Annotated in this window: 59 protein-coding genes, 1 tRNA gene and 1 riboswitch (1 of these 61 running past the window's edge); of the genes, 37 read left to right on the forward strand and 23 right to left on the reverse strand. The window is 63.2% G+C overall.

Annotation, left to right across the window (positions count from 1 at the left end):
* Positions 1-156: 156 nt before the first annotated feature.
* The 4 genes from NLX68_RS17090 (at position 157) to NLX68_RS17105 (ending at position 4,052) form a co-directional block, all read left to right on the forward strand.
* Positions 157-918 (forward strand): SDR family oxidoreductase, encoded by a 762-nt coding sequence (locus NLX68_RS17090; protein WP_233674716.1) that lies wholly within the window; start codon positions 157-159, stop codon positions 916-918.
* A gap of 34 nt (positions 919-952) precedes the next feature.
* A complete protein-coding gene (locus NLX68_RS17095; protein WP_254284942.1) occupies positions 953-1,366 on the forward strand; it encodes a cupin domain-containing protein in 414 nt (137 codons plus the stop codon).
* A 65-nt stretch (positions 1,367-1,431) separates the two neighbouring features.
* Positions 1,432-2,511, forward strand: a complete 1,080-nt coding sequence (locus NLX68_RS17100) for an HlyD family secretion protein (RefSeq protein ID WP_254284943.1) — start codon at positions 1,432-1,434, stop codon at positions 2,509-2,511.
* Positions 2,512-2,543: 32 nt separating this feature from the next.
* The gene (locus NLX68_RS17105; RefSeq protein ID WP_254285077.1) at positions 2,544-4,052 is read left to right on the forward strand and encodes an MFS transporter; all 1,509 of its coding nucleotides are present in this window, start codon (positions 2,544-2,546) and stop codon (positions 4,050-4,052) included.
* Here NLX68_RS17105 and dapF read toward each other — a convergent pair.
* The 3 genes from dapF to NLX68_RS17120 form a co-directional block, all read right to left on the reverse strand.
* Positions 4,049-4,855: a diaminopimelate epimerase gene (dapF, locus tag NLX68_RS17110; RefSeq protein ID WP_254284944.1), complete on the reverse strand. Its 807-nt coding sequence runs from the start codon at positions 4,853-4,855 to the stop codon at positions 4,049-4,051. The genes NLX68_RS17105 and dapF overlap by 4 nt on opposite strands.
* Positions 4,856-4,969: 114 nt before the next feature.
* Positions 4,970-5,449, reverse strand: a complete 480-nt coding sequence (locus tag NLX68_RS17115) for a DUF1842 domain-containing protein (RefSeq protein WP_254284945.1) — start codon at positions 5,447-5,449, stop codon at positions 4,970-4,972.
* A gap of 19 nt (positions 5,450-5,468) precedes the next feature.
* Complete coding sequence (locus NLX68_RS17120; RefSeq protein ID WP_254284946.1) at positions 5,469-6,068, reverse strand: DUF1842 domain-containing protein; 600 nt, start codon at positions 6,066-6,068, stop codon at positions 5,469-5,471.
* A 556-nt stretch (positions 6,069-6,624) separates the two neighbouring features.
* On the opposite strand from NLX68_RS17120, the gene NLX68_RS17125 reads away from it, so the two are divergent.
* From NLX68_RS17125 to NLX68_RS17150, 6 genes are all read left to right on the forward strand, one after another.
* Positions 6,625-7,680 carry a hypothetical protein gene (locus tag NLX68_RS17125; RefSeq protein ID WP_254284948.1) on the forward strand — a complete coding sequence of 352 codons (1,056 nt, stop codon included), beginning with the start codon at positions 6,625-6,627 and terminating at the stop codon, positions 7,678-7,680.
* 2 nt (positions 7,681-7,682) lie between these two features.
* Positions 7,683-8,081 (forward strand): hypothetical protein, encoded by a 399-nt coding sequence (locus NLX68_RS17130; RefSeq protein WP_254284949.1) that lies wholly within the window; start codon positions 7,683-7,685, stop codon positions 8,079-8,081.
* 304 nt (positions 8,082-8,385) lie between these two features.
* Positions 8,386-8,799, forward strand: a complete 414-nt coding sequence (locus tag NLX68_RS17135; protein ID WP_254284951.1) for a DUF1367 family protein — start codon at positions 8,386-8,388, stop codon at positions 8,797-8,799.
* On the forward strand, positions 8,796-9,083 hold the full coding sequence (locus NLX68_RS17140; RefSeq protein ID WP_254284952.1) for a barstar family protein: 288 nt from the start codon (positions 8,796-8,798) through the stop codon (positions 9,081-9,083). Before NLX68_RS17135 ends, NLX68_RS17140 begins: the two co-directional genes overlap by 4 nt.
* Positions 9,084-9,238: 155 nt before the next feature.
* A complete protein-coding gene (locus tag NLX68_RS17145; protein ID WP_254284953.1) occupies positions 9,239-11,656 on the forward strand; it encodes a glucose/quinate/shikimate family membrane-bound PQQ-dependent dehydrogenase in 2,418 nt (805 codons plus the stop codon).
* A gap of 112 nt (positions 11,657-11,768) precedes the next feature.
* The gene (locus NLX68_RS17150) at positions 11,769-12,200 is read left to right on the forward strand and encodes an MAPEG family protein (RefSeq protein ID WP_254284955.1); all 432 of its coding nucleotides are present in this window, start codon (positions 11,769-11,771) and stop codon (positions 12,198-12,200) included.
* 9 nt (positions 12,201-12,209) lie between these two features.
* Here NLX68_RS17150 and NLX68_RS17155 read toward each other — a convergent pair whose 3' ends face one another.
* From NLX68_RS17155 to NLX68_RS17175, 5 genes are all read right to left on the reverse strand, one after another.
* Positions 12,210-12,842 carry a LysE family translocator gene (locus NLX68_RS17155; RefSeq protein ID WP_254284956.1) on the reverse strand — a complete coding sequence of 211 codons (633 nt, stop codon included), beginning with the start codon at positions 12,840-12,842 and terminating at the stop codon, positions 12,210-12,212.
* 167 nt (positions 12,843-13,009) lie between these two features.
* Positions 13,010-13,084, reverse strand: a tRNA-Gln gene (locus NLX68_RS17160).
* Between the two features lie 271 nt (positions 13,085-13,355).
* Positions 13,356-14,591: a saccharopine dehydrogenase family protein gene (locus tag NLX68_RS17165; RefSeq protein ID WP_036996162.1), complete on the reverse strand. Its 1,236-nt coding sequence runs from the start codon at positions 14,589-14,591 to the stop codon at positions 13,356-13,358.
* A 27-nt stretch (positions 14,592-14,618) separates the two neighbouring features.
* Entirely contained in the window at positions 14,619-15,716 is a 1,098-nt protein-coding gene (gene nspC, locus NLX68_RS17170; RefSeq protein WP_254285078.1) for a carboxynorspermidine decarboxylase, read from the reverse strand.
* Between the two features lie 105 nt (positions 15,717-15,821).
* Entirely contained in the window at positions 15,822-16,454 is a 633-nt protein-coding gene (locus tag NLX68_RS17175; protein ID WP_254284958.1) for a LysE family translocator, read from the reverse strand.
* Between the two features lie 154 nt (positions 16,455-16,608).
* On the opposite strand from NLX68_RS17175, the gene NLX68_RS17180 reads away from it, so the two are divergent.
* Positions 16,609-17,061 carry an Lrp/AsnC family transcriptional regulator gene (locus NLX68_RS17180; protein WP_254284960.1) on the forward strand — a complete coding sequence of 151 codons (453 nt, stop codon included), beginning with the start codon at positions 16,609-16,611 and terminating at the stop codon, positions 17,059-17,061.
* A 98-nt stretch (positions 17,062-17,159) separates the two neighbouring features.
* On the opposite strand, the gene NLX68_RS17185 is transcribed toward NLX68_RS17180, so the two are convergent.
* The 4 genes from NLX68_RS17185 to thpR all read right to left on the reverse strand — a co-directional run bounded on the left by NLX68_RS17185 (position 17,160) and on the right by thpR (position 19,925).
* The gene (locus tag NLX68_RS17185) at positions 17,160-18,083 is read right to left on the reverse strand and encodes a LysR family transcriptional regulator (protein WP_254284961.1); all 924 of its coding nucleotides are present in this window, start codon (positions 18,081-18,083) and stop codon (positions 17,160-17,162) included.
* On the reverse strand, positions 18,083-18,394 hold the full coding sequence (locus NLX68_RS17190; RefSeq protein ID WP_010224063.1) for an NIPSNAP family protein: 312 nt from the start codon (positions 18,392-18,394) through the stop codon (positions 18,083-18,085). The genes NLX68_RS17185 and NLX68_RS17190 overlap by 1 nt, the downstream gene beginning before the upstream one ends.
* Before the next feature lie 60 nt (positions 18,395-18,454).
* Entirely contained in the window at positions 18,455-19,114 is a 660-nt protein-coding gene (locus tag NLX68_RS17195; protein ID WP_254285079.1) for an HD domain-containing protein, read from the reverse strand.
* 271 nt (positions 19,115-19,385) lie between these two features.
* Positions 19,386-19,925: an RNA 2',3'-cyclic phosphodiesterase gene (thpR, locus tag NLX68_RS17200; protein WP_254284962.1), complete on the reverse strand. Its 540-nt coding sequence runs from the start codon at positions 19,923-19,925 to the stop codon at positions 19,386-19,388.
* 148 nt (positions 19,926-20,073) lie between these two features.
* Here thpR and NLX68_RS17205 point away from each other — a divergent pair, with 148 nt between their 5' ends.
* The 12 genes from NLX68_RS17205 (at position 20,074) to NLX68_RS17260 (ending at position 31,374) form a co-directional block, all read left to right on the forward strand.
* Complete coding sequence (locus tag NLX68_RS17205) at positions 20,074-20,853, forward strand: ABC transporter substrate-binding protein (protein WP_254284963.1); 780 nt, start codon at positions 20,074-20,076, stop codon at positions 20,851-20,853.
* 24 nt (positions 20,854-20,877) lie between these two features.
* Entirely contained in the window at positions 20,878-21,567 is a 690-nt protein-coding gene (locus tag NLX68_RS17210) for an ABC transporter permease (RefSeq protein ID WP_010225298.1), read from the forward strand.
* 10 nt (positions 21,568-21,577) lie between these two features.
* Positions 21,578-22,276 carry an ABC transporter permease gene (locus tag NLX68_RS17215; protein WP_254284964.1) on the forward strand — a complete coding sequence of 233 codons (699 nt, stop codon included), beginning with the start codon at positions 21,578-21,580 and terminating at the stop codon, positions 22,274-22,276.
* Positions 22,277-22,285: 9 nt separating this feature from the next.
* Positions 22,286-23,398 (forward strand): succinylglutamate desuccinylase/aspartoacylase family protein, encoded by a 1,113-nt coding sequence (locus NLX68_RS17220; protein WP_254284965.1) that lies wholly within the window; start codon positions 22,286-22,288, stop codon positions 23,396-23,398.
* A 19-nt stretch (positions 23,399-23,417) separates the two neighbouring features.
* Positions 23,418-24,182 (forward strand): ABC transporter ATP-binding protein, encoded by a 765-nt coding sequence (locus tag NLX68_RS17225; protein WP_010225304.1) that lies wholly within the window; start codon positions 23,418-23,420, stop codon positions 24,180-24,182.
* 82 nt (positions 24,183-24,264) lie between these two features.
* Positions 24,265-25,170 (forward strand): MurR/RpiR family transcriptional regulator, encoded by a 906-nt coding sequence (locus tag NLX68_RS17230; RefSeq protein WP_254284966.1) that lies wholly within the window; start codon positions 24,265-24,267, stop codon positions 25,168-25,170.
* Between the two features lie 76 nt (positions 25,171-25,246).
* The gene (locus NLX68_RS17235; protein WP_254284967.1) at positions 25,247-25,759 is read left to right on the forward strand and encodes a bifunctional diaminohydroxyphosphoribosylaminopyrimidine deaminase/5-amino-6-(5-phosphoribosylamino)uracil reductase RibD; all 513 of its coding nucleotides are present in this window, start codon (positions 25,247-25,249) and stop codon (positions 25,757-25,759) included.
* Positions 25,760-25,835: 76 nt separating this feature from the next.
* Complete coding sequence (lpxO, locus tag NLX68_RS17240) at positions 25,836-26,735, forward strand: lipid A hydroxylase LpxO (protein ID WP_010225312.1); 900 nt, start codon at positions 25,836-25,838, stop codon at positions 26,733-26,735.
* A gap of 181 nt (positions 26,736-26,916) precedes the next feature.
* Positions 26,917-27,261: a carboxymuconolactone decarboxylase family protein gene (locus NLX68_RS17245; RefSeq protein WP_254284968.1), complete on the forward strand. Its 345-nt coding sequence runs from the start codon at positions 26,917-26,919 to the stop codon at positions 27,259-27,261.
* A gap of 95 nt (positions 27,262-27,356) precedes the next feature.
* Positions 27,357-27,914, forward strand: coding sequence for a GNAT family N-acetyltransferase (locus tag NLX68_RS17250; protein WP_254284969.1), 558 nt, complete (start codon positions 27,357-27,359; stop codon positions 27,912-27,914).
* 107 nt (positions 27,915-28,021) lie between these two features.
* A riboswitch (cobalamin riboswitch) is annotated at positions 28,022-28,228 on the forward strand.
* Between the two features lie 106 nt (positions 28,229-28,334).
* Positions 28,335-30,476, forward strand: a complete 2,142-nt coding sequence (locus NLX68_RS17255; RefSeq protein ID WP_254284970.1) for a TonB-dependent siderophore receptor — start codon at positions 28,335-28,337, stop codon at positions 30,474-30,476.
* 208 nt (positions 30,477-30,684) lie between these two features.
* The gene (locus NLX68_RS17260) at positions 30,685-31,374 is read left to right on the forward strand and encodes a YoaK family protein (protein ID WP_254284971.1); all 690 of its coding nucleotides are present in this window, start codon (positions 30,685-30,687) and stop codon (positions 31,372-31,374) included.
* A 6-nt stretch (positions 31,375-31,380) separates the two neighbouring features.
* Here NLX68_RS17260 and NLX68_RS17265 read toward each other — a convergent pair whose 3' ends face one another.
* The gene (locus NLX68_RS17265) at positions 31,381-31,731 is read right to left on the reverse strand and encodes a hypothetical protein (RefSeq protein WP_026001436.1); all 351 of its coding nucleotides are present in this window, start codon (positions 31,729-31,731) and stop codon (positions 31,381-31,383) included.
* A 166-nt stretch (positions 31,732-31,897) separates the two neighbouring features.
* On the opposite strand from NLX68_RS17265, the gene NLX68_RS17270 reads away from it, so the two are divergent.
* On the forward strand, positions 31,898-32,104 hold the full coding sequence (locus NLX68_RS17270; protein WP_254284972.1) for a YceK/YidQ family lipoprotein: 207 nt from the start codon (positions 31,898-31,900) through the stop codon (positions 32,102-32,104).
* A gap of 82 nt (positions 32,105-32,186) precedes the next feature.
* Positions 32,187-32,606 (forward strand): RDD family protein, encoded by a 420-nt coding sequence (locus NLX68_RS17275; RefSeq protein ID WP_010225322.1) that lies wholly within the window; start codon positions 32,187-32,189, stop codon positions 32,604-32,606.
* A gap of 1 nt (position 32,607) precedes the next feature.
* Here the strand turns inward: NLX68_RS17275 and NLX68_RS17280 are convergent, their stop codons facing one another.
* Positions 32,608-33,003, reverse strand: a complete 396-nt coding sequence (locus tag NLX68_RS17280; protein WP_254284973.1) for a hypothetical protein — start codon at positions 33,001-33,003, stop codon at positions 32,608-32,610.
* Positions 33,004-33,141: 138 nt separating this feature from the next.
* Between NLX68_RS17280 and NLX68_RS17285 the strand changes: the two genes are divergently transcribed.
* Positions 33,142-34,971, forward strand: coding sequence for an SLC13 family permease (locus tag NLX68_RS17285; RefSeq protein WP_254284974.1), 1,830 nt, complete (start codon positions 33,142-33,144; stop codon positions 34,969-34,971).
* Here NLX68_RS17285 and NLX68_RS17290 read toward each other — a convergent pair.
* Both NLX68_RS17290 and NLX68_RS17295 read right to left on the reverse strand, forming a co-directional pair.
* A complete protein-coding gene (locus NLX68_RS17290) occupies positions 34,943-35,650 on the reverse strand; it encodes a DUF3313 domain-containing protein (RefSeq protein ID WP_254284975.1) in 708 nt (235 codons plus the stop codon). The genes NLX68_RS17285 and NLX68_RS17290 overlap by 29 nt on opposite strands.
* Before the next feature lie 17 nt (positions 35,651-35,667).
* Positions 35,668-35,964, reverse strand: coding sequence for a hypothetical protein (locus NLX68_RS17295; RefSeq protein ID WP_254284976.1), 297 nt, complete (start codon positions 35,962-35,964; stop codon positions 35,668-35,670).
* Positions 35,965-36,114: 150 nt separating this feature from the next.
* On the opposite strand from NLX68_RS17295, the gene NLX68_RS17300 reads away from it, so the two are divergent.
* Genes NLX68_RS17300 through NLX68_RS17310 form a run of 3 tightly spaced genes read left to right on the forward strand, consistent with a single transcriptional unit; the run spans position 36,115 to position 38,587 of the window.
* Positions 36,115-36,837, forward strand: a complete 723-nt coding sequence (locus NLX68_RS17300) for a response regulator (protein ID WP_254284977.1) — start codon at positions 36,115-36,117, stop codon at positions 36,835-36,837.
* Positions 36,834-38,165, forward strand: a complete 1,332-nt coding sequence (locus tag NLX68_RS17305; RefSeq protein WP_254284978.1) for an ATP-binding protein — start codon at positions 36,834-36,836, stop codon at positions 38,163-38,165. Before NLX68_RS17300 ends, NLX68_RS17305 begins: the two co-directional genes overlap by 4 nt.
* Complete coding sequence (locus NLX68_RS17310) at positions 38,162-38,587, forward strand: hypothetical protein (protein WP_100782261.1); 426 nt, start codon at positions 38,162-38,164, stop codon at positions 38,585-38,587. Before NLX68_RS17305 ends, NLX68_RS17310 begins: the two co-directional genes overlap by 4 nt.
* A 123-nt stretch (positions 38,588-38,710) precedes the next feature.
* On the opposite strand, the gene NLX68_RS17315 is transcribed toward NLX68_RS17310, so the two are convergent.
* Genes NLX68_RS17315 through NLX68_RS17325 form a run of 3 tightly spaced genes read right to left on the reverse strand, consistent with a single transcriptional unit; the run spans position 38,711 to position 41,424 of the window.
* Entirely contained in the window at positions 38,711-39,976 is a 1,266-nt protein-coding gene (locus NLX68_RS17315; protein ID WP_254284979.1) for a DUF4303 domain-containing protein, read from the reverse strand.
* 3 nt (positions 39,977-39,979) lie between these two features.
* The gene (locus tag NLX68_RS17320; RefSeq protein WP_254284980.1) at positions 39,980-40,258 is read right to left on the reverse strand and encodes a hypothetical protein; all 279 of its coding nucleotides are present in this window, start codon (positions 40,256-40,258) and stop codon (positions 39,980-39,982) included.
* Positions 40,255-41,424 carry a PAS domain-containing sensor histidine kinase gene (locus NLX68_RS17325; RefSeq protein WP_254284981.1) on the reverse strand — a complete coding sequence of 390 codons (1,170 nt, stop codon included), beginning with the start codon at positions 41,422-41,424 and terminating at the stop codon, positions 40,255-40,257. Before NLX68_RS17325 ends, NLX68_RS17320 begins: the two co-directional genes overlap by 4 nt.
* A 251-nt stretch (positions 41,425-41,675) precedes the next feature.
* Here NLX68_RS17325 and NLX68_RS17330 point away from each other — a divergent pair, with 251 nt between their 5' ends.
* Positions 41,676-41,918, forward strand: coding sequence for a hypothetical protein (locus NLX68_RS17330; protein WP_254284982.1), 243 nt, complete (start codon positions 41,676-41,678; stop codon positions 41,916-41,918).
* 47 nt (positions 41,919-41,965) lie between these two features.
* A complete protein-coding gene (locus NLX68_RS17335; RefSeq protein WP_026001438.1) occupies positions 41,966-42,382 on the forward strand; it encodes a glycine zipper domain-containing protein in 417 nt (138 codons plus the stop codon).
* A gap of 66 nt (positions 42,383-42,448) precedes the next feature.
* On the opposite strand, the gene NLX68_RS17340 is transcribed toward NLX68_RS17335, so the two are convergent.
* Together NLX68_RS17340 and NLX68_RS17345 are read right to left on the reverse strand one after the other, a co-directional pair.
* On the reverse strand, positions 42,449-43,177 hold the full coding sequence (locus NLX68_RS17340; protein ID WP_254284983.1) for an aspartate/glutamate racemase family protein: 729 nt from the start codon (positions 43,175-43,177) through the stop codon (positions 42,449-42,451).
* Between the two features lie 22 nt (positions 43,178-43,199).
* The gene (locus tag NLX68_RS17345; RefSeq protein WP_254284984.1) at positions 43,200-44,717 is read right to left on the reverse strand and encodes an NCS1 family nucleobase:cation symporter-1; all 1,518 of its coding nucleotides are present in this window, start codon (positions 44,715-44,717) and stop codon (positions 43,200-43,202) included.
* A gap of 583 nt (positions 44,718-45,300) precedes the next feature.
* On the opposite strand from NLX68_RS17345, the gene NLX68_RS17350 reads away from it, so the two are divergent.
* From NLX68_RS17350 to NLX68_RS17360, 3 genes are all read left to right on the forward strand, one after another.
* Entirely contained in the window at positions 45,301-45,987 is a 687-nt protein-coding gene (locus tag NLX68_RS17350; RefSeq protein WP_254284985.1) for a GntR family transcriptional regulator, read from the forward strand.
* 121 nt (positions 45,988-46,108) lie between these two features.
* Positions 46,109-47,308 (forward strand): amidohydrolase family protein, encoded by a 1,200-nt coding sequence (locus NLX68_RS17355; protein WP_254284986.1) that lies wholly within the window; start codon positions 46,109-46,111, stop codon positions 47,306-47,308.
* 107 nt (positions 47,309-47,415) lie between these two features.
* On the forward strand, positions 47,416-48,252 hold the full coding sequence (locus NLX68_RS17360) for a bifunctional allantoicase/(S)-ureidoglycine aminohydrolase (protein WP_010225345.1): 837 nt from the start codon (positions 47,416-47,418) through the stop codon (positions 48,250-48,252).
* A 71-nt stretch (positions 48,253-48,323) separates the two neighbouring features.
* Here the strand turns inward: NLX68_RS17360 and NLX68_RS17365 are convergent, their stop codons facing one another.
* The gene (locus tag NLX68_RS17365) at positions 48,324-49,157 is read right to left on the reverse strand and encodes a 5'-nucleotidase, lipoprotein e(P4) family (protein ID WP_254284987.1); all 834 of its coding nucleotides are present in this window, start codon (positions 49,155-49,157) and stop codon (positions 48,324-48,326) included.
* 273 nt (positions 49,158-49,430) lie between these two features.
* Here NLX68_RS17365 and NLX68_RS17370 point away from each other — a divergent pair, with 273 nt between their 5' ends.
* The gene (locus NLX68_RS17370; protein ID WP_254284988.1) at positions 49,431-50,624 is read left to right on the forward strand and encodes a diguanylate cyclase; all 1,194 of its coding nucleotides are present in this window, start codon (positions 49,431-49,433) and stop codon (positions 50,622-50,624) included.
* A 21-nt stretch (positions 50,625-50,645) separates the two neighbouring features.
* Here NLX68_RS17370 and NLX68_RS17375 read toward each other — a convergent pair whose 3' ends face one another.
* Positions 50,646-51,521 (reverse strand): LysR substrate-binding domain-containing protein, encoded by an 876-nt coding sequence (locus NLX68_RS17375; RefSeq protein WP_038995932.1) that lies wholly within the window; start codon positions 51,519-51,521, stop codon positions 50,646-50,648.
* Positions 51,522-51,604: 83 nt separating this feature from the next.
* On the opposite strand from NLX68_RS17375, the gene NLX68_RS17380 reads away from it, so the two are divergent.
* Both NLX68_RS17380 and NLX68_RS17385 read left to right on the forward strand, forming a co-directional pair.
* Positions 51,605-52,282, forward strand: a complete 678-nt coding sequence (locus NLX68_RS17380) for an ankyrin repeat domain-containing protein (protein WP_254284989.1) — start codon at positions 51,605-51,607, stop codon at positions 52,280-52,282.
* Between the two features lie 75 nt (positions 52,283-52,357).
* A protein-coding gene (locus NLX68_RS17385; RefSeq protein WP_254284990.1) for a DUF6543 domain-containing protein crosses the window boundary here: on the forward strand, positions 52,358-54,566 show its 5' portion. The gene runs 1,049 nt beyond the window's last position; the window shows 2,209 of its 3,258 coding nt (coding positions 1-2,209); the start codon lies at positions 52,358-52,360; its stop codon lies off the right edge, out of view.

The following is a 54,566-nucleotide window of genomic DNA, read 5'->3' on the forward strand; positions in this document are numbered from 1 at the left end:
TCCAGCGGGCCGGCCAGCGCAGGTTGGAGGCTTTGGACATAAATCCACGCCAATGCCAAGGCAAATCCAAGCCTGCTGCAAGGACTTGCCCCTGCGCGGCTGGCACGCTTGAGCCCATCGACAGCAATGGTTGCCGTCGGCAAGCGGAGAGTCCCCATGAAAATCGTCGTCATCGGAGGCACCGGCCTCATCGGATCGAAACTGGTGAAAAACCTGCGCGAGCGCGGCCATGACGCCGTCGCCGCCTCGCCCAACACTGGGGTCAACAGCATTACCCGCGAGGGCCTGGCCGAGGCGATGGATGGCGCCCAGGTGGTGGTCGATGTGGCCAACGCGCCGTCGTGGGAAGACCAGGCGGTGCTGGAGTTCTTTGAAACCTCCACCCGCAACCTGCTGGCCGCCGAAGCCGCTGCCGGCGTCGGCCATCATGTGGCGCTGTCGATCGTCGGCAGCGAGCGGCTGCCGGCCAACGGCTACTTTCGTGCCAAGGTCGCCCAGGAGAACCTGATCAAGGCGTCCGGCCAGCCCTTCACCCTGCTGCGCGCCACGCAGTTCTTCGAGTTTGTCGGCGGCATTGCCCAGGCAGCCATGGTTGGCGACGAAGTACGCCTGTCACCGGCGCTGATCCAGCCCATGGCTTCCGATGATGTCGCTGCAGCGCTCACCGATGTGGCCCTGGCGGCGCCGCTCAACGCCACCGTGGAAGTCGCCGGCCCCGAAGCCCTGCCGCTGGATGAGCTGGTGCGGCGTTTGTTCCGCGCCACCGACGACACCCGCAAGGTGGTGCCGGATGTGCACGCGCGCTACTTCGGCGATGTACTCGACGACCAGTCGCTGACCCCCGGCAGCAATCCGCGCCTGGGTGCGATCCGCTTCGAGGACTGGCTGGCGCAATCCACCCCCCAGGCACCGCGCTGAGACACGCTCACCCACTCATTGAAGGAGCATTGCCATGTTTAGCCGATTGGTTCTCGCCGCCGCCTTTGCCAGCCTGTCGATCACCAGCGCCTGGGCTGGCGAACCGCAACCGGGCAAGGTCAGCGTGGTGTTCGACCGCGCCCTGCCCAATGTGCCGGGCAAGAGCATGAAGGGCGTGCTGGTGGAATACGCGCCGGGCGGCGCATCACCGGCGCACCTGCATCCGAAGTCGGCGTTCATCTACGCCACGGTGCTCGAAGGCGCGGTGCGCAGCAAGGTCGGTGACGGCCCGGAGAAGGTCTACAAGGCCGGGGAACATTTCGTCGAGGAGCCCGGCGCCTTTCATGCGGTCAGCGCTAATGCCAGCAGCACCGAGCCGGCCCGCCTGCTGGCGGTGTTCGTGCTCGACAGCAGCGAGCAGGAGCTGGTCAAGCCCGTTAAAAAGTAACCACGCCAGGTGACCCTCGCCAGCTTCGGCTGCCGCAGGCGCCGGCATTGAACAGGACACCGATCATGAACGCGCTCGAGCCCTCCCCCGACGTCGAGACAGCACCGGCAGCGCCACGGCGCGGCAAGCGCAAGGTCATCGGCCTGCTGCTTTGCGCCAGTGCCCTGGCGGTGTTGGTGGCTGGCTGGGCGGCAGGGTTCAGCGACGCCAGCACCTCCACCGACAACGCCTACGTGCGCGGCGACGTCACCTCGCTAGCGGCCAAGGTGGCCGGCTACGTGACCGCGGTCCAGGTCCAGGACAACCAGAGCGTGCGCGCCGGTGACGTGCTGTTTCGCATCGACGACCAGGACTACCGCGCTCACCTGGACCAGGCCGAAGCCAATTACAACGCGGCCCAGGCGCGCCTGAGCCATGTCGATGCCCAAACCCAGCTGCAACGCGCACTGATTCGCCAGGCCGAGGCCCAGCGGCGCTCGGCCGCCGCCGAAATGAACCTGGCGAGCAAAACCCACGACCGCAGCCGCAAGCTGATCGTCAGCAACGCCGTCAGCCAGGCCCTGGTCGATGAAACCGGCGCGGCGCAATCAAAAGCCGCGGCGACGGTGTCTGCCGCCTCGGCCTCGGTAGACGCGCAACAGCAGCACATCGCCGTGCTGCTTGCCCAGCGTCAAGCCGCCGTTGCTGCCGTAGCCCAGGCCCAGGCCGCGCGGGACCTGGCGCGGATTGACCTGGACAGCACGGTGGTGCGCGCCCCGGTGGATGGCGTGGTCGGCAATCGCCAGGTGCGGGTCGGGCGCTTTGTGACCACCGGCGTGGCCTTGCTCGATATCGTGCCGGTCAACGATGTGTGGGTGGTGGCCAATTTCAAGGAAACCCAGCTTGGGCCGATCCACCCTGGCCAGCGCGTGCGCATCACCGTCGACGGCTACCCCGACGACGTGCTGGAAGGCGTGGTCGACAGCTTTGCCCCCGGCAGCGGTTCGGCGTTCAGCCTGCTGCCGGCCGACAACGCCACCGGCAATTTCGTCCGGGTCGTGCAGCGTGTGCCGGTGAAGATCCGCCTGGCCCATAACCCCCTGCCCGGGCGCATCGTGCCGGGCCTGTCGGCGCGGGTCGAGGTGGCCCATGGCGGTGGCTCGTGAAGCGCGGCGGCGCTAGCCTGCTGGTGGTCGGCATGCTGCTCGCCACCCTGACCGAGGCCATCGCCAGTACCGTGCTGGCGCTGGGGCGCGGCGACATCATCGGCGACACCTATGCCACACCCGATGAGTTCGCCTGGCTGGATATCGGCTACACCGGGTTCAAACTGATCGGTTTCATGAGCGCCGCCTGGCTGCTCAAGCGCTTCGATCCCCGGCAGGTACTCATCGGTGCGACCCTGGCCATGGGCCTGGCTTGCGCCATCGCGGTTTACACCACGCAACTGCAGTTGCTGATTGCGTTGCGGGTGGCGCAGGGTTTTGCCGGCGGCACCCTGCTGGTCGGCGGTCAGATGCTCCTGTTTCGGGCCTACCCGCGCGCCTGGCAACCGCTCATTCAAGCGCTGTTCGCCATGGGCGCCGTGGTTGCCCCGGCGACCCTGGCCCCGGCCCTGCAAGGCTGGTTGCTGGACAGCCAGTCGTGGACCTGGATCTTCTTCAGCGTCGTGCCGCTGGCGCTGCTGGCCGGTGGGCTTGTGCTGCTCGCCGACGTGCCGAAGCCGGCCAAAGCCCGACAGCTGCCGTTTGACTGGCTTGGCTTGTTTTTCCTCGCCACTGCGCTGTTGTGCTTTACCTACGTGCTCAGCCAGGGCAGCCGCTGGGACTGGTTCGAGGAGCCTCGCATCCGCTGGCTGACGGTGATTGGCGCAGCGGCGCTGCTGGTGTTTCTCGGTCAGCAAGTGCTGGCCAAGGGTCGAGGTCTGCTCGACTTCAGCCTGTTCCAATCGAGCGATTTTGCCTTCGCCTTTATCGTCAGTTTTGTCGCCGGTGCGGCCTTGTTTGGCAGTGCGTACCTGATCCCGGCATTTGCCTTGTCGGTGCTTGGCTTTACCCCGACGAGTGCCGGTTTGTTGCTGTTACCCAGTGGCGCGTTTTTCGTTGGTGCGCTGCTGGTTTCGGCCTACCTCATGCAGGCACGTGGGGTGCCGCCGTTTGCCACGGTGCCCTTTGGCATCGGGCTGATCATGATCGCCATGTGGATGCTGTCTGGCTCGACCAGCGAAAGCGGCAGCGCAAACATGATGGCGGCCATTGTATTGCGCGGGCTGGGCTTGGGTTTTCTGTTTTTGTCGATCACCCTGATTGCCTTCACTCACCTCAACAGCCGCAACCTGGCGGCCGGCATTGGCCTGTTCAATGCCGGGCGGCAGTTAGGCGGGCTGATGGGTGTGGCCGGGTTGCAGACCCTGATCGAGCATGACGTCGCGACCAATGCCGTGGTGCTCGGCACCAGTGTTACGCCCGGCAGCGCGGCGATGATGGAGCGCTTGACCACCAGTACGGTGTTGCTGATGGGTAAAGGCATGGATGCAGCGGCGGCTGCGCGGGCGGCGACAAATTTGCTGGGGCGGGCGCTGTCCGGGCAGGCCCAGGTGATTGCCTTCGACAGTGCGTTCATGGCCGTGACGCTGCTGTTTGCCGTGGCGGCGCCAGTGCTGGTTGGGATAAAAATCGCTTTCGCGAAGCTGGGAGCTCGGGGCTAGAGGCTATCGGCAAGTTCTCCCGAGTAGCTCAAGGCGACCGGCCCGGTGAGAAAGACCGGGCCCACGCCATCCCATTGCACAGTGACCGTCCCGCCATCACATTCCACCTCAACGCAAGGGTCCAGCAGGCCGCGACGGATGCCGTTGACCACCGCACCACAGGAGCAAGACCCTGAACCCAATGGAATGCCGCCCCAACGCTCCCAGATGCGCAAGCGGATGTGGCTTCGGTCGATGACCTGAACGAAATGCACGTTGGTCCGGTTGGGGAACAGCGGATGGGTTTCGATGCTCGGGCCGATAGCCGCCAGGTCAATGACCGCCAGATCATCGACAAAAAAGCTGCAGTGCGGGTTGCCCATGCTGCAGGCGCTGGGGTCCCCGGCCAGTGGCAATACAGCCGTATCCATTGCTTCAGCCAGCGGAACATCCGACCAGCCGAACAGCGGCACACCCATGCTGACGGCAATGGCGCCCGTTGCCGTTCGTTCGCACGTCAGTAGCCCACGGTTGGTGCGCAAGGTTATCGACGTGGTGTTCGCTTCATGCATCAACCGCTGCGCAGCACCCCGTGTTGCGCTGCCGCAAACGTCCAGCGGGGAGCCATCGGCATTCCAGAACAGCAGTCGCGCATCAGCCTCTTGGCAATCAAGCACGACTGCAAGTTGATTGAAGCCGATGCCGCTGACGCGATCACCCAGCCGCCGAGCGAGCGTGCTGGTGATGGGGTTGGAGGCGTTGCGCGCATCGACGATAACGAAGTCGTCGCCATTGGCGTGCATCTTGTGAAAAATCAGCGGCATGGATCGACCCTGGCAACGAGACACCTATGCCTCGATCTAGCCTAATTCCTACAGCCTTTGCAAGGGTAAGCAAGACAGCCCAGTCACCCCGGGCTGCCCTCCTCCCACACGTGTTTAAGCGCTTTTCAGCTGATCAATCGCCGCCTGCAAGCGATTGCGGCTACGTTCGCTGACGTCCTTCTGGGCCTGGTGAGTTTCAGTCGGTGCCTGGCGTACGCTGGCATGGGGCACCACCTGCCATGGCCTGCCATCCAGCGGCAGGTAGCGATAGCTGGCGGTACCGCGAGCCCAGTTGGCACTGAGAATCCCGTGCAGATGGAAGGTCTGCTCCAGGGTGCTGAACGGGCCGCTCGGGCTGCCGGTCAGGTTGAGGACGATATGGCCCTCACCTTTGAGGCCAAGCTTGAGGTCGGAATAGTCCCCCCACACGTCGGCGTGGAAGTTCAGCGGAGGGTAAGTGGCCGCGAAAATGCTGGCCACGCCGGTGATCTTCTTCTGCACGGTGTTGACCAGCAGATCGAGGGTCAGGACCGGAGCACCGAGCAGACCGGTGCGGACGTTGAGGCGGGTATGGAACAGTCCAATTGCAGGCATGGTGCGACTCCTTGTCTGTTCAGGCGCGGCTGGATTTGCCGGCTTTGCCGGAAGCGCTCTTGGTCGATTCAATGGCGGTGGTCAGGGCAGTACCCGCATCACCGGCGGCCAGGGCCTTGAGGTGGGCGAGATCGCCAGTGGCAATCGCCGCCTCCAGGGTGGCGGCGTGCAACAGCGCTGGGATATCGAGGTCACCGAAGGCCTTGATGCGGGTGTCTTCCCGGTGTGCCGGCGCCTCGACCACAATCCATTGCCCCTGGCTGTTCAGGTAACGGTAGCCGGCCTGGCCTTTTTGCCAGTCCGTGCCGACCGCCAGGTGCAGGCTGAAGATAATCGGCGAGTTGGCAGTAGGGCCGCCATGGTTGCCCTGCAGGGTGATGAGGATGCTGCTCGGGCTCGGCGGCAGGAACAGCTGGTAGCTGTAGGTACCCCACACCTCCAGGTGCAGGTCCAGCGGCGGATTGCTGGACTGGGTAATCTGAGCGGTGCCGCGCAGGGTGCGATCGGCCGGGTGCACCAGCAGGTCGAGAACCAGGCGCTGAGCGCCGGGCGCATCGGTGCCGATAACATAGGACAGTGGGAACAGTCCTATCACGGGTGCTTGTACTGAGTCAGTCATGGTGCCTCCAATGCAATCAATGAGTGGAAACAAGCGCGTGGGCTGTTTCTGGCGGGCGACTTCCTTGGCGCGCAGTTGGATGCAGGCGAACGGCGTTGCGACCTCCACGATGGCGTCATGCGCAGATTGCCTGCGGCGAAGACGCTGCGGTCCGGCACAGCCATGCCCAAACAGGCACGGTCTGCCGAGGTGCAACGGGTATGGAACCCTCCCTGGGCGCATAGCTGCCTGCCTGGCAGCCCTGATCAGTTAAGCAGGGAAAACCGGACTGGCCAGGGGGTAGTGGCAAAAGTGCGTTATGCCCGACGGGTGGTTGAGCGGGCCCCTGAAAAACGCAAACTGCAGGTTGAGTATCCGCAGCTGGCTGCTGATTGGGTGTTCGAGTGAACGTGGCCATCGCTGGCACGCCAGCACCCAAAGGGTTCTTGGCCAGACATTCTAGGCGTATTGGATCAATCCGATTTTGCCGTGGGACGATTCCGATTCCGTCCAGCGGTGCGTTAAGCCGTAAACACCAGTGCTAGGTTCCGGGCTTCATTGCCCAAGGAACCTGCGCATGACAAGGACGCCATCCCCCGTTTTTTCCCCACCTCCTGCGATGACCGCCGCAAGCGGCACGTTGCAGCCAGGCTTCTACATCGTGCCGCGCAGCATGACCGGTGCCCAGGTGCTGGCCCTGCTGACGGCAGAACAGGGGCCTCAGTTGATCGCTCGATTACAGCGACTTAACCCGACCTTTGCCAGTGGCTTCAAGGCGGGGGAAATCTTCGTCATTGCTGACCCGGACATTGGCAATGCCTGCACGCGTGAAGAGGCCGAGCTGATGACGGCTGCGGCGCAGGTGCGCGAAAGCCTGGCTGCACTCAGTGCTGAAGAGGCCAATTTCATGATGCGCCATCAGGCCGAGATTGCCGGGCTGTCCGCGGGTGCGAGCCAGGCTATGGGGGTCGGCAAGGACATGCTGGAAAAGGGCCTGCGCCAGGTCGAAGCAACGTTGCGCAGTATCGAGCAATTGCATCAACGCGAATTCAGCCGCAGCGGCAAGTTGAACAGCGCAGACTTCTTCAACGCCCGCCGACGGCTGCACTTGCAGCTTGATGCGCAGCTCAAGAGTGCCTTCCTGAACAAGCAGCTGAACCTGGGGAGCTACGACAGCTTGCGCAAGGGCCTGGGAATTTCGACGCGTAGCCTGGTGCACCGCTGGAGCCGGGCCGGCGGGGCCGGGCAGATTCCCGGGTACGCTACGCATTTGGACCAGGTGGCGAAGACGGCCAAGTATCTTAAGTATGGAGGGTATGTCGGGATCGGGTTGGGTGGGACGGCGTCGTGGTTGACGGTGCGGGATGCATGTCGGGTTGGGGAGACGGATGAATGCAAAAGGATCCGGTTTACCGCGACGGGTAGCTTTACCGGGGGGCTTATCGGTGGAACGTACGGTGCCAAAGCCGGATTCGTTGCCGCTACTGCTCTATGTGGTGTGTTTGCCGTAGCGAGTGGCGGATTAGGTGTACCGGTTTGTGGGATTGTTCTGGTCGGGGGTGGGTCGCTTGCCGGGGGTATCGCGGGCGGAGCATTCGGGGAGTGGGTGGGTGACTTGATCTATGAGGCGTAGGAATGATCAATATCGACAGTTGGCCATTAGGAATCAAAATTATCTTCGGCCTCTCCCCTTTTCTGGTCGGTTTGACCGGGTTGATGATGAGTGCGTATATCGCTTGTAGCCGCGATTTCCTTGTGCTTATTTCGGCAATTCAGAGCAACCCCTGGTTTGAGTCGCAGAAGCGCTCGCAGGGAACATCCAGCTTTACGTCGCGTTGGAATTTGGTTTACTCAGCGGCGGGAGTATTGATCTGTCCGCATCTGCATATACGAAGAGGATTGCTTGATGCTGAAGAATTCCGCCGCTTCCCCCTCCCCCTCAAACGCCGAATGCTTTGGTCAGTCTGGCTGACAGTCATTGGCTTTGTCTGGTTAATGATTGGCGCTGGGCTGGTGCAGGCGAGCAAGTATTGAAACCACCGTGCAGCAGTCAATCAAGCACGCAAAGGACGTAATCCAGGCGACAACTGACGTGCTGGCTGGACTGGCCCCATCGCGGGTCAAGCCCGCTCCTACAGTGGATCTGTGTGCGCCAGACCTGTGGGAGCAGGCTTGCCTGCGATCGAGCGCGTAGCGGTCGTAATCCGTGCTGCCTCCCACAGATCCGCTCCTTGCACTGGGAGGTCCCGGACCAATCTACACCTGCGAACTCGGCAAAAATTAACCGTTGATCACTGGTAACCTGCAGCCCCGTTCAGGACACTCAGCAAGGCCGATTATGGATGATCCAACCTACTACCCCTTCCACCTCTTCGCCGCCACCTTCGAGAGCGAAGCCCATGCTCAGCTGTTCGCCTTCGAGCAGTGGCAACCCGAGCCGTCGGCCGAGGCAAGCGCAGACGAGTACCAGGCCTGGGAAGCACGCAATCCCACCTGGCGTCTGGCCCAGGAGCTTGAATTCTTCATGGATTCGGACTTTGTCGAGCTGGATGAATCGCTGGAGTATGTGCAGAGCCTGGTGGCCAACGAGGCGCAGAAAGCGCTGTTGTGTTCCCGGTCTCTGGACGGTTTCAGTCATTTCATCATCGTCGGCGACAACGCGATCTATGGGGATCGACGTTCGCCGGATGGATCGCATCCACGGCAACCGCAAAGCACAGCCATACTCACCTATCTGGGGCATTTCAATTGAGTCGCCTGCAGGTTGTAGGGATTGATCTGGGCAAGGTGACAAGCGCCAAGGAGCTGCATTGCCTGTTGAGGGATGCCCTCGGCTTTCCCGATTGGTATGGCTGTAACTGGGATGCCTTCTGGGATGCGATTACCGGGCTTGTGCAGATGCCTAGGCAATTGCAGATCAGTGGGTGGGACGCTTTTTCCAGCCGGTTGCCGAGGGATGCCGAGCTGCTGCAAAAGTGCCTGGCCGCTATGCAGGTTGAGTATCCGCAACTGGCTGCCGATGTGCTGTTCGAGTGAGCGGTTTTTCAGATTGAGGCCAGGGCCAGGCAGATAGGGCACTTCTGCCCTTTTTCAACCGCAGAGCAACGGCCGTCGCAATTATGTACTAACTTGTTAATTAGCTTGCTAAGGGTATACCATTCGGCCACTCCTTCCTTCGAGTTTTATTCGACATGACGCACTCACCGCGCGCCACTGGCGCCTCAACATTCATCCTGGTTGGCCTGGGCGTGATCATCGCCCTGCTCGGCCTTGCGCTAGCCGCCGGTGGCGTGAAGCTGGTCAGCCTGGGCGGTTCCTGGTACTTCCTGATCGGCGGTTTGCTGATGGCGCTTTCTGGCCTGCTGATCGCCCGCCGCAAGCCGGCCGGCGCCTGGCTGTTCGCCGCCTTTCTGATCGGCACCGCGATCTGGGCCGTGGCCGATGTCGGCCTGGTGTTCTGGCCGCTGTTCTCGCGCCTGTTCATGTTCGGCGCGATGGGTCTGGCGGTGGCGCTGGTCTATCCGCTGCTCAAGCGTGCTGCTGGCGCTACGCCAGGCCGTGGCGCCTATGGCCTGGCCGCTGTGCTGGCAATTGCCCTGGCGGTGGCAGCCGGCAATATGTTCGTCGCCCACCCAAGCGTTGCCCCAAGCGGTGACGGCCCGGGCCTGACCACGGTCGACCCGGCCAAGGCGCAGAAGGACTGGGCTCACTACGGCAATACCGAAGGCGGCAGCCGTTTCGCCGCACTCGACCAGATCAACCGCGCCAACGTCGACAAACTGAAAGTGGCCTGGACCTACCACACCGGTGACCTGGCCATCAGCGACGGCAACGGCGCCGAGGACCAGCTGACGCCGCTGCAGGTCGGCAACAAGGTGTTCATCTGCACCCCGCACAACAACCTGATCGCCCTCGATGCCGACACCGGCAAAGCGCTGTGGAAGAACGAGATCAACGCCAAATCGGCAGTCTGGCAGCGTTGCCGCGGCATGGCCTACTTCGATGCCAGCGCACCGATCGCCCAACCGACCCAGGCGAACAGCTCGCCAATCATCGCCGCCAGTGTGCCGGCCGGCGCCAACTGCCAGCGCCGCTTGCTGACCAACACCATCGACGCCCGCCTGATCGCGGTCGACGCCGATACCGGTGAGTTCTGCCAGGGCTTTGGCAGCAACGGCCAGGTTGACCTCAAGGCCGGCCTGGGCAATGTCCCGGACGCCTTCTACCAGCTCTCCTCGGCGCCGCTGATGGCCGGCACCACGGTGGTGGTCGGTGGTCGGGTTGCCGACAACGTCCAGACCGACATGCCAGGTGGCGTGATCCGTGGCTTTGATGTGATCAGCGGGCAGATGCGCTGGGCCTTCGACCCGGGCAATCCTGAAGACCGCAATGCCCCGACCGGCGACAGCACCTACGTGCGCAGTACCCCCAACAGCTGGGCGCCGATGTCCTACGACCCGGCGATGAACACCGTGTTCCTGCCGATGGGCAGCTCGTCCACCGACCTCTACGGCGTCGAGCGTACCGAGCTGAACCACAAGTACGGCGCTTCGGTGCTGGCCCTGGACGCAAGCAGCGGCGCAGAGAAGTGGGTGTACCAGACCGTGCACAACGACCTCTGGGACTTTGACCTGCCGATGCAGCCGAGCCTGATCGACTTCACCAAGGCCGATGGCCAGTCGGTGCCGGCCGTGGTCATCGGTACCAAGGCCGGGCAGATCTACGTGCTCGACCGTGCCACCGGCAAGCCGCTGACCGAGGTGCTGGAAACCCCGGTCAAGCCGGGCAACATCCCCAACGAGCCGTACTCGCCAACCCAGCCAAAATCGGTGGGCATGCCGCAGATCGGTGCCCAGCAACTGACCGAGTCGGACATGTGGGGCGCCACCCCGTATGACCAGCTATTGTGCCGCATCGACTTCAAGAAGATGCGCTATGACGGCCTTTACACAGCGCCCGGCACCGACCTGGCGCTGAGCTTCCCGGGCTCGCTGGGCGGCATGAACTGGGGCAGTATCTCCACCGACCCGGTGCATGGTTTTATCTTCGTCAACGACATGCGCCTGGGCCTGTGGATTCAGATGATCCCGTCGCAGAACAAGGCCCAGGCCGCCTCCGGTGGTGAAGCGCTGAACACCGGCATGGGCGCGGTCCCGCTCAAGGGCACGCCCTATGCGGTGAACAAGAACCGCTTCCTGTCGGTGGCCGGCATTCCGTGCCAGGCGCCGCCGTTCGGCACCCTCACCGCCATCGACATGAAGACCCAGAAAGTTGCCTGGCAAGTGCCGGTCGGCACCGTTGAAGACACCGGCCCCCTGGGTATCCGCATGCACCTGCCGATCAAGGTTGGCCTGCCGACCCTCGGCGGCACCCTGTCGACCCAGGGCGGCCTGGTGTTCATTGCCGGCACCCAGGACTTCTACCTGCGCGCCTTCAACAGCGCCAATGGCGAAGAAATCTGGAAAGCCCGCCTGCCAGTGGGCAGCCAGGGTGGCCCGATGACCTATGTGTCGCCGAAAACCGGCAAGCAGTATGTGGTCATCACCGCCGGTGGTGCGCGCCAGTCGACTGATCGTGGCGACTATGTGATGGCATACGCCTTGCCGTAAATCGCCCCCAATCGCAGGACAAGCCCGCTCCTTCCTGGAGCGGGCATTTTTCGCATATACGCGCCTGCGCAATCTGGGCGATGATCGCGCTCCCTGTTTTCAAGGAATGAAGATGAACGCGCTCCTCTCCATCTACGCCCTTTGCGTGGTCGTTCTGTTTGTGAAGATGCTGGCGATCTCTTGCTATCAGGGTTTTTATCGCATCAGCCGCCTGACCTTCAAGCACCCCGAAGATGCTGGTTTTGTCGGCCGCCCGGCGAGCCCCGAGGAGTTGCCGCAAGTCCGCCGCGCGGCCCAGGCCTGGGCCAATGACCTGGAGAACATCCCGCTGTTTTTCGTGTTGGGCGCGTTGTGCCTGGTATTCAACCCGCCGTTCATGCTCACCGCCGGGCTGATGGTGCTGTTCACCGTCGCACGCATGGTGCACACGCTGACCTTCCTGGCACGCTGGCAACCGTGGCGCACGATCGCCTATGCCGTGGCAATCACCTGCCTGCTGGGGTTGGCGGCCATGGTCAGCATGGGCGCCGTGCGACATTTCTAGTCCGCTGCCTTATACCGCCTTGGCACTCAACAAGCGCACCCCCAGGCCGATGAACAAGGCACCCGTTGCACGCTTGAGTGCGGCAACCACGCGCGAGGCGTTCACGTGTTTGCGAAAGTGCATGGCACTGAAGCTGTAGCACGAGTGCACGCCGCAAACGATGGCGGCGCTGGTCAGGTACATGACCGTGAACTGCTCGGCGATCGGCCGGCCATGGTCGAGGAACTGCGGCAGGAAGGCGCAGAAGAAGATCAGGGTTTTCGGGTTGCTGGCCGAGACCAGGAAGGCTTCAGTGCCGATCCGCCATTTCGATTGTGCTGCCGGCACGGCGACTTCGGCGGCAGCGGCCGGAACCGATTTGCGCGCAAACAGCTGGCGTGCACCGAGGTAGATCAAGTACCCCGCGCCTACCACCTTCAAGACCAGGAACGCCGTCGGCAACGCCAGCAACATCGCCCCCACGCCCCAGGCCACGGCACTGATGACCAGCAGTTGCGCCAGCAGGTTGCCGAACAAGGTCACGCCCATGCCTGCCGGGCCATGGCGCAAGGCATTGCGCACGGTCAGCAGAACGTTGGGGCCGGGGGTCAGGGAGGTCAGCAGGTATGCCAGGGAAAAGGTGAGCCAGAGGTGCAGTGCCATGCAGGCAGTCCTTGCCAAAGGGAAACAGGTTGCAACAATGACAGGAGGTGCACTGGCGTGGCAATCACTGTGGGAGCTGGCTTGCCAGCGATCGAGCGCAAGGCGCTCGCAACTCAGCAACACCTGATGTGCAGAGACTGACTAAGAGGAAAGGTACAACGAGAAAATGGCAGGGGCGGCTGGATTCGAACCAACGCATGGCAGGATCAAAACCTGCTGCCTTACCGCTTGGCGACGCCCCTGTAGCTGTAGCGATGAGTGCCTGGCACTCGCTTGCGATGATGCAACGTGGTGCAACCTGAGACGTTGCGGGCCTACGCTGCCAGCCCCGTGAGGGCCGTTGCAAGAATGGTCGACAATTTAGCAAACTTTGTCGTGTCTGGGAAGCCCCTGACTGCACAAATTGTTGTTAAAACAGCCACTTACTCTGAATCGAGGCGCCAGATCGGCGCCTCGACCGTTCACCGGCTGCGCACAACCTGGCGCAGCCGGTGTTTTACCGCCGCGTGGAACTCAGTTCCACGGACGGTCGCCGTTCTCGTCTTTAACCCGAGTCGGCAGGCCCATCACGTCCAGCGCCTTGAGGAACGGCTCGGCTGGCAGCTCCTCGACGTTGACCATGCGCTGCACGTCCCACTCGCCACGGGCAACCAGCAGCGCTGCGGCGACTGGCGGCACGCCTGCGGTGTAGGAAATGCCCTGGCTATCGGTTTCGGCGTAGGCCTCCTCGTGATCAGCTACGTTGTAGATGAACACTTCGCGCGGCTGGCCGTCCTTGGTGCCTTTGACCAGGTCGCCGATGCAGGTCTTGCCGGTGTACCCCGGCGCCAGCGAGGCAGGATCGGGCAGCACGGCCTTGACCACTTTAAGCGGCACCACTTCCAGGCCTTCGGCGGTCTTGACCGGTTGCTCGGAAAGCAGGCCAAGGTTCTTCAGCACGGTGAAGACGTTGATGTAGTGCTCGCCGAAGCTCATCCAGAAACGCACGTTCGGCACGTCGAGGTTCTTCGACAGCGAGTGCACTTCGTCATGGCCGGTCAGGTACAGGTTCTGCGAACCGACTACCGGCAGGTCGTCGGTACGTTTGACTTCGAACATGGTGTTGCTGGTCCACTGGCTGTTCTGCCAGCTCCACACCTGCCCGGTGAACTCGCGGAAGTTGATTTCCGGGTCGAAGTTGGTGGCAAAGTACTTGCCGTGGGATCCGGCATTGACGTCGAGAATGTCGATCGAATCAATGCTGTCGAAATACTGTTGCTTGGCCAGGGCCGCATAGGCGTTGACCACGCCCGGATCGAAGCCCACGCCAAGAATGGCGGTAACGTTCTTTTGTTGGCATTCCTCGAGGTGTTTCCACTCGTAGTTGCCATACCAGGGCGGCGTCTCGCAGATCTTGCCCGGTTCTTCGTGAATGGCGGTGTCCAGGTAGGCCACGCCAGTATCGATGCAGGCACGCAGCACCGACATGTTGAGGAAAGCGGAACCGACGTTGATGACGATTTGCGATTCGGTTTCGCGGATCAGCGCTTTGGTCGCTTCGACGTCCAGCGCATTCAACGAGAAGGCCTTGATCTCTGCAGGTTGCTTGAGGCTACCCTTGGCCTTGACGCTGTCGATGATGGCCTGGCATTTGGAGATGTTGCGCGACGCGATAGCAATACGACCGAGTTCGTCGTTGTGCTGCGCGCACTTGTGGGCCACCACCTTGGCGACACCTCCTGCACCAATGATAAGAACGTTCTTCTTCAATTTCTCTTTCTCTCCTTTACTGCCAGCTTACGACAGGCTGGACAAGTAGTCTTCGAACCCGAATTCACGAACCAGCTCGACACTACCGTCGAGTTGTTTCACTACGATGGACGGCATTTTCAAGCCGTTGAACCAGTTTTTCTTGACCATGGTGTAACCCGCTGCGTCAACAAACGACAGCCGATCGCCGATGGCCAGCGGACGATCGAATTGGTATTCGCCGAAAATGTCCCCGGCAAGGCAGGATTTGCCGCATACCATGTAGGTGTGTTCGCCCTCGCTTGGCGCCAGCTTGGCGTTCAGGCGGTAGATCAGCAGGTCGAGCATGTGCGCTTCGATCGAGCTGTCGACCACGGCCAGGTGCTTGCCGTTGTAGAGGGTGTCGAGCACGGTCACTTCCAGCGAGGCGCTCTGGGTGATCGCCGCTTCGCCCGGCTCCAGGTAAACCTGCACGCCGTACTTCTCGGAGAAGGCTTTCAGGCGCGCGCAGAAGGCGTCGAGTGCATAGCCTTCCCCGGTGAAGTGGATGCCGCCGCCGAGGCTGACCCACTCGACCTTGTACAGCAGGTGGCCGAAGCGCTCTTCGATGGTGCCGAGCATCTGGTCGAACAGGTCGAAGTCGCTGTTCTCGCAGTTGTTGTGGAACATGAAGCCGGAGATCTTCTCGATGACGGCTTCGACCTTCACCGGGTCCCACTCGCCCAGGCGGCTGAACGGGCGCGCCGGGTCGGCCAGCAGGTAGTCGGAGCTGCTCACCTGCGGGTTGACGCGCAGGCCGCGGACCTTGCCTTCAGAGGCGTCGGCAAAGCGTTGCAGCTGGCCGATGGAGTTGAAGATGATCTTGTCGCAGTTGTCGAGCATCTCTTCGATTTCATCGTCGGCCCAGGCCACACTGTAGGCGTGGGTCTCGCCGGCGAACTTCTGGCGGCCGAGCTTGAGCTCGTACAGCGACGACGAAGTAGTGCCGTCCATGTACTGCTGCATCAGGTCGAATACCGACCAGGTGGCGAAGCACTTGAGTGCCAGCAGGGCCTTGGCCCCGGACTGCTCGCGCACGTAGGCGATTTTTTCCATGTTGCGCAGCAGCTTGGTTTTATCGATGAGGTAGTACGGCGTTTTGATCAATTCGAGGCCCCCGGCCAGGCCGGCCAAAAAAAGGACACGCATTGTGCCTTCCCTTGCCCCAAGTCGAAAGAGCAAAAGCGCTTTTCCCTTGATCAGCGGTCAAATTCAGAGCATTCGAAGGTGGCCGAGCCACTGTTCGACGAGCAAAACCGCGGCAATCAGGATCATCGCCAGCCCCGACACCCGGCTGACCACTTTCGCCGCCGTGGGCCGCGCCTGCAGCACCGCCTGCGAGCCAAAGCCCACCAATAGATAGACCACAGCGCAACTGAAGGCATGGACCAGGCCCAGGGTGATGATCTGCACCGGCACAGGCCAAGCGGCCATGGCATCGGTAAATTGCGGCAGCAAGGCCAGAAACAACAGAAACACCTTGGGGTTCAAACCGCTGATGCAGGCGCCTTTGAGTGTCCAGCGTGCCCAGGAGGCCGACGCCTGCGCCTGCCCGGCTTGTGGTACCGAAGGATGGATGAGCATGTTCACGCCCAGCCACAGCAGGTAAGCCGAGCCCGCCACCGTCAGCAGCGTCAGGGCCATCGGGTTGCTCGCCACCAGCCCGCCAACCCCGGCGGCGACCACCAGGGTTGCCGCCAGGTGCCCGAGCAACAGCCCGGTCACGGCAGGCACCACCACCCGGCCGCGCATACCGGCAGAAATGGCATAAGCCCAGTCCACGCCCGGGGTGATCACGAACAACAAGGATACCGCCCAGAAAGCGGCCAGCATGTTCAAGGTCATGGTCGCACCGCCTGGGGCTGCGCCTGGAAGTTTGTTGTCTGCATCGTGCTCTCTCAGTCCGGATATGGAGTCCGGAGGGAGATTAGAGAAAAGCTGGTAGGATTATCTTTCGAATATTCCAGCCTTGCCCGCCTATGGAGAAAGGTTCTTCCCAATGGACAGGATTGACCGCAAGATTCTTGCTGAACTGCAAAACGACGGACGCCTGTCGGTGACCGAACTGGCCGACCGGGTGGGTTTGAGCCTGTCGCCCTGCCACCGTCGGCTGCGTGCCCTGGAGCAATCCGGGGTGATCCAGGGCTACCGCGCGCAACTGGCACCGGGAGCCCTGGGGCTGAACTTCTCGGCGATGGTGTTCGTGACCTTGCGCGAAGGTGATCGCCAGGCGGTGAGCGCTTTTGAAGCGGCGTTGCAGGAGATCCCGCAGATCGTCGAGGCGCAGCGGCTGTTTGGTGATCCGGACTACCTGCTGCAGGTGGTCAGCCGCGACCTTCCCGCCTTTCAGCAGTTGTACGATGAGCAACTGTCGGCACTGCCCAATGTCCAGCGCCTGACCTCGACCCTGGTGATGAAGCGGGTTATCGACAACCGCTCGTTGCCGATGTGAGCTGAGCGCACAATTGTTCTAAACCCCGCCGCGCAAACGGGTTATGGTCGTGCATGCCCACGCCCTGTTGGGCGTCGGTAGTGCGCGATTGCGGCGCTTCAATCAACTGTTGGCGTTGCTGCTGGTCGCTTCAGCCTGGCTGAATGTGTTTGCAGAAAGGCCTGCAGCGCTTTGACCCGCTCGGTCACCTGCGCCCGGTGCGGGCACATCAGGTACACCGGAACGTGCTCGCCCTGCCACTCGCCCAGCAGCGGCAGCAGGCGCCCGGCCTCGACGTCCGCGGCCACATCCAGCCAGGCCTTGTACGCCACGCCATGCCCGGCCAGGGCCCAGCGCCGGGCGACTTCACCGTCGTCGCAGCGATACTCGCCCTGCACCCGTACTTCGCTCACTTCAGTGCCGCGCGCAAAACGCCACAGGTCGTAAGGTCGCCCGTTGCGCTGATAGATCACGCACTGATGGCGGGCCAGGTCCTGGGGCGTCGACGGTGCGCCATGGCGGGCCAGGTACTCGGGGCTGGCACAGGCAACACGGTGGTGATCGAGCAGAATCGGCAAGGCGACCATCTCGGAGTCGGCAGGCACGCCAAAGCGCAAGGCGACGTCGACCGGCTCGCGGTACAGGTCGCTGGCCTGGTCATTGAGCAGCAATTGCAGCTGCACCCGCGGGAACTCGCGCTTGAACTCGTCCAGCCAGGCCAACAGCACACTGCGACCAAAATCCGACGGTGCCGCCAGTTGCAACAGGCCGCCCATCGCCAGGGACTGTTCGCGCAGGGCCTGCTCCCCCTCGGCCAGGGCCCCCAGGGCCAGGCGCACGCTGTCGAGGTAACGACGGCCTTCGTCGGTCAGCCGTTGCTGGCGGGTGGAACGGGCAAACAGGCGGACCTGCAGGCGCGTTTCCAGACGCTTGAGCGCAAGGCTGGCGGCCGCCGGAGTGATGTCCAGGCTGCGCGCGGCAGCAGACAGACTGCCCTCGTCGGCCACGCGCACGAACAGCTCAAGATCAAAAAGCGTGCTCATCAGTCCTGACCGAATACCGGACGGAAAAACGAGCGCTCATAGCTAATGATGCACCGGGTGTCCTGGGCGTACTGGAAGGCGGCCAGGCACTCAGGGTCGTTCATCGAGTCCTGGCGGTAGCGTTCGTACTCGGCAAGGCTTGGAAAGCTGAACATCGCCAGGGCGATATTATTGGCGCCTTCGGAGGGCAGGAAGTAGCCGTGGTGCTGGCCGCCGAAGCGCTCCACCAGCGGTATCCAGAGCTTGCCGTAATGCTCGAACTCGGCGAGTTTGTAGGGGTCGAGGACGTAGCGCAGGTAGCAGGTGATCATCGGTGGCTCTCGCTCAGGTTGCTCGGCAGCCGAGAATGCACGAATCCGCCGCTGCCCGCATCACTCTTGAGGGCCGGCAATCTCGTCCATGAAGCCTTCAACGAACAGCTCCAGGCGCCGATGCCGCTCGGCGGCCAGGCGTGCGCCCTCCCCGGTCTGAAAACCCGAGGCCAGTTTCAGCAACTTGGTGTGGAAATGTTCGAGGCTGAACTGGCGATCCTGGTAATCGCGCCCTGCCGCGGTGGGGTTGTTGAAGTCGTATAGCGCAGAGCCCATGCGCCCGCCGACGTAGAAACAACGGGCCACGCCGACCATGCCGATGGCGTCCAGACGATCGCTGTCCTGAAGAATTTTTGCCTCAAGGGTTTCAGGCTGCAAGCCGGCAGAAAAACTGTGGGTGGCGATGGCGTGGGCCACGGCGCTGATGCGCTCGGCAGGCCAGCCGAGTTCGGCCAACAGTATTGCAGCCCTTTCTGCGGACAGCGTCGACGCCTTGGCGCGTAGCGGGGAATTTTTTTCGACCGCAACGCAATCGTGCAGCAAGGCGGCGGCCAAAAGGATCTGCAGGTCGCCGCCCTCCTTGGCCTGGAGGGTTCGGGCGTTGGTCCAGACCCGATGGATGTGGGCCAGGTCGTGGGAGCCATCGCCGTTGTCCGCAGGCAAGTGCGGCAACAAAAGGTCGGCGAGGGCCTGGCAGGGGTGGAAAGGTTGGGCGGGCATCATGAGCGGGTTCTTGGACTGGGCAATCGAAAATACGCCAGCATCGCCTGGATTGCGACCGCTTCGCGGTCGTCATCCAGGCCATCCCAGATGTGCAGACTGTACTGGCCCCATCGCTGGCAAGCCAGCTCCCACAGTGGATCGGTGTACGCCGGACTTGTAGGAGCTGGCCTTGCCAGCGATCGGGCGCGAAGCGCTCGTAACCCAGACAACACCTGATGTGCTGGCTGTACCGGCCTCATCGCGGGGCAAGCGCGAAGCGCGTCGTAGACTAGAACGGCCACTGCGCCAACGACCAGTACTGGCCCTTGCGCGACTCGAACAAGGTGAAGTGCCGCGCGCGCAGCATAAAGGCTGCCGGCTCCAGGGCTTCAGGCTCACTACCACGGTAGTCGCGGGCCAGGGTCAGGTGCGGACGGTAGTCCCGTGGGTCCTGGACAATGCCCAACGGCAGCATCGCCTGCTGCAACGCGTACGCCAACTGGCGCAAGGCCGCAGGCGTCTGGCTGGGCACCAGCACCAACGCCTTGGCCGGGCGCCACACCTCAAGCCGGTCGAGCACCAGCGTCAGCAACTCGCCAGGCACCTTGACACCAGCGGCAGCAGCCAGGATCGCCGGCAACTGAGCAGTGCCGGCGGCACCGACGAACATCAGGGTCAGGTGAAAGTTCGCCGACGGTACCGGCCGGGCGGTGCCCATATCCAGTTCGCCGCGCCATCGGGCAATGGCCCGGCGCTGTTCTGGCCCGCAATCGAGGGCAAAGAACAGCCGCTTGAACGGCTCACCGGTTTCGCCAATGCCTGGGGCCATGCCGCGCTCTCCTTGGGTCGAATGCTGAGTCTAACCCCTGCGCGGATATGCCGTCAGTCGCCGGACTGATATTTTTATTTTCATAAAATTGATTTATGAAATTATTCATGTCATTTCTATGCGTACCCCACCCACCGGAGTCAAGAATATGAACAAGACCGGACTTCTAGTAGGCGCACTGGCCCTCTGTGCCTGCAGCGCATTCGCCCAGGCCGATCAAGGCAGCCTGCGCATCGGCATCGAGGCCGCCTACCCGCCTTTCTCCTACCGCACGCCACAAGGCGAACTGGCAGGCTTTGACTACGACATCGGCAACGCCCTGTGCGCGCAGATGCAGGTCAAGTGTCAGTGGGTGATCCAGGAATTCGACGGCATGATCCCGTCATTGAAAGTACGCAAGATCGACGCGGTGCTGTCGTCGATGTCGATTACCGAGGACCGGCTGAAATCGGTCGATTTCACCGACAAGTACTACCACACGCCCGGCAAGTTCGCGATGAAGGCCGGCAACCAGATCAACGATCCAACCACCGATCTCAAGGGCAAGCGGGTCGGCGTACAGCGCGCCTCGACCTACGACCGCTTCGCCACCGAGCAGCTGGAAAGCGCCGGCGTCGAAGTGGTGCGCTACGCCTCGCAGAACGAAGCCTTTCTCGACCTTGCCGCCGGACGCCTGGACGCCACCCTCGCCGACATCGTCAACACCACAGAGAGCTTCATCAAGACCCCGGCCGGGCAAGGCTTTGCCCTGGTCGGCCCGGATATCAGCGATCCGCAGTACTTCGGCCGCGGCGCCGGGATTGCCGTGCGCAAGGGCGACAGCGCCAACCTGGCCAGGCTCAACGCCGCCATCGCGGCGATCCGCGCCAACGGCACCTACCAACAGGTGCAAAGCAAGTACTTCCCGTTCGATATCTACGGCCACTAAGCCCGGCTGGCGAGGACTTTCATCATGCTTCATGGCTACGGATCGAGCATTCTCGATGGCGCCTGGCTGACCATCAACCTGGCCTTGCTGGCCATGGCCATGGCCATCTGCCTCGGCCTGTTCGGCGCGGCCTGCCGCTTGTCGCCACTCAAATGGCTGGCCCGCCTGGGCGAGCTGTACACCACAGTAGTGCGCGGCATCCCCGACCTGGTGCTGATCCTGCTGGTGTTTTATGGCGGCCAGGACCTGGTCAACCGTCTGGCATTGGCCCTGGGTTACCAGCAGTACATTGACATCAACCCGTTCATTGCCGGGGTCTGCACCATGGGCTTCATCTTCGGCGCCTACCTCTCGGAAACCTTCCGTGGCGCCTTCCTGGCCATCCCCAAAGGCCAGGCCGAAGCCGGCGCAGCCTACGGCATGAGCGCCCTGCAGGTGTTCTGGCGGATCAGCGTGCCGCAGATGGTACGCCTGGCGCTGCCAGGCTTTACCAACAACTGGCTGGTACTGACCAAGTCCACCGCGCTGATTTCGGTGATCGGCCTGCAGGACATGATGTTCAAGGCCAAGAACGCGGCCGATGCCACCCATCAGCCGTTCACCTTCTTTGTTGCCGTGGCCGGCCTGTACCTGCTGCTGACCAGCCTGTCGCTGCTGCTGTTGCGCGGCGTCGAGAAACGCTACTCGGTCGGCTGTAAAGCCGCCGAACTGTGAGGGGAGTTGTTTGATGCTCGACTATCAGCTGATCTGGCAAAACCTGCCGCTGTACTGCAACGGCATCCTGCTGACTTTGAAGGTACTGCTGATCTCCCTGGCCTGCGGCCTGGCGCTGGCGATCCCGCTGGCCCTGATGCGGGTCTCGCGCAACTGCCTGCTGCGCTATCCGGCCTGGCTCTACACCTATGTGATCCGCGGTACGCCGATGCTGGTGCAGCTGTTTCTGATCTATTACGGCCTGGCCCAGTTCGAGGCGGTGCGCCACAGTGTGCTGTGGCCGTACCTGTCCAGCGCGACCTTCTGCACCTGCCTGGCGTTTGCCATCAACACCAGCGCCTACAGCGCCGAGTTGCTGGCCGGTAGCCTGCGGTCCACGGCCCGTGGCGAGGTCGAGGCGGCCCGGGCCATGGGCATGTCGCGCCTGACGATGTACCGGCGCATCCTGCTGCCTTCGGCCCTGCGCCGGGCCTTGCCGCAATACAGCAATGAAGTGCTGATGATGCTGCAGACCACCAGCCTGGCCTCGATCGTCACCCTGGTCGATATCACCGGCGCGGCTAAAACCTTCAATGCCCGTTACTACCTGCCCTTCGAGGCGTTCATTACCGCCGGGCTGATCTACCTGGCCCTGACTTTCATGCTGGTGCGCCTGTTCAAGCTGGCCGAGCGCCGCTGGCTGGCCTACCTCGCCCCGCGCAAGCACTAAGGAGCTTTCATGCAGCAAATTGACCATGTTCTGCCCTGGAGCGCCTGCGGCACCCAGCGCACCCTACGCCTGTTTCGCTTCGGCAGCGGCCCGCGCAAGGCCTATATCCAGGCTTCGCTGCACGCCGATGAACTGCCCGGCATGCGGGTGGCGGTCGAACTCAAACGGCGCTTGGGCGAGCTTGAGGCCCAGGGCCGGCTCAGTGGCGTGATCGAACTGGTGCCACTGGCCAACCCGATCGGCATTGGCCAGATGTTCCAGGCCACGCACCAGGGCCGTTTCGAGTTCAACAGCGGCAAGAACTTCAACCGCGATTTCCCGCCCTTGACCGAAGCCCTGGTGGCGCGCCTTGAGGGCCAACTGGGCAGTGATGGCGCGGCCAACGTGGCAACGATTCGCCGGGCCATGGCCGCAGCCCTCGCCGAGTTGCCCCCGGCGCGCAGCGAGCTCGATGGCCTGCGCCGCCTGTTGCTGCAAAGCGCCTGCGATGCTGACCTGGTACTGGACCTGCACTGCGACTTCGAATCGGTGATGCTGCTCTACGCCCTGCCGCAGAACTGGCCAAGCCTGCGCTCGCTGGCGGCCCGCCTGGGTGCCGAAGCGGTGCTATTGGCCGAGGACGCCGGTGGCGACGCCTTCGATGAAGCCTGTGCGGTGCCCTGGCTGCGCCTGCGCGAGTACTTCCCCGAGGCCGAGATTCCCCTGGCCTGCGTGGCCACCACCGTCGAACTGCGCGGCATGGCTGATACCGGGCGGGAACAATGCCAGGCCAGCGCCGAGCAGATTCTCGGCTACCTCGCCGACCAGGGCCTGATCAACGGCGACTGGCCCGAGGCGCCCAGCCAGTGCTGCGTCGCCACGCCCTTTGCCGGTGCCCAGTACGCCTATGCCGAACACCCCGGCGTGGTCAGCTACCTGCAACCTTTGGGGGCGCGGGTCACGGTCGGCGACCCGCTGTTCGAAGTGATCGACCCGCTGACCGATCGCCACAGCGTGGTCCGCGCCAGCACCGACGGCGTCCTCTATGCCCGTGAACGCCTGCGTTTTGCCCAACCCGGCCTGTGGCTGGCCAAGGTCGCCGGCACTACGCCGATACGCCACGGCCGCCTGCTCACCGACTGACACCAGCGAGTACTGACTGATGAACAAACTGCAAATCAACGACCTGCATAAAAGCTACGGCACCCACCAGGTGCTCAAGGGCGTCTCGCTGCAGGCCAGCGCCGGTGACGTGATCAGCATCATCGGCTCCAGCGGCTCGGGCAAGAGCACCTTCCTGCGCTGCATCAACCTGCTTGAGCAACCCAACGCCGGCGAGATCCTGGTCAACGGCGAGCAGCTCAAGCTGCGCAGCTGCCCCCGCGGCGGGCTCCGGGCCGCCGACCCGCGTCAGCTGCAACGCCTGCGTGCGCGGCTGAGCATGGTCTTTCAGCACTTCAACCTGTGGTCGCACATGAGCGCGCTGGACAACGTCATGGAAGCCCCGGTGCAGGTGCTGGGCATCAACCGCAAGGAAGCCCGCGACAAGGCCGAACACTACCTGCACAAGGTCGGCGTCAGCCATCGCCGCGACGCCTACCCTGCGCACATGTCCGGCGGCGAACAGCAACGGGTGGCAATCGCCCGCGCGTTGGCCATGGAACCGGAAGTGATGCTGTTCGACGAGCCGACGTCGGCGCTCGACCCGGAACTGGTCGGCGAAGTGCTCAAAGTCATGCAGGACCTGGCCAGCGAAGGCCGGACCATGGTGGTGGTCACCCATGAAATGGGCTTTGCCCGCGAGGTGTCCAACCAGTTGCTGTTCCTCCACCAGGGCATTGCCGAAGAACGTGGCCACCCCCGTGAAGTGCTGGCCAGGCCGCAGTCCGAGCGCCTGCGCCAGTTTCTCGCCGGCAGCCTCAAGTAAGCCCCCAGGCCTCGCCCCGACTGCACGCCGGGGAGTGGCTTGGGATACACTGCGACCCATCTTTCAGGGAGCCTTGCGCCGGATGTCGAGCACTTCGAAGAACACCACCGTCTACGCCTCGCCGGTCATGCGCAAGCTGTCGGAAAGCCTCGCCGAACTGCAACCCTCGTTGCGCAAGGTGGCCGATTACATCCTGCGTCACCCGCTCAAGGCGGCCACCCTGACCATCGAAGAGATGGCCCAGGCCACCGCCACCTCGCCCGCCGCCGTCAACCGCCTGGCCAAGGCCCTAGACCTGGGCGGCTACAGCGGCATGAAGGCGGAGCTGGTGAGCACCCTGCAACAAATGGTCTCGCCCGTGGACAAGCTGCGCAATGAACTGGCCCAGCGCCCCGGTGGCGAGTTCGGCCTGCACGAGCAGATCCACAGCGCCAGCAGCAACCTGGCGACCACCCGCAGCATCAACCCGGCGGACACTTTCGAGGCCTTCATCACCTGCCTGACCCAGGCGCGCAAGGTCTATGTGCTGGGTTTTGGCAACAGCGTCTACCTGGCGGGCCTGGCGGCCTCGACCCTGGTACCGTTCTGCGCCGATGCCTGCGCCATCAGCATGGAAGGCGGCAACGAAAATGCCGCTTACCGTCTGGCGGCGATCACTGACCAGGACGTGCTGTTGGCGATTTCCCTGCCGCGTTACTCCCAGGACACCCTGCAGCTCTCGCGCTTTGCCCATGAGCGTGGCGCCACGGTGCTGGCGATTACCGACTCGCCGGCCTCGCCGCTGGCGCCCATCGCCCGTCATACGCTGTTCGCCGCCGCCGATCACCCGGTGCTGACCAGTTCCAACATTGCCGTGCTGGCACTGATCGAAGGCCTGGTGGCCGGGGTCATGGCGCGTAACAAGGAAGCGGTGCAGCTGGCCACCGAACTGACCGAGAGCGTGATGTCCTACCTGCATGTACCCGGCAACAAAATCACCCGCAAGTGAGGCGGCAAAGACGCGCAAGCTGAATTACGCTGTGTACGCGCCTGTGCGCACTCACTACCCCAGGAGCTGAACGACAATGGATTGTTTTTCACCCAGCGATAAGCTGTTCATGCATCAGGCCCTGAGCGAAGGTCGCCGCGCCTTGCCCGCCTGCCTACCCAACCCGCCAGTGGGCTGCGTGCTGGTGCGCCACGGCCAGATCATTGCCCGCGGCTTCACTCAAGCACCCGGCCAGCACCATGCCGAAGCCATGGCCATGGCCCAGCTGGACGGCGATGCCGACGACGTCACCGCCTACGTGACCCTTGAACCCTGCTCGTTTCATGGCCGCACGCCTTCCTGCGCCACCGCCTTGGTCAAGCGCGGCATCCAGCGTGTGTGCGTGGCCATGCTCGACCCCGATCCACGCAATGCCGGGGCAGGTATCGCACTGCTCGAGGCCGCGGGCATCGAGGTGCTGGTGGGCGTGCTGCAAGCCCAGGCCGCGGGGGACCTCGGTCGCTACCTCAAGCATCCGCCTGGCGCTGAACCGTTAACGCAAACGCTGGCGCCTAGCACTATGGTCGGGCACACAACCGGTAACATTTAGTACAAACCAGGGAGCTGATTGTTTATGCTGGCGGGCTTATGCCATGGCGCATCGCCACATCGACAAGTATCCGCCCATGAAAATCTTCCTCGTTTTACTGTTCGTTTTCTCCATTGCCTACGTCCATTTCCGTGGCCGGGTGCGGCACAAAGTCACCCGCCAGCTGGGTGATCACTCAAGCTTCCTGGCCCCGGTCAACGTGTTCCTGTACCTGTTCTCCAAGCTGCCGGCCAAGCCTTACCTGCCGGTTGAATCCTTCCCCGAGCTCAAGCCGTTGCAGGACAACTGGCAGGAGATCCGCGCCGAGGCCCAGCAACTGCTGCATGTCGGCGAGATCAAGAGTTCGCAAAACTACGACGACGTCGGCTTCAACTCGTTCTTCAAGAGCGGCTGGAAGCGCTTCTACCTGAAGTGGTACGGCGAAAGCCACCCTTCGGCAATGAAGCTGTGCCCGCGCACCACCGAGCTGCTGCAAGGCATCGGCACGGTCAAGGCGGCGATGTTCGCCACCCTGCCTCCGGGCTCCAAGCTGGTGCGCCACCGCGACCCTTACGCAGGCTCGTACCGTTACCACCTGGGCCTGGACACGCCCAACGATGACGGCTGCTACATCTGCGTTGACGGCGAGAACTACGCCTGGCGCGACGGCGAGGCGGTGGTGTTCGATGAAACCTACATCCACTACGCCTCGAACCAGACCGAACACAACCGCATCATTCTGTTCTGCGACGTCGAGCGTCCGCTCAAGTACCGCTGGGCCACGGCGTTCAACCGCTGGTTCAGCCGCAGCGTGATGGCCGCGGCGGCCGCGCCCAACGATGCCGGCGACAAGACCGGTGGCATCAACCGGCTGTTCACCCGCATCTACAAGATCCGCGAGCGCGGCAAGGCGCTGAAGAAGCGCAACCGGACCCGCTACTACCTGGAGAAATGGGCGGTGGTGGCGGCGTTGGTGCTGGTGTTCATCTATATCTGAGTCGCTTTGAACAGCGCTATCGCGGGGCAAGCCCGCTCCTACAGGTTGTGGGAGCGGGCTTGCCCCGCGATCGGTTCTGCTCCCAAAGTCTTACCTTTCCCCGACCATCGACCAACGGCGCCCCGCCTGTAAAAAAACTAGCTTCACTGTTCTAGTTGCCAACCACACCAAGGTGAAGACAATGAGCATGATGGACTGGGATGCCTACCGTAATCAGTTGATGGCCGGCATCGGCGATCTCAAGCAACTCTCTCCCGACACGGTCAACGGTTACATGACCGCCAGCGGCGCCGGAGCCAGGACCAACCACCTGGACGCCAAGACCCGTGAGCTGATTTCCCTGGCTGTGGCGGTCAGCACCCGCTGTGACGGCTGCATCGCCGTGCACTCGGCCCAGGCAGTCAAGCAAGGCGCGACCCGCGAAGAAATCGCCGAAGCCCTGGGCGTGGCCGTGGCGATGAACGCCGGGGCGGCGCTGGTGTACTCGGCGCGGGCCCTGGATGCGGTGGGCAAGGCCGGGCAGTAAATTCCCCACAAGTGAGTGCGCGGCCAACGTCGCGCCTCACCCACTTCCTGGCATTTTCGCATAAGCTAGCAGGCGAACCGTTTTCAGGAACCCCCATGATCCACATCCGCCCCATGACCGCCGCTGACTTCGAGCGCTTCTGGCCGACCTTCCAGGCCATTGTCAGCGCCTGCGAAACCTATGCCTTCGACCCGGCCATGAGCCAGGAGCAAGCCCGCCAGCTGTGGCTGGAAGCGCCGCTGCGGACCCTGGTGGCCGAAGAGGATGGCGTGCTGCTCGGCTCCTACTTCCTCAAGGCCAATGCCGCCGGGCCCGGCAATCATGTCAGCAATTGCGGCTACATGGTCTGCGATGCCGCCCGTGGGCGCGGTGTAGCCCGGTTGATGTGCGAGCACTCGCAGCAGCTGGCGCGGGAGCTGGGTTTTCTGGCCATGCAGTTCAACTCGGTGGTGTCGAGCAACGAGGTGGCGGTGGCCTTGTGGCAGAAGCTTGGCTTTGCGATCGTCGGGCGTTTGCCCAAGGCCTACCGGCATGCGCGCCTGGGGCTGGTGGACAGCCTGGTGATGTACAAGTGGCTGGAAGAGCCGAAGCAGCCGGTGCTGATCGGGCGCAAGAATATCGAGGCGGTGGTTTCGCGCAAGCGCGGGCGTTGAAACTGTGTTGACTGTGCCGGCCTCATCGCGGGTCAAGCCCGCTCCTACAGGAGCCGGCTTGCCGGCGATGCTTTGCAAGCCGTTGACTGCAAAGGCTTTCAGTGTTCAGATGCGCGCCAGTTTCAGGTGTCCTGCGCCGCCGTGCGCAGGGTGAAACGGGAAGCCGGTGCGTCATGCCAATGACTAGTCCGGCGCTGCCCCCGCAACGGTAAGCGAGCGAAGCCTTCGAAACACCACTGTGCTCCGGCATGGGAAGGTGAAGACCTTCATGACCCTCGCAAGCCCGGAGACCGGCCTGAGGCTTTTGTTTGGCAACCCCGCGGTGGGCGGGCGCAGGCCGGTTGGCGTTCGCCTGCGCGCGCCATGCCTCCGTGCGTTGTTCCCTCCGGGATTCATTCTTCCTGTTGACTGTGGAACGACATGTCCCGTAACTCCAAGCTTCACACCCTGGCGGCCAATGCCCTGGCCCCCTGCCTGGCCTTCTGCGTGCCGGCTTTCGCCGAAGACACCAGCCCCTCTGCCCTGGCCCTGCCCTCGACGGCCATCACCAGCAGCAGCGACAACGAAACCATCAGCCTGGCCACCCCGCTGCCGACCGGCTCGCGCCTGAACCTCAGCGCCATGGACACCCCGGCCAGCACCAGCAGCCTCGCAGGCGAGGTCATCGAGGGGCGCAACAACCTCACCGTGCAAGACGCCGTGACCCGTTCGCCGGGCATCACCTCGGTGGCCACCCCGGGCAACGGCAACACTGCGCTGTCGGCCCGCGGCTTCAGCGGTCACGGCTCGGTGATGACCCTGTTCGACGGTTCGCGGATGTACACCGGCGCCGGCACCCAGAGCTTCCCGGTCGACCCGTGGATGGTCGAGCGTATCGACGTGATCCGCGGCCCGGCCTCGGTGCTGTACGGCGAAGGCGCCACGGGTGCGGTGATCAACGTGATCGCGAAAAAGCCGTTTGCCGGCGAGATCCGCAACCACCTGCGCCTGGGCTACGGTTCTTACGATCGCCAGCAACTGGGCCTGGACAGCGGCGGTTCGCTGAGCAAGCGGCTGAGCTACCGGATGACCCTCAACCGCCAGGCAAGCAATGGCTGGATCGACCGTGGCGACGCGAAGAACCTGGCCATGAGCGCCGCCCTGCGCTTCGACGCCAGCGACGACCTGAGCTTCACCCTCGCCCACGAGCGCGGCGACGCCGAGCCGATGAACTACTTCGGCACGCCGCTGATCGACGGCCATTACCGCGACAGCCTGGGCAAGAAAAACTACAACCTCAAGGATTCGGCCCAGCACTACCACGACGAATGGACCCGCTTTAACACTGATTGGGCCATCAGCGATTCGATCAGCGCCAGCAACCAGCTGTACTACCTCAAGAGCCGCCGGCACTGGCGCAACGCCGAGGACTACACCTGGAACAACAGCGTCGGCCAACTGCAGCGTGGCAGTTACCTTGAAATCAAGCACGACCAGGAGCAGATCGGCGACCGTCAGAGTTTTACCTTCGACCATTCGCTGTTTGGCCTGGCCAGCAAGACCGTGGTCGGCACCGAATACAACCGCGTCCGTTTCGGCATCGACAGCAACTCGCCGTACAACGACACAGGCGGCGACTTCATCGACCCATGGCAGCCGGCGCCGGGGTACTTCCACAGTAAAGATCCGACCCGCCCGCAAACCGACAGCACCACCCGCACCTTTGCCCTGTTCGCCGAGAACCGCACGCAGTTGTCGGAGCGCTGGTCGCTGGTGACCGGCATCCGCCGCGACCAGAACCACATCGACCGCAACAACCTGGTCAACGACACCCGCACGGACCGCAGCCTCAACGGCGGCAACTGGCGCGCCGGGCTGGTGTTCGCGGTCAACGACGCGCTGAGTCTGTACGGCCAGTACTCCACCAGCGAAGATGGCGTCAGCGACCTGGTCACCTTGAGCCCGACCCAGCAGCAGTTCGACCTGACCGAAGCCAAGCAGACCGAATTCGGCCTCAAGCAACTGTTCTGGGACGGCCGCGGCGAGTGGACCCTGGCGGCCTATCACATCGTCAAGAAGAAGCTGCTGGTCGATAACCCCGACACCCATCAACAGGAACAGGCCGGGCAGCAGACCTCCGATGGCCTGGAAGCGACCCTGGAACTGGCCCTGGCCAACCAGTGGCACGTCTCGGCCAACGCCTCGTTGGTGCGCGCCAAGTACGACGATTACGACCAGACAGTGGGCGGGCAAACCGTCTCCCGTGCCGGCAACCGCCCAAGCAATGTGCCACGGCGTACCGCCAACCTGTGGCTGAACAAAGGCTTGAGCTACAACGTGGATGCTGGCATGGGCCTGCGTTATGTCGATGAGCGTTATGCCGACACCGCCAACTCCCAGCGCGTGCCGGGCTTTACCGTGGTCGATGCCAACCTGGGCTGGCAGGTGCTGCCGGATGTGCGCCTGGGCTTGCAGTTGAACAACCTGCTGGACCGGCGTTATGCGGCCACCGCACACAGTGGCGAGCAGTGGCTGATGGGTGAGCCGCGGTCGTACTTTGCGACGGTGGATTACACCTTCTGAGGTGAACCCGGGCTGCTTTGCAGCCCATCGCCGGCAACGCCGGCTCCCACAGGGAGTTGCGATCACCGCTGGGTAAACCCGAAGTTGACAGCTTATGTATACTGGCAGGCGCTTGGCTCCCGGTCCGAACACCCTGCCATGGCCGGACTCGAAGCACGGCTGAGGCAACAACCCTAACCCCACTCATCGCCTATCGGGAGCGCCAAGGATGCTGCCAGGTTCTACCTCCTCGTCTGCCAGGGCCGCCCGGTTGCGCGGCAAGGTCGGTCTGTACTTTGTCGCCGCGCTGTCGGTGCTGGCCGGCATGACCGACGCCATTGGCTTCATGGCCACCGGCGATTTCGTTTCGTTCATGAGCGGCAACACCACACGCCTGGCGGTATCGCTGGGCGACGGCGAGCTGGGGCCGACCCTGCGCATCGCTGCAGTGCTGCTGGCCTTTGTCGTAGGCAATGCCCTGGGGGTGGTGATTGCGAGCCTGAGCGGTCGCCGCCCATGCCCATTGTTGCTGGTCATCGCCGCGCTGCTGGCACTGGCGGCGTTGCTGCCGAGCACGCTGCAACTGCCGGCCCTGGTGTCGGCAGTCGCCGCCATGGGCATGATCAACGCCGTGGTCGAGGAAGTGAACGGCCTGCCGATCGGCCTCACCTACGTCACCGGCGCCCTCTCGCGCTTTGGCCGTGGCCTGGGCCGGGCGCTGCTGGGTGAGCGCCGGCAAGGCTGGCGGGTGCAGTTGATTCCCTGGACCGGGATGTTCGTCGGCGCCGTGCTCGGGGTGCTGCTGGAGCAGGCTTTCGACCTGGCGGCGCTGCTGTTCAGCGCCGTGCTGGCGACGACGCTGGGGTTGCTCTCGCTGAAGATCCCGCGGCGCTGGCAGCTCAGGTACATGCCCCGCTAGGCGGGCTTACAGGCAGGTGGCCAGGGCAGCCATGCGGCGCAGGGCGACACTGTCGTTGTGCTTGGCGTAGTAGCTGACTGCGGTGCTGCCGCCCTGGGCGCGGATGTCGGCAAAGGATTCGGCCTCGCGGGTGTACACGGTGAAGCCGCCTTGTTTGCCAGGCTCCAGGTAACCGCTGGCGTCGACGCCAAAGACCTCCTCGTCCTGCCAGCCGAACTGGATGCACTGGGCAACCACATCCGCCGCCTTGCTCGAACTGAAGGCCTTGGTGGGCGCCTGGCTGCGCGCCGCCTCCATGGCCGAAGACGCACAACCGGCCAACAACGCTGCAGCGACCATCGCCATTACTACCCGCATGACTCATCCTCGTCGAAAAAAACGTGACTGTAGCATTGCCCTGGCGTCAAAGAGACAACCCGGATGCATAAAGCACCCGTTTCAGCTGCCAAGGAAGCGCATCATCAAAATCCTCGCCTGCCTGCTGATCAGCAGCACCCTGACCCTCAGCGCTTGCGGCTCGATCATGGGCCGGGGCTCGAGTTACTACGCTGAGCGCCCGTCCGATGGCGCCTTCATGGGCAGCCGCTCGAACGTCGCCATGCTCTTTGCACCGACCTCGCTGCAGTTTTGCTGGCCAACCCTGGTCTGCCCGGCCGCCTTCATCGTTGCACTGCCGGTGGACCTGACCCTGGATGTAGTGCTGCTACCCTACGACATCGCTCGTCGCTGATCCCGAGCGAGTTCACCCCTTCGAACAGCTGTGTATTGACCTTCCACGTGCGCTTCACAACCAGGAATGCGAGCCTCCCACCATGCACGTCTCCCGCACCACCCTGATCATTCGCCGCATCGGCGCCTGGTTGCTCGATACCCTGCTCGCCTTCGGCGCCTGGTTCGCCCTGGCCCTGTTGGGCCTTGGCCGTGGCGAAGACGGCATGCTGCTGATGCAGCTGCTGTACTTTCCGCTGTTCGAGTACCTGATGCGCGGGCAAACACCGGGCAAGCTGCTGTTGGGGCTGAGCGTGATCAACCGTGCCGGGCAGCCACCCAGTTTGCTCCAGGCGCTGCTGCGCGGTATCACCCGGCCGATCGAGGCGGCCTTCGGCCTGATCGTGGTCTGGCTGTGCGCCGAATCGCGCTATTGCCAGCGGCCCGGCGACTGGCTGGCACGCACCTATGTGATGGACACCCGCGACCTCAGGGCGCTGCGCCAGCAATTGAGCGAGGGTTGACCTACAGCCCCTCGTCGGCCTCTGCGGCTTCGATCGCGCGTTTGTTGACAAAGCCGATGGCCAAGCCGATCGCGCCGGCCACATACAGCCCGGCCAGGCACAGAAACACCAGCACCTCGAAACCGAAAATCAGCTGCGAAATACCCGCCATCGCCAATACCAGCAGGACGCCGAATACAGTGGTGTCGGCGTTCTTGTGATTGAGCAGGAACGTACCCAGCACAGACAAGGCCACCAGGCTCAAGCAGATGGCGATGTAGGAGAAGGCCTTGTTATCCCAGAACAGGAACACATTGACCTTGATGGTGTAGTCGATGATGTAGCCGATCAGCGTGATGCAGCCGATCAAACCGAAGGCCAGGGCGGTGCCCTTCCAGTTGCTGGTGTTCTGGTCCAAAACGTTCTTCCTTGATTGATCAAAAACGGCGGCAACTCTACCACCGATCAGCACTGATGCCGCGCCCGCTGCAGCACATCAACAAACGCGCGACGAATTTCTGCCAGACTTGCAGCCTTCACCGATCAGGATGACTGCATGAATCACGAACTGCTCTGGGTGCTCGGCCTGCTGTTCGCCGCCGTGGCCCTGTTCATCGCCAACCGGCCGCGCATGGACGTGGTCGCCCTGCTGGTGATCGTCGCCCTGCCGCTGCTGGGCATCCTCAGTGTGCAGGAAGCCCTGGCCGGTTTCAGCGACCCCAACGTGGTGCTGATCGCCGCCCTGTTCGTGATCGGCGAAGGCCTGGTACGCACCGGCATCGCCTACCGCATCGGCGAGTGGATGGCCGACCGCGCCGGCAACAGCGAAGCGCGGCTGATCGTGTTGCTGATGGTCTGCGTGGCCGGGCTGGGCTCGGTGATGAGTTCCACCGGGGTGGTGGCGATCTTCATTCCGGTGGTGCTGAGCATCGCTGCGCGGATGAAGGTCTCGCCCAGCCGCTTGATGATGCCGCTGGCCTTCGCCGGGCTGATCAGCGGCATGCTCAGCCTGGTGGCAACCCCGCCCAACGTGGTAGTGCACAGCGAACTGGTGCGTCATGGCGAAAGCGGTTTCAGCTTCTTCAGCTTTACCCCGTTCGGCCTGGTGGTGCTGTTGCTTGGCGTTGGCTACATGCTGCTGACCCGCCACTGGCTGGGCGGTGAAGTGCGCAAGGACGGCAGCGCGCAAACCCGCCGCACCCTGCTCGACCTGATCATCGACTACAAGCTTGCCGGCCGCGAACGGCGCCTGCGTGTGCGCCCCGGCTCGCCACTGATCGGCCATAGCCTCAGCGAGCTGAAACTGCGCACCGAACACGGCGCCAGCGTGGTCGGCATCGAGCGCCAGCACAAGTTCACCACCCGCGTGCTCAGCCCCGATTCGAGCACCACGGTGCACGAAGGCGATGTGCTGCTGCTCGACCTGTTCGCGCCCAAGGACGACCTGCGCAGCCTGTGCCAGAGCATGCAACTGGAGCCGCTGCACTTCAAGGCGGCCTATTTCATCGACCAGTCCCAGGAAGTGGGCATGGCCGAAGTGGCGGTGCCGCCGGGCTCGCAGCTGATCGGCAAAAGCCTGCTGGAACTGACCTTCCGCAGCCGCTGGGGCCTCAACGTGGTCGGCCTGCGCCGCGACCAGGCCGCCATTGAAGAACAACTGGTGGAAGAAAAGCTCAAGCTCGGCGACACCCTGCTGGTGATCGGCACCTGGAAAGCCATTCGCCAGTTGCAGGCCCAACCACGGGACTTCCTGGTGCTGAGCCTGCCGGCCGAAATCGACAATGTCGCCCCGGCCGGCAATCGCGCCCCCTATGCGCTGATCAGCCTGGCGGTAATGGTCGGGCTGATGGTCAGCGGCGTGGTGCCCAACGTGATTGCCGCGCTGATTGGCTGCCTGCTGATGGGCGCCGGGCGCTGCATCGACATGAACAGCGCCTACCGCGCCATCCACTGGCAAAGCCTGGTGCTGATCGTCGGCATGCTGCCATTTGCCCTGGCCCTGCAGAAAACCGGCGGCATCGCCCTGGCCGTGCACGGCCTGGTGCAAATGCTTGGCAGTGCCGGGCCCTATGTGATTCTCGCCAGCCTGTTCGCCATCACCGCGATCATCGGCCTGTTCATCTCCAACACCGCCACCGCGGTGCTGATGGCGCCGGTGGCGGTGACCACCGCCGAGCAACTGGGCGCCTCGCCCTACCCCTTTGCGATGATCGTCGCCCTGGCGGCTTCGGCGGCGTTCATGACCCCGGTGTCATCGCCGGTCAACACCTTGGTGCTCGGCCCCGGCCAGTATCGCTTCGGCGATTTCGTCAAGGTCGGGGTGCCGTTCACCCTGCTGGTGATGGTGGCCAGCGTGATCATGGTGCCTTGGCTGTTTGCCCTGTGACGGCACCGCGCTTTCGCTGCTGGAGGGTTTCGGCGGCTACCCGCCAGTCCCGCGCCCAGCCATCGAGCACCACCTTGAGGTTGTCGGCGGTCATCACCTGATCGTCGTTTTCCAGCGGCAGGCCGGTGCCCTTGCGCACCACTTCGGCAACCACCGCGCGGCTGCCGCCATCGAGGAACGCCGCCTCGGTGGCGATCACGCTGTCGAGGTCGCGAATGCCCACCGCGCTGCTGACCCCGGCCGCCACCAAGGTCACCGGCAGGTACTCATAGAAGTGCAGCGCCTGGGTATGGGCGCCCACCGAGGTGATCGCCGGGCGCACGATCAAGGTGTGCGGCCCGGGTTGCTCGACCAGGTTGAGGACCTTGCCCAGTTCACGCTTGAGCGCCGCATCGTAGTACTGGGTGACCGCTTTGAGCGTGGCCGCGGGGATCTGCGTGCTGGCCTTGGGCATCGGGTAGAACTGGCTCGGGGCGATGTACACCTGGCTGTAGCGCTCCATGCGCAGCTTGGGGCTGACCCAGCGCAGCACCGCGTCACCGGAGGCGGTCTTGTGCTCGCTCAACTGGTCATAGTTGCGCAGAAAGCCCGAGTACTCCTTGGGGCTGACCTTGTTCTGGCTGCAACCGGCCAGCAGCAGCGAGGCGCTCAGCAGCGGTACGATCAATTGTTTACGCATCTCAGCCTCCAAAACCGTCATTGGCCGGGTTCGGGGTGCTTGGTGGAGCGGTCCACGTGCAGCTCGCCCTGGCTCATGATCCAGTGCACCAGTTCGCCCAAGGGGATCTTGTAGCTGTACTCCATCCACTGGTTGCTGGTGGGGCTGTAACGTTCGAAATAGTGGCTGAGGATCATGTGCCTGCCGTCGCTGGACAAGCCCAGGCGCGAGTCCTGGTAACTGAGCAGCGCATTGCGCCAGAGTTCCTGGGTACGCAGGTCGAGGGTCAGCGACTGGCTGCTGTCGAAGCCGTTGGTCGGGTGTGTGGCCGGCATGGAAAACTCCCTTGAATGAACGGGCCACAGCGTGCCCCAGGGCTTTTGCAGGCTGATGTCCGCTTTGTGTCGGTGCTGCAGGAATGTTGCGAGATTGAAATAAATGACCGGCAGCGCAGAATGGTTTTAGATACGCACTTTTCACGGCCCATGGACCGCAACGTGAGCAGACTGCTGATTGTCGATGACGACCTGGAAATTTGTGCCCTGCTGAAGAAGTTCTTTGTCCGCCACGGCTATGAAGTCGACCTGGCCGGCAACGGCGAGGCCATGTGGGCGGCCATCGAACTGCAGCGCCCGGACATCATCATTCTCGACCTGATGCTGCCCGGCGAAGGCGGCCTGAGCCTGTGCCAGAAGCTGCGCGCCAGCACCGGCATCCCGATCATCATGCTCACCGCCATGGACGAGCTCAGCGACCGCATCGTCGGCCTGGAGCTGGGCGCCGACGACTACCTGGGCAAGCCCTTCGATGCCCGCGAACTGCTCGCCCGCCTGCGTGCAGTGCAGCGCCGGGCCGGTGAGCAGCTGCGGCCAAGCAGCGAGGAAACCCGCCCGCTGATTCATTTCGACAACTGGCAGCTGGACGTCACCCGGCGCGAGCTGCGCACCCCCGAAGGGGTCATGGTGCCGTTGTCGGCCGGCGAGTTCGACCTGCTGCTGGTGTTCCTCGAACACCCGCAGCGCATCCTCACCCGCGAGCAGTTGATTGACCTGGCCCGCGGCCAGGGCCATGAAGCCTTTGACCGCAGCATTGACGTGCAGGTGAGCCGCTTGCGGCGCAAGATCGAACCCGACAGCAAGCGCCCGGAGCTGATCCGCACCGTGCGCAATGGCGGTTACCTGTTCAGCGCCAAGGTCAGCCGCTCGTGATCCGCCTCGACTTGCGCCGCGACAGCATCAGCCGGCGCATTGCCCTGACCATCATCGCCGCGATGCTGACCTCGGTTGTGCTCAATGTGCTGTTCGTGCAACTGGCCGGGGTCTGGGCGCGTCCGCCGTTGACCCAGACCGGCCTGCTCGAACAGATCGCCGTGACCACCCGCACCCTCGAAGCCGCACCGCCTGAACTGCGCCCGACACTGGCCAACGCGGCCAGCAACCCATTGCTGCAAGTGCAGTGGAGCCGCCAGCGCGCCGACCTGCAACTGCCCGGGCCAGGGGCACGAATTACCCTGGAGGAAGCCCCGCCGCTGCAGCGCCTGTTGGCCGACAGCCCGCGACACCTTGAAGGCTTTCAGCCCAGCGACTGGCCGGCAGACAGCCCCGATGCCCATTACAAACTGGTCATGCAGATCAACGATGGCAGCTGGCTGGCCTTCACCCCACCGTACCGCAGCTGGGGCCTGAGTGTGGCCATGCGCTTTACCATCATCGGCGTCCTGGCGCTGGTGGCCGCACTGCTGGTGGCCTGGGTCGGCACCCGTCAACTGGCTGGGCCCCTGCAACGTTTCGCCCGTGCCGCGCGGCGCTTTGGCAGTGATTTTCGCGCCCCGCCCATTGGCCTTGAAGGCCCCCATGAATGGCGCCAGGCAATCACCGCCTTCAACACCATGCAGGCGCAGATCCAGCACTTCGTGGCCGAACGCACGCAGATGCTCGCGGCCATTTCCCATGACCTGCGCGCGCCCCTGACGCGCATGCGTTTGCGCGGCGAGTTCATCGACGACCCGGAACAACAGCGCAAGCTGTTCCGTGATGTCGATGAAATGCAGAGCATGATCAATGCCGCACTGGGGTTCTTTCGTGACGAGACCCGGCTGGAAGAAACCACCCCGTTCGACCTCGCCGAACTGCTGCAGACCCTGATCGACGACTATCGCGATCAGCACATCGATGTGGCCTTCGACGGGCCGGCCAACCTGGTCTTCATCGGTCGGCCGCTGGGCTTGAAACGCGCCGTGACCAACCTGCTGGAGAACGCCCTGAAGTATGCGCGCGAGCCCGACGTGCGGCTGAGCAGCACCGAACACGCCATCGTGATCGACATCAGTGACCGTGGCCCGGGCATTCCCGACGCGTCACTGGAAGACGTGTTCATGCCGTTCTTTCGCCTGGAGTCCTCACGCAACCGCGATACCGGTGGCGTTGGCCTGGGGCTGTCGTCGGCGCGCTCGGCGGTGCGTGAACAAGGCGGCGAGCTGCAGCTGAGCAACCGCCGCGGCGGCGGCCTGGTGGCGCGTATCGAGTTGCCACGGTGATCAAGTGGCGACCGCGACGGCTTGAGCCGCGAGACCTGGGGCTGGCCCTCTACCTGCTCAGCCTGGTGCTACCCGCGGTGCACAGCGAGGAGCACAACTGGCTGCGCGAGGTCTACAGCCAAACCACCAACTCCGGCTTTCTGGCCTCCATCCTGGGCTTGCCGGTCATGCTGTTCGGCTACTTCGCCTGGCTGGCGAACCCATTGTTCCTGGCGGCGTACCGGACCCGCAGCGCCAGACGCAGGCTGATCTATGCCCTGCTGGCCTTGCTGGCCGGGTTGTCGGTGCAGTGGCAATTGGTGAGTTTGTATGACGAGGACGGTCAGTTCACCGTTACCGGATACACCTATGGGTATTACGTCTGGTTGCTGTCCTTTGTATGGTTGGGTGTTTGCGGCGCCAGGCGAGCAGGCGCCAGCTGATGAGTCGACTGTGCGGGCCCCATCGCTGGCAAGCCAGCTCCCACAATAGATCTGCGCACACCGAACCGGTGGGAGCGGGCCTTGCCCCGCGATCGAGCGCGCAGCGAATGCGGGTTGCTCGCCTCAGCGTTGCAGCGACTCTAGGGTCAAGCCGGCCAGGTAGACCACCTTCGGGTCTGGATCATTGAGGCATTCGCGCAGCGCGGCCAGGGCCTGTGCCAGCTTGCGCTTGCCCAGCCGACGGTTGTCGAGCACACAGGCGGCATGACGGCGAATGGCGACATGTTCAGACGCCAGGCCGCGTACCGCTTCCTTGATATCGCTGTTGCTGATAGTGCAGTAACTGGAGCCCGGCTTGATCGTCTCCTCAGCTTCCGTTGCGCATTGCGGATAACGTTGCAGCAAGGTTTCCAGGGGTCGGTAATCCAGTACCAGCGCCTGCGCGCCCTGATCCCGAAAAGCCCTGAGGCTGGCGCAGCAGCCGGACACCGAGAAGTCTGCCAGCTGTGCATCAGCCGCCTGCGCCAGCAACCAGTCAAAATCGCCCAGGTAACCCAGGGCGCTGGCACTCCAGCGACGCGTGCTCGGGTCTTTGCCGTTGACCACTTGCAGGCGCAGCGCTTCGATTGCCGCCGCCTCGGCGACCCCGGCCAGGCCGAGGATCATCGCCGCCCGCCATCGCTGCGGGCCGTTTTGCAAGGTGTGCACCAGCGCAGCCGTTGCGCTGCGGCCACGACCAATCAGCCAGCGGCTGGCCTCCTCACCATCAATAGCCTGGGGGCGGGAGAGGCAGCTCAGGTAGTAGCTGACCTGCTGGTCTTCTGCGAGCGTAGCGACACGACGGCGCTCCTGTTCGGTGGCGTCCTGCTCGGGGAAATGATGCACAAACTGGCGTGGCGAAAGGCTTTTGGCCGCCAGCTCCGGCCCGCCGTATTCATCATGGAAAAACACAATGAAGTCCTTGGCGACCCGTGGGTCTCTGGCGTAAATGCGGTTCAGGGCCTTGGCGGCACGCGCCACTGTTCTCAAAAAGCGCTGTTCGGCGGCTTGCCAGGCATCAGGCCCGGCGCGATTGGCATAGGCCTGCAGCGGCTCATCCAAGGCATTGAGGGCAGCGTTGGCGTAATCGTCCAGCAACCAGTCCCAACGCCAGTCTGCCGGGTTCCACTGCACACCCCAGAAACCTTGCTGTTTGCGCCGGGGATGATCCTCATCCAGCGCTGCCAGGCTGTTGGCGGCAAACGACGGCAGGTCGATGACCCGCTCCTCTTCACGGTAGCTGGCATGAAAGGCAGCGCCATACAGCGGCCCGATACCTTCGTCGAGCAGCGCCTCAAGGGTGGCCCGTGCCGAGTCGACCAGGCTGTTTTCCAGGGCTTTCCAGTCCATGCTTCAGCGCACCACCTGCGCCGCTCGTTGCGGGCGCAGAAAATAGCCCATGAAAAAGGCAATCATCACCAGCATCGCGCCCAGGTCGGTGTTGCCGCCAGGCCCGACGAACTGGAACAGCCCGGTGCCCATGACAATGCCAGAGCTAATACACAGGACAAACCACACGGCTTTCTTGAGAAACCTCACGATCGATCGACATCCCTGCCAGAAAAAAACAAAAGCCCGACCGAGGTCAGGCTTGAAGGCGGCCAACTTGGCCCAGATGCGGGCGTCTGTCAACTTCGCGGAAACGTCACGGTAAAGGTGGTGCCCGCCTGCGCGGATGAACTGACCACCACTTCGCCGCCATGAGCACGGACGATCTCGCGCACGATGAACAGCCCCAGGCCGACGCTGCGCAGCTCGGCATTGTCATGGCTGCCGCGGATCATCGGCTCGAACAGGTTATCCAGCAGCTCCGGTGGAATCGGCGTGCCGAAGTTGTGCACCGACAACACTACCCTGTCATCCTCGAACCACGAACTGACACTGACCTCGCTGCCCGGCGCGCCGTAGGCCATGGCATTGGCCACCAGGTTGCCGACCAACTGGTAGAGCCGGTCACTGTCGGCGATGAACTCGCCGTCACCCAGCGCGTGATGAATCAGCCGATGGCCGGGAAACACGAGGCGTAGTTCTTCAAGGCACTGGCCGATCAGCGCGTGCAGGCGCACTGGCTGCATGCTCACGGCGATACCGCGCCCGACCTGCACCAGGGTGAAATCGAGCAAATCAGCCACCAGGCGCTGCGCGCGGTCGGCCGAATGGGTGATATGGCCCAGCACCTGGGTCTGCTTGGCATCCAGCAAGCCACGCCCGAGCAGGTCTGCCGCCATCTTGATCGCCGCCAGGGGGTTGCGCAGGTCGTGGCTGACGATGCCGACCATTTGCTCGGCAAACAACGCGCGGTTCTCGGTCGCGGCATGAATGACGCGCAACTTGCCCTGGGCGATGTCCAGGGCACGCCGGGTTTTCAGGTGTTTGGCCAGGTGCTGTTCGGCAAGCATGCGCGCGTTGAGCAGCGCCCGCTCGTAGCGCGGGCGGCCTTCGGCCCTGAACAGCGCCAGTTCGTGAAAGACGCCACTGTCGTGCTCGCAACTGATGGCGCTGAGCATCATCGGCAAGGTGTAGCCATCATGGTGCATCAAGTCGAATTTGACATCGACCACCGAGCCCTGGATTTGCAGCAGCGGCAGCCAGTAGGCTTGGTGAAAGGTGCGCGCATCCAGGCTCATCAGGCTTTGAATGGGGCGGCCCAGCAGTTCGTCCCGGTGATAGCCGATCCAGCGACAGAAGGTCAGGTTGACCCGCTCGATCTGACCGTTTTCGGCGGTCAGCAATAAACCGCAATCAGCATCGTCGAAGAGGATCTGCGACGCAGGGAGCGGCTCATTCTCTGCAGGCATGGCGGCACCGACCCGGGGCGGGATGTGGTAGGCAAAACGGGCAAAATCGAAAAAATTATAGACCCTGCCCGGCCTTAACGACGGCTTAACCGGCCAGGTTTTATCCTGAGCGTCCTCCCTTCAGAACGTTTGGCCCACTTCGGTGGGCCTTTTTTGTTGCTGCAAATTACAACGCTGGTGCGGAAACAAAATCCCGGAAACACAGTCTGAGTTATTACCTTCCCTACCGCCCTGCGGATCAAGGACCCTCAGTGCTGAAACAGCTGACGCAAATCGCCGTGATCGCCAGCGTACTGGCCGCCTCCGGTTGCTACTACCACGATTACGACCGCGACGATTACCGCCGTGGCGACCGTGACCACCGCTACTCCCGCGACTGGGATGATCGCGGCGGTTACGAGCATCGCAGCTACAAACGCTACCGCGATGACGACCGCTACCGAAACTACGACCATGACCGCCGTCGCGACCGTGACGACGATGATGACGATTGATCTGCCCTGTTTCACCCCTAACTCCCGAATTACCTGAGGCTAAAAACATGCGTATTTCATTACCTGCATTGACGCTGGGTATCCTGCTCTCCCAGGGCGCCATGGCCGCTGGGGATGGTACTGCCGCCATCGGCGGTGGCCTGGGCGGGGCGCTGGGTAACGTGGTCGGTCAGCAGATCGGCGGCAGCACGGGCGCGGCCATTGGTGCCGGCGTCGGTGGCGCGGCCGGTAGCGCAGTGGGCGCGCGCAAGGGCAACCGCACCGAGGCCGCGATTGGCGGCGGCCTGGGCTCGGCCGGTGGCTCGGTAATTGGCAACCAGCTGGGCGGGCGAACCGGCTCGACCATCGGTGCCGGCCTGGGTGGCGCGGCCGGTGGCGCCCTGGGCAACAACATTGCCGATGACGACCGGCACAGTTCCGGTGGGCATAAACACAAGCACAAGCGTAAGTACAAACACCACTGAGTAAAAAGGCCCGCACATTGCGGGCCTTTTTCATAAAGAGCGGCTGTTTACTGTGGGCCAGGCCATTCACCCCAATAACGCCCGAGGCCACCCCAGAATCTGCTTCTGCCGCGGCGTCGCATAGGTGCGCACCTTGGACGTACTCAACTTCAAGCGCACCAGGGATTCTGCCAACGCCACCGCCGCCGTCACCCCATCCACCACCGGTACCCCGGTGCGCGCCTGAATCCGTTCCTCCAGCCCGACCATGCCACCGCAGCCCAGGCAGATCACCTCGGCCTTGTCGACCGTGACCGCCTCCTCGGCTTCACGCACCACCGACTCAATCGCCCGCTCCGGGTCTTCCTCCAGCTCCAGCACCGCCAGGCCACTGGCGCGCACCGAGGCGCAGCGGCTGTCCAGCCCGGCCAGCTTCAGGCGGTCTTCGATCAGTGGCACGGTGCGGTCCAGGGTGGTGACCACCGAGTACCGATGGCCCAGCAACATGGCCACGCTGGCCGCCGCCTCGGTGATGTCCACCACTGGCACATTGAGCAGTTCCTGCAGGCCTTCGCGGCCGTGCTCGCCGTACCCGGCCTGGATTACCGCATCGAACGGCTGGTCATAGCTGAGTACCCGTTCCATCACCGCCACCGCAGCCAGGTAGCTTTCAAAATTGCCCTCCACCGATTCTGCGCCAAAGCGCGGGGTCAGGCCGACGATCTCGGTGCCTGGCGAAGCCACACTGCGCGCCTGGCGGGCGATGGCGTCGGTGATCGATACCGTGGTGTTGACATTGACGACCAAAATTCTCATTGCGGTATTCCTTGTGCAGAACTCAGTGCTGGGCGCTGTCGACGGCAAAGTGCTCGCCGGAACAGTCCACGTAGTGTTTGTTGCGATCAGAGATCAGGTAGTACACGCCGCCGGCGATGGCGGCGCCGAAGAACCAGGAGAACGGCGTCAGGGCACTGAATGCCGGCACCAGCGACAGCACCACGGCGGCGATGGCCGAGGGCACCAGGGCGGCCACCGCCTTGTAGTTGACCCCGCGGGTGTAGTGATAGGTGCCGCTGGCCGCTTCGCTGTAGAGGTCGGGCACATGCACCTGGGCTTTGCGGATCAGCCAGTAGTCGACCATGATGATCCCGTACAGCGGCCCCAGCAGCGCGCCCAGGCCGGAGAGGAAGTAGACGATCACCAGTGGGCTGTTGTAGAGGTTCCAGGGCAGGATCAGCACCGCCAGGGTGGCGCTGATCAGCCCGGCGCGGCGAAAATTCAGGCGGCTCGGCGCCAGGCTCGAGAGCACGAACGCAGGCGCAACGAAGTTGGCCATGATGTTCACCGCCACGGTGACGATCAGAAACGCCAGGCAACCCAGGACCAGGAAGGTCTTGTCGGGGATGGCGGCAACGATCTGGGTGGGGCTGTCGATCACCCGGCCATCGATGCTGAACTGCGCCCCGGCCAGCACAAAGCTGATTACCGCAAACACCAGGATATTCACCGGCAGGCCCCAGAAGTTGCCGACGCGGATGGTCTTGCGACACGGCGCCGAGCGGGCGAAGTCGCAGAAGTTGAGGATCAGCGTGCCGTAGATCGCCAGCCACAGCGCGCCACCGGCAAACACCTGGGTCCACATGGCCCAACCGCTCAGCGGCTCACCGACCGACCAGGCCAGTTGGCCATCGACCCGCTGGTACATCCAGATCGCCAGGATCAGCACGGTGGAAAGAATCACCGGCCCGGCGAAGGATTCGTACTTGCGCACCATCTCCATGCCGAAGGTGAGGATCACCAGCTGCACCAGCCAGATGGCGATAAAACTCGCCCAGCCGAGGCTGGACAGGCCGAGGATCGTGTCATGGTCGAAGCGAGCGAGGTCGGGCGACACCGCCACCAGCAGCACCCGCAACACCACCGAGGCCAGGTAGGTCTGGATGCCGAACCAGGCAATGGCGATCACCGCACGGATGATCGCTGGCAGCTGCGCGCCATAAATGCCGAAGCTCATGCGGCTGATCACCGGGAACGGCACCCCGGTTTTCTGCCCCATGTACCCCGAGAGGTTCATGAAGAAGTACACCAGCACGGCACCGATGCTCAGTGCTGCGAGCATCTGCCAGCCGGACAGGCCGAGGGCGAACAGGCCCATGGCGAAGGAATAGTTGGCGATGTTGTGCACATCGTTGGTCCACAAGGCAAAGATGCTGTAACCGCCCCAGCGCCGGCCTTCGGCCTTGGTCGGCGCAAGGTCGGCGTTATGCAGCTTGGGGCTAAGCCCCCCCTGCTCGACCGATGCGGCCTGCGGCGGCAGGTAGGAGGTTTGCAGCGGGTTGGAAGTATCCGATTGCATGTTCCCCGGGCTCCTTCTGCAGCCCCTGAATGAGGGTACCGCAGCGAATTATTGTTGGATTTGAAGAGTGGGACCGCAGTGTTGGCGCTGCCCTGCGCCTATGCATACAAATATTGCATACAATTTTTGTCTAACGATTTTCGACGAACAATTTGTGTGCCAAATGGCAGGCAGCGGAGAATCCTCTGGCGTCGTGAAAGGCCGATATCTCATTGACTTTTATCTGATAAATATTTTTTGATGAGCTGCTGAACGGCTGATTAAGCTGACCAAACGGTCAAACGCCAGAGGGAGAAAATTGAGAAATCAGGTAACGAGGCAGGAAATATGTATCCACTTAAACGCTACTCAAGTACACACAACCAGTAATATATGTACCCACTCAATACTGTAGGAGCGGGCTTGACCCGCGATGAAGCCAGTACATTCGGCACATCAGATTTTGCCTGGACCAATCGCCGGCAAGGCCGGCTCCCACAGGATTGGGTGCAAGCAGCTCCCACAGGTTCATCTGCCACACAGTGGTGCACAGCAACCCACATTTGCGGCATGCTTATAAGGTCAAGGCATATCGGAGCTGGTAATGACGGAAAAACACCCCGCATCGACGGTAGAGCGCGTCTACCAAGGGGTTCACGAGGCCATCAGAAAGCGCACCCTGCGCCCCGGCATGAAGCTGGGCGAGTCGTCGTTGGCCGAGCTGTTCAAGGTCAGCCGCACCTCGGTGCGCGCGGCCCTCAAGCAACTGGAAGCCGACGGCCTGGTGTCCACCGAACTGAACAAGGGCGCCTGGGTGTCATTGCCCAGCGACGATGACATCCGTTCGGTGTTCGAAACCCGCCGGCTGATCGAGATCGGCATCGTCACCGAGCTGTGCCGACGCGCCGACCCCGAGATCCTCGCGCCGTTGCACCAGCACGTTGACGCCGAAGCAGCCGCCGCCGACGCCGGCGACCATGGCCGCTACGTCCACCTGCTCGGCGAGTTCCACCTGCGCCTGGCCGAAGTGCTCGACAACCCGGTGCTGCTCGATTGGTTCCGCAAGCTGATCGAGCGCGGCTCGCTGTACGCCTCGACCCTGGATGACGAGCGCCATGAAGCCTGTCGCGGCAACGAACACCTGCGCCTGCTGAGCCTCATCGAAGCCGGTGATCAGGCTGCGGCCATCGAGCTGGTGTGCACCCATTTGCGCGGTATCGAAGAGGCGATTCTCAAGGCCACGCAAACGCTCAAGGCCGACTATCACCCGCTCAAGCACCTGCTGGGCTGAGTCAGCGCCAGGCCCAGGGTTCGCATTCAGAAATCCACTGCAACCGATTCCAATATTTAATTTGTGGATAGGCGCGGTCTTTCTATAGGGTGTGAATCAGTAGTCGGCAAAGGGCTGTGAAATGATCGATCGTGTATTCGTCAACGCTGTTGCTGCCGATGGCAGCCCGCTCAACCTCGCGGTTGCCGACGGGCGCATCGTCAGCTTGGGCAGCGAACGTCCGGCCAGCGCAGGTGCCGAGGTCATCGACCTGGCAGGCCACCTGGTGCTGCCAGGTTTGGTTGACGGTCACATCCATCTGGACAAGAGCTTTGTCGGCGACCGCTGGCACCCGCATCAACCGGCCGCCAGCCTGCGTGAACGCCTGGCCATCGAAAAGCGTGAACTGGCCAGTGCCCCGCCGATGCTCGAACGGGCCGAGGCGCTGATCCGCCAGGCGGTGTCGTTCGGCACCGTGGCCATGCGCAGCCATGTCGACGTCGACGCCACCACCGGCCTGCGCAACCTGCAGGCGGTGCTGGAGGCGCGGGAGAAATGGCGCGGCATCGTCGATATCGAGCTGGTGGCGTTTCCGCAAGCCGGAGTGATGTCCTGCCCCGGCACCGCCGAAGTGCTCGATGCGGCGATCCGTGAGGGCGCCGACGTGATCGGCGGTATCGACCCCACTACCCTCGACGGCGACGCCGACGGTCAGCTCGATGTGGTCTTCGGCATTGCCGAGCGCCATGCTGTAAAGATTGATATCCACCTGCACGAGCCCGGCCTGCAAGGTATCGAACAACTGCAACGGATCGCCGCGCGCACCCGTGCCGCCGGCCTCAATGGCCGCGTCGCGGTCAGCCATGCCTATGCCCTGGGCCAGGTCGACGACGAGGTAGTGGCGCGCACCGCCGCCACCCTCGCCGAAGCCGGAGTGGCGATCATGACCAATGCCCCGGGCGATCATGGCTTCCCGCCGATTTTGCGCCTGCGCGCCGCCGGGGTGAACGTGTTCGCCGGCAACGACAACATCCGCGATGCCTGGTGGCCCTACGGCAACGCCGACATGCTCCAGCGCGCCATGCTGATCGGCTACCGCTCGGGCTTCTACAGCGATGAAGCATTGAATGTAGCCCTGAGCATGGCCACCACGGCCGGTGCGGCAGTGCTGGGCAAAAGCGACTACGGTCTGAAGGTCGGCAACGAGGCGACTTTTATCGTGCTCAAGGCTGACAACGGCGCCGCCGCGGTCGCCGCCGCACCGGCCGAGCGGCGCCTGGTGCGCCGCGGCCAGTTGCTGCCGGCGGCCCCCACGCTGCAGTTCGAGGTGCGTGGCCGCTGAGCGAATACATTTCTGCCGGCTTGCGCCGCAGAGTAAGACAATCGCCCAGGGCAACACCTGGGCGATGCAACACAAAACCCCAGAACAACAACGACAGAAGGTGTTCCATGTCGAAGTCCAATTACTACGCTCCCCACGGCGGCCATCCGGCGCAGACCGAACTGCTGACCGACCGTGCCATGTTCACCGAGGCCTACGCGGTCATCCCCAAAGGCGTGATGCGTGACATCGTCACCAGCCACCTGCCGTTCTGGGACAAGATGCGCATGTGGGTCATCGCCCGCCCGCTGACCGGTTTCTCGGAAACCTTCTCGCAGTACATCGTCGAAGTGGCGCCAGAAGGCGGCAGCGAGCGTCCTGAACTGGACAAGAATGCCGAAGCGGTGCTGTTCGTGGTCGAAGGCGAAATCGACATCACCCTGCAGGGCAAGCCGTACACCCTCAAAGAAGGCGGCTACGCCTTCATTCCGCCAGCGGCCGAGTGGAGCCTGCGTAACAACAGCGCCAAGAACGTCACCTTCCACTGGATCCGCAAGCACTACCAGGTGGTTGAAGGCCTGGCCCTGCCGGAAGCCTTCGTCACCAACGAAAAAGACATCGCGCCGATCCCGATGCCGGGCACCGATGGCGCCTGGGTCACCACCCGTTTCGTCGACATGGCCGACATGCGTCACGACATGCACGTCAACATCGTCACCTTCCAGCCGGGCGGCGTGATTCCGTTCGCCGAAACCCACGTCATGGAGCACGGCCTGTACGTGCTGGAAGGCAAAGCCGTTTACCGCCTGAACCAGGACTGGGTCGAAGTCGAAGCCGGTGACTTCATGTGGCTGCGCGCCTTCTGCCCGCAGGCTTGCTACTCCGGCGGCCCGGGCCCGTTCCGCTACCTGCTGTACAAGGATGTCAACCGTCACATGAACCTGGTGCTCAACCCGCAGCGCTAAGGTTCACGGTTGCATGAAAAATCCCGCAGGCCACACGGCCGGCGGGATTTTTTGTTTATGGCTTCGGTGAATCAGCTGGCGGGTTTCCAGGCGCCCTGCTCTGCTGCCTCGCGGAATTTCGCCCGGTTGGCCGGAGTATCGGCGGGCTCCGACTCGCCAAAAATGGCCTTGAGCCAATGGCCGTCGGTAGGGTTGGGGAAGATGATGTACTGGCCGCCGAACTTGCTGCGGCTGGCGTCCACCAGCTGCGCACGCTTGTCGACCTTGTCGACATAGAAGCTGCGCTCAAAATCGTTGAGGTTGTCACCGAGCATCAGCAGCACGTTGTACTGCTCGGCGATCTTGTGCTGGGCCGGCTCCTTGTTCGAGCTTTCGCGCAGGATGGTCACGTGGGCTTCGTCGGCGTACGGCACCTTGAGCGCGCGCAGGTTGTTGAGCGCGTACTCGTAGGTCTTGTCGCCCTGGTCGCGGCTCGAGACGTAGAAGATCTCCACCCCGCGGGACTTGGCGTAATCAAGAAACTCCAGCGCCCCCGGGGTCAGGGTCGGGCCATTGGCGGCGACCCAGCGGTCCCACACCGCGTCATCGAAGAACTCTTTGTCCTGGCCGATCAGAAAGCCCCAGTAGGTGTTGCTGCTGAGGATGGTGTCGTCGATATCGCTGATGATCGCAGGCTTCTTGTCGCCCGGTTTCTGCTTGGCCAGGGCCTGGTCCAGGCGGGCCTTGGCGACGTTGAAACCCTGGTAGTACAGCGCACGGAATTCCGCCGCGGTCTGGCGCCAGGCCACCGCATCGACCAGCAGGTTGGAGCGCACAGCGGCGTCGGGGTTGGCGGTCTGCGCATGGACCAGGTGCGTGGCCAGCAACAGCAAGGCCAGGGAGATCGCGTTCTTGAGCTGAGGCATTCGGGGCGTTCCTTGTGATCTCCCGCTCTTGGGTGGCGGGAGTGGGCTACTCATACCGCACACCGGCAGGGGCCACAATCGCCACGACGCGCGGGCGCAACAATGTGGCGCACCCGCACATCTTGGCTGGCTTCAAGGGCGTCCGGAGCGCGCAGTTCGTCACAGGCCTGACGGCAGCGCGCTGCTGGCAAAGTAGTAGGTGCTCGGCTAGCATGCCGCTGAAAACCGGTGCTGGCCGGTTGACCACACGGCCTTGAGCGGAGAGCGATACCCTTGCTGTTGAGCATCCCGACCCTGTTGCTGGTGGCCATTTTCATTTTCACCCTGATGGGCCTGCTGACCCTGCACGCCTGGAGCCGTGGCGTACGCGAGCAGACCCTCGGCTACCTGGGCGGCATGCTGCTGCTCGCGGCCTGCGGCGTGACCCTGATCAGCCTGCGCGGCATAGCCCCCGACTTTATTGCCCTGGTGCTGGGCAACGTTATCCTGCTGCTGGGCGCGGCACTGAACTGGACCGCCATGCGCGTGTTTACCGGTCGCCCGCCGCACCTGCCAGGGATGCTGGCCGGCGCGGCGGCCTGGTTACTGTGGGGGCTGATGCCGGGTTTCTACACCGACCTCGGCTTGCGGGTGACGGTGTATTCGATGCTCGTGGCGGCGTATGGCAGCCTGTCGATCATTGAGCTGTGGCGCAGCCGCCGGCAGTTCGAAGTCGCCTACCTGCCGGCGCTGATGCTGATGCTGGTGCACACCGGTTTCTACTGCGTGCGTAGCGTTGCCGACCACGGCGTGTCGCTGGATCAGGCAATCACCAGCAATGGCCACGGCACCGGCTTCTTCTCGTTCATGCTGTTCGAATCGATGCTCTATGCCATCGGCATCGCCTATGTGACCCTGGCCATGGTGCGCGAGCGCACGGAGCTCAAATTCAAGGCCGCCGCCTACGCCGACCCGCTGACCGGCGTCGGCAACCGCCGGGCGTTCATGTCCTGCGGCGAAAAGCTGTTGGCCGACTGTGCCCGGCGTGGCGAGCCGGTGAGCTTGCTGCTGTGCGACCTGGATCACTTCAAGCGCCTCAACGATACCCACGGCCACCAGACCGGCGATCAGGCCCTGATCGCCTTCGCCCAAGTCACCAGCAACCGCGTGCGCCAGGAGGATGTCTTCGCCCGTATCGGCGGTGAAGAGTTCGCTTGCCTGCTGGCCAATACCGACGCACAGACGGCACGGCAGGTGGCGCAACGCATCTGTGACAGCTTCTACGCTGTGCCGATGCTGGAACCCGGTTTTCTCAGCGTCAGCATCGGTATCGTCGGCGCCAGCGGCCCTGGCGAGCACGACCTTTCGCGCTTGCTGTCCAAGGCCGACAACGCCCTGTATGCCGCCAAGCACCAGGGCCGTAATCGCGTGCATCTGTACCAGCCCTCTAGATGGCAGCCAACCGGGCATCCTGCAGATACGCGTTGAAGGGGTCGATCGACGCCGCCCCTACTCGCTTGCCAAGGTGCGCGCCAGCTCCGCGGCCAGCTCCTTGACCATGGCGTCTGCGGTCGGCCGATGAATGATCGCCACCTCCATGGCATCGATCGACGGCAGGCCATGCTCTGAGGTCAGCTGCAAATGCTCGGCGGTGACTGCCCGCAGCGGCAACAGGCTGATGCCCATGCCGTTGGCCACCGCCGCCTGCAGGCCGCTGAGGCTGGAGCTGGTGAAGCTGATGCGCCAGCGGCGGCCCATGCGCTCGATGGCGCCGATCATGTCGTCGCGGTACAGGCCGCGCGGCGGGAAGGTCACCAGCGGCACCGGGTCCTGGTCGAAGGCGGGGTTCTTGGCGCTGTCGATCCACTGCAGCTTCTCCGGCCAGCAGGCCACCGCCTCACGGCTGTTGCGCCGCTGCTTGAGCAAAATCAGATCGAGCTCGCCGTTGTCGTAGCTGGCACTGAGGTCGCGGCACAGGCCGCTGGTGACCTCCAGCTTGACCTGCGGATGCTTGCGGTTGAAGGTCGAGAGCAAATGGGTGGTGCGCCCGGCGGCAAAGTCTTCCGGCACGCCCAGGCGCACGGTCACCGCCACCGTCGCGCCAGACATCGCCTCGAGCATTTCATCGTTGTAGGCCAGCATCTGCCGGGCGTAACCGAGCAGCGTTTGCCCGGCGTCAGTGGGCAGCACGTCGCGGTTGCCGCGCTCAAGCAGCTTGTGCCCGACCATCTCCTCCAGCCGCCGAACCTTCTGGCTGACCGTCGACTGGGTCGAGTGCAGGCGCGCCGCCGCCGTGGTGAAACTGCCGCAGTCGCTGACCATCACCACCGCGCGCAACAGGTCAAGATCAAACAGCGGCCTATTCGATTTTTCACTGACAGACATGCTTTTATTTAACTTCTAAATAAGGAGCCCGACTTTTAACATGGCCGGACCCTGCGAGCAATCGCCCACCAGGAGGTACTGCCATGCTCCTTGAACGCCTGTCCACTCACCTTGCCGTGGTGTTCGCCATGCTCACATCGCTGACCGCCAGTGCCGATGGCGGCACCCTCGAAAGCCAACTGCGCAGCGCGGCCGAAAATGGCCAGGCAGCACAGGTACGCAGCCTGCTCGACCAGGGCGCCAAGCTCGAAGCCCGCGACAAAATGGGCCGTACCCCGCTGCTGCTGGCCACCCACAACAACCAGGTCGACGCCGCCAAAGTGCTGATCGACGCCGGCGCCGACGTCAACGCCAAGGACTCCATCGAAGACAGCCCCTACCTGTACGCCGGCGCCCGCGGCCACAACGATATCCTCAAACTGACCCTGGCCCACGGCGCCGACCTCACCAGCACCAACCGCTACGGCGGCACCGCGCTGATACCGGCAGCCGAACGCGGCCATGTCGAGACCGTGCGCCTGCTGATTGCCGCAGGTGTCGCCGTCGATCACCTCAACAAACTGCACTGGACCGCCCTGCTCGAGGCCATCATCCTCGGCGACGGCGGCCAGCGGCATGTCGACATCGTGCGGGAGCTGATCAAGGCCGGGGCCGATGTCAACCTGGCCGATGGTGAAGGTGTAACGCCGCTGCAGCATGCGCGGCAGCGGGGTTACAAAGAAATGCAGACCCTACTGGAACAGGCGGGTGCGAAAAGCTGAGTGCGATAGATAGTTACCCCAGCCCTGCTCCTACCCCTGATTAGGCTGCGAAACTCCAGAGCGAGGAGTTTCACCATGAGCCAATCAGCACCTCCCCCGGCAGCGTCTACCAGCCACCCCTCAAGCTGGGACCTGCTGCACATCAGCCAACGGCTACAACAGCGTCCGACAATGTCGGGGGTGGCCAACAACCTGGTCCATGCGCTCATCCCCGACGCCACGAGGACAGCGGTGGACCAGGCGCCGTTCTATCTCGCACAGCCCTCCGGGCGTTCTACCCCGCTTGCGGAGCTGATAATCCAGCGCTACCTGCTCAACAAGGCTATTGAGCTTCCAGTGGATAGCGTGGTGACCCAGATCGCCAGTGGTACAGAGCCAGGGGCGACCTTGATCAGCCAAGCGGACCTCAAAGAAATCCTTGAGGTCGGTGGCCCGCGATTGCTCAGTATCTTTGAGTCACAATTGCTCGACTTCTGGAATGCTCAGGATGAGCAAGCGCTGAATTTGCTGCAGCGAATTTCACTGTTTGTGGCGGGTGACATGCAGGCAGAGGCAAGCACATTGCCTGGCGGCCAACAGCAATGGTTGCAACTGCAGGCCAGCATTGTGTTCTTCACGCCAAGCCTGGGCGACGGTGCGCAGCAAGGCATCGCCATCAGGCACACCGACCGCTCAGCCAACGCGGTCCTGTATACCCTCAACAGCGGGCTAGTTGCATATGCCAGTGCCGATGCGCTTGAAGCTCATTTGAGTGACCAGCTCAGTGACCCCAGCCCCGGATTTCGCCCTGGGCAGAATGTTTTCGAGGCCTTCGCAACGGGGTTGTTGGAGCAACAACTGCAGGGGTTATCGGCCATTGTGCCTGGCGACTTCAAAACGTCGACCGCACTGGCTCAGCACGTCGACGAGCTGATCAACCTCGACGAACTGTTCTGCCGGCTTCGTCCACCGTCCACATCGACCTCGGCTCAATCGAGCTATCCACTACCGGCCTGGATGCACCAGGCCAGCGCTGCGGACCGGCAGGTGATTGCCCGGCAACTCGCCGCGCTGGCAAAGCTTGAGCAGTCCAGCCAGGCCATCGCCCTACCCAGCCTGGCGCGCTACACCGCAGATGTACTCGATGCACAAATAAAGCACGATCACCCCGGGCAGGCACTACCACCCGCTGCTGATTTCATCGTGCAGGTCTACGACTACACGCCGCCGTTCTTTGACCCTTTTCACCTTACCGGGGGGCGTTCATCTCATCCGCAAAAACCGCGTTCGCTCATCCAGGTAGCGGCCCTCAACACCCAGGCGCTGCCACTGGAGCGCTCGCAGATCAGCCTGCACTCGGGCAAAGCGGTACCGACCTGGGCCAGCGCTGCCTACTTTCGCCAGTTGATCAGCCGTGTTGATGTGGGCAAGAGTTATCCGGCGCTCCTGCAACACACATTGCTGGACGACGCGCCTCAGGCATGCACCCAACAAGCACTGTTTGTCGAGCGCTTGCGCATGCTGTTACCGATTCTCCTGATCACCCCCAGGCCAGAAGGCAAAGGCACACTCACCGAACCTGCACGCCGCTGCGTGCACGCCGCCTTCGCCCCAGGCAACGACCCGCTCAGCGACAGCGTCAAGTTCAGTCACCTGGCCTTGCAACTGAGCCACAACACAAGCCCGGCCGTGCCTGCACAAGGCCTGTTCATTATTGAACCGGCAGGCCCGGCACCCAGCCTATTGGTGTTGTACGCACCACAATGCACCCCGCAACTGATGGAGTTCAGTTCGCGCGCGGCGCTGCTATCCCGCCTGAAACACCCTGGGCCATTGCACGATGCTGTGCTCGGCGCCCTGCCTGAAGGGCAGATCCGTACCGCGCTGCGCCGGGGTGACAACTGGAGCCCTGCGCTGGACAGCAACTACCTTGGCGGCGAGCTTGGCTTGAGGCATGAGTCGATCCTGTTGGCCCAGGCCCCCATCGCCAACAATGCACTTGATCTGATCTATCAGGCCAATGCCCGCTCCCTCATCGAACAAGCGCGCCAGGCAACAACGTCTGACGCCGAGCAGCACTGGATCAGCGCAGAAAAGTCCATCGCACTGGTGCTGTCGGCATTGCTGCCAGTCCTTGAGGGCCCGCTCGCTGACATTGCCTGGATTGCCCAGTTCTATGCCAGTGTCTATGCACTGCATACGGCGGCACTGAACCCTGATCTTCAAGCAGAAAAGAGCGCACTGGTGCAGGTGCTGATTCAGGCATCGCTTTTGCTCATTCATGAGAGCGTGCGTACCGGCCGTA

The organism is Pseudomonas sp. SBB6 (assembly GCF_024213215.1).
In the GTDB taxonomy this organism is placed as follows: Bacteria; Pseudomonadota; Gammaproteobacteria; order Pseudomonadales; family Pseudomonadaceae; genus Aquipseudomonas; species Aquipseudomonas donghuensis.

What these genes read in the sequence shown, in the direction of transcription:
- lpxO (WP_010225312.1), top strand. Translation starts at nt 25,836, where the DNA reads ATGAAAATCTTCCTCGTTTTACTGTTCGTTTTCTCCATTGCCTACGTC.
- NLX68_RS17180 (WP_254284960.1), top strand. Translation starts at nt 16,609, where the DNA reads ATGGACAGGATTGACCGCAAGATTCTTGCTGAACTGCAAAACGACGGA.
- NLX68_RS17290 (WP_254284975.1), bottom strand. Translation starts at nt 35,650, where the DNA reads ATGCGTAAACAATTGATCGTACCGCTGCTGAGCGCCTCGCTGCTGCTG.
- NLX68_RS17205 (WP_254284963.1), top strand. Translation starts at nt 20,074, where the DNA reads ATGAACAAGACCGGACTTCTAGTAGGCGCACTGGCCCTCTGTGCCTGC.
- NLX68_RS17145 (WP_254284953.1), top strand. Translation starts at nt 9,239, where the DNA reads ATGACGCACTCACCGCGCGCCACTGGCGCCTCAACATTCATCCTGGTT.
- NLX68_RS17185 (WP_254284961.1), bottom strand. Translation starts at nt 18,083, where the DNA reads ATGAGCACGCTTTTTGATCTTGAGCTGTTCGTGCGCGTGGCCGACGAG.
- NLX68_RS17380 (WP_254284989.1), top strand. Translation starts at nt 51,605, where the DNA reads ATGCTCCTTGAACGCCTGTCCACTCACCTTGCCGTGGTGTTCGCCATG.
- NLX68_RS17360 (WP_010225345.1), top strand. Translation starts at nt 47,416, where the DNA reads ATGTCGAAGTCCAATTACTACGCTCCCCACGGCGGCCATCCGGCGCAG.
- NLX68_RS17135 (WP_254284951.1), top strand. Translation starts at nt 8,386, where the DNA reads ATGGATGATCCAACCTACTACCCCTTCCACCTCTTCGCCGCCACCTTC.
- thpR (WP_254284962.1), bottom strand. Translation starts at nt 19,925, where the DNA reads ATGGCCCCAGGCATTGGCGAAACCGGTGAGCCGTTCAAGCGGCTGTTC.
- NLX68_RS17250 (WP_254284969.1), top strand. Translation starts at nt 27,357, where the DNA reads ATGATCCACATCCGCCCCATGACCGCCGCTGACTTCGAGCGCTTCTGG.
- NLX68_RS17345 (WP_254284984.1), bottom strand. Translation starts at nt 44,717, where the DNA reads ATGCAATCGGATACTTCCAACCCGCTGCAAACCTCCTACCTGCCGCCG.
- NLX68_RS17335 (WP_026001438.1), top strand. Translation starts at nt 41,966, where the DNA reads ATGCGTATTTCATTACCTGCATTGACGCTGGGTATCCTGCTCTCCCAG.
- NLX68_RS17175 (WP_254284958.1), bottom strand. Translation starts at nt 16,454, where the DNA reads ATGACCTTGAACATGCTGGCCGCTTTCTGGGCGGTATCCTTGTTGTTC.
- NLX68_RS17230 (WP_254284966.1), top strand. Translation starts at nt 24,265, where the DNA reads ATGTCGAGCACTTCGAAGAACACCACCGTCTACGCCTCGCCGGTCATG.
- NLX68_RS17270 (WP_254284972.1), top strand. Translation starts at nt 31,898, where the DNA reads ATGGGCCGGGGCTCGAGTTACTACGCTGAGCGCCCGTCCGATGGCGCC.
- NLX68_RS17325 (WP_254284981.1), bottom strand. Translation starts at nt 41,424, where the DNA reads ATGCCTGCAGAGAATGAGCCGCTCCCTGCGTCGCAGATCCTCTTCGAC.
- NLX68_RS17150 (WP_254284955.1), top strand. Translation starts at nt 11,769, where the DNA reads ATGAACGCGCTCCTCTCCATCTACGCCCTTTGCGTGGTCGTTCTGTTT.
- NLX68_RS17195 (WP_254285079.1), bottom strand. Translation starts at nt 19,114, where the DNA reads ATGCCCGCCCAACCTTTCCACCCCTGCCAGGCCCTCGCCGACCTTTTG.
- NLX68_RS17090 (WP_233674716.1), top strand. Translation starts at nt 157, where the DNA reads ATGAAAATCGTCGTCATCGGAGGCACCGGCCTCATCGGATCGAAACTG.
- dapF (WP_254284944.1), bottom strand. Translation starts at nt 4,855, where the DNA reads ATGCCGCTGATTTTTCACAAGATGCACGCCAATGGCGACGACTTCGTT.
- NLX68_RS17255 (WP_254284970.1), top strand. Translation starts at nt 28,335, where the DNA reads ATGTCCCGTAACTCCAAGCTTCACACCCTGGCGGCCAATGCCCTGGCC.
- NLX68_RS17210 (WP_010225298.1), top strand. Translation starts at nt 20,878, where the DNA reads ATGCTTCATGGCTACGGATCGAGCATTCTCGATGGCGCCTGGCTGACC.
- NLX68_RS17340 (WP_254284983.1), bottom strand. Translation starts at nt 43,177, where the DNA reads ATGAGAATTTTGGTCGTCAATGTCAACACCACGGTATCGATCACCGAC.
- NLX68_RS17350 (WP_254284985.1), top strand. Translation starts at nt 45,301, where the DNA reads ATGACGGAAAAACACCCCGCATCGACGGTAGAGCGCGTCTACCAAGGG.
- NLX68_RS17365 (WP_254284987.1), bottom strand. Translation starts at nt 49,157, where the DNA reads ATGCCTCAGCTCAAGAACGCGATCTCCCTGGCCTTGCTGTTGCTGGCC.
- NLX68_RS17295 (WP_254284976.1), bottom strand. Translation starts at nt 35,964, where the DNA reads ATGCCGGCCACACACCCGACCAACGGCTTCGACAGCAGCCAGTCGCTG.
- NLX68_RS17300 (WP_254284977.1), top strand. Translation starts at nt 36,115, where the DNA reads ATGGACCGCAACGTGAGCAGACTGCTGATTGTCGATGACGACCTGGAA.
- NLX68_RS17355 (WP_254284986.1), top strand. Translation starts at nt 46,109, where the DNA reads ATGATCGATCGTGTATTCGTCAACGCTGTTGCTGCCGATGGCAGCCCG.
- NLX68_RS17095 (WP_254284942.1), top strand. Translation starts at nt 953, where the DNA reads ATGTTTAGCCGATTGGTTCTCGCCGCCGCCTTTGCCAGCCTGTCGATC.
- NLX68_RS17275 (WP_010225322.1), top strand. Translation starts at nt 32,187, where the DNA reads ATGCACGTCTCCCGCACCACCCTGATCATTCGCCGCATCGGCGCCTGG.
- NLX68_RS17245 (WP_254284968.1), top strand. Translation starts at nt 26,917, where the DNA reads ATGAGCATGATGGACTGGGATGCCTACCGTAATCAGTTGATGGCCGGC.
- NLX68_RS17220 (WP_254284965.1), top strand. Translation starts at nt 22,286, where the DNA reads ATGCAGCAAATTGACCATGTTCTGCCCTGGAGCGCCTGCGGCACCCAG.
- NLX68_RS17265 (WP_026001436.1), bottom strand. Translation starts at nt 31,731, where the DNA reads ATGCGGGTAGTAATGGCGATGGTCGCTGCAGCGTTGTTGGCCGGTTGT.
- NLX68_RS17120 (WP_254284946.1), bottom strand. Translation starts at nt 6,068, where the DNA reads ATGACTGACTCAGTACAAGCACCCGTGATAGGACTGTTCCCACTGTCC.
- NLX68_RS17260 (WP_254284971.1), top strand. Translation starts at nt 30,685, where the DNA reads ATGCTGCCAGGTTCTACCTCCTCGTCTGCCAGGGCCGCCCGGTTGCGC.
- NLX68_RS17125 (WP_254284948.1), top strand. Translation starts at nt 6,625, where the DNA reads ATGACAAGGACGCCATCCCCCGTTTTTTCCCCACCTCCTGCGATGACC.
- NLX68_RS17375 (WP_038995932.1), bottom strand. Translation starts at nt 51,521, where the DNA reads ATGTCTGTCAGTGAAAAATCGAATAGGCCGCTGTTTGATCTTGACCTG.
- NLX68_RS17155 (WP_254284956.1), bottom strand. Translation starts at nt 12,842, where the DNA reads ATGGCACTGCACCTCTGGCTCACCTTTTCCCTGGCATACCTGCTGACC.
- NLX68_RS17235 (WP_254284967.1), top strand. Translation starts at nt 25,247, where the DNA reads ATGGATTGTTTTTCACCCAGCGATAAGCTGTTCATGCATCAGGCCCTG.
- NLX68_RS17105 (WP_254285077.1), top strand. Translation starts at nt 2,544, where the DNA reads ATGCTGCTCGCCACCCTGACCGAGGCCATCGCCAGTACCGTGCTGGCG.
- NLX68_RS17115 (WP_254284945.1), bottom strand. Translation starts at nt 5,449, where the DNA reads ATGCCTGCAATTGGACTGTTCCATACCCGCCTCAACGTCCGCACCGGT.
- NLX68_RS17285 (WP_254284974.1), top strand. Translation starts at nt 33,142, where the DNA reads ATGAATCACGAACTGCTCTGGGTGCTCGGCCTGCTGTTCGCCGCCGTG.
- NLX68_RS17315 (WP_254284979.1), bottom strand. Translation starts at nt 39,976, where the DNA reads ATGGACTGGAAAGCCCTGGAAAACAGCCTGGTCGACTCGGCACGGGCC.
- NLX68_RS17225 (WP_010225304.1), top strand. Translation starts at nt 23,418, where the DNA reads ATGAACAAACTGCAAATCAACGACCTGCATAAAAGCTACGGCACCCAC.
- NLX68_RS17190 (WP_010224063.1), bottom strand. Translation starts at nt 18,394, where the DNA reads ATGATCACCTGCTACCTGCGCTACGTCCTCGACCCCTACAAACTCGCC.
- NLX68_RS17100 (WP_254284943.1), top strand. Translation starts at nt 1,432, where the DNA reads ATGAACGCGCTCGAGCCCTCCCCCGACGTCGAGACAGCACCGGCAGCG.
- NLX68_RS17130 (WP_254284949.1), top strand. Translation starts at nt 7,683, where the DNA reads ATGATCAATATCGACAGTTGGCCATTAGGAATCAAAATTATCTTCGGC.